Origin of the sequence: Sphaerisporangium flaviroseum (assembly GCF_039537005.1) — a bacterium.
GTDB classification, from domain to species: domain Bacteria; phylum Actinomycetota; class Actinomycetes; order Streptosporangiales; family Streptosporangiaceae; genus Sphaerisporangium; species Sphaerisporangium flaviroseum.
This window is the reverse complement of the sequence record NZ_BAAAZR010000038.1, coordinates 271,695-329,365: the sequence shown is the minus strand read 5'-3', so window position 1 is coordinate 329,365 and position 57,671 is coordinate 271,695. Positions and strand designations below refer to the sequence as shown.

40 protein-coding genes (2 of these 40 cut by a window edge) are annotated in these 57,671 nt (G+C 70.8%); 21 read left to right on the top strand and 19 right to left on the bottom strand.

Going from position 1 to position 57,671, the window contains the following annotated elements:
• The 8 genes from ABD810_RS33445 to ABD810_RS33410 all read left to right on the top strand — a co-directional run.
• Positions 1–2,538, top strand: partial view of an SDR family NAD(P)-dependent oxidoreductase gene (locus tag ABD810_RS33445; protein ID WP_344950085.1) — the 3' portion only. It extends 2,286 nt beyond the left edge of the window; the window shows 2,538 of its 4,824 coding nt (coding positions 2,287–4,824); its start codon lies beyond the left edge, outside the window; the stop codon is at positions 2,536–2,538.
• A 4-nt stretch (positions 2,539–2,542) separates the two neighbouring features.
• Positions 2,543–12,058, top strand: coding sequence for a beta-ketoacyl synthase N-terminal-like domain-containing protein (locus ABD810_RS33440; protein WP_344950082.1), 9,516 nt, complete (start codon positions 2,543–2,545; stop codon positions 12,056–12,058).
• A gap of 66 nt (positions 12,059–12,124) precedes the next feature.
• Positions 12,125–12,997: a 3-hydroxyacyl-CoA dehydrogenase family protein gene (locus ABD810_RS33435; RefSeq protein WP_344950079.1), complete on the top strand. Its 873-nt coding sequence runs from the start codon at positions 12,125–12,127 to the stop codon at positions 12,995–12,997.
• 29 nt (positions 12,998–13,026) lie between these two features.
• Positions 13,027–13,284 (top strand): acyl carrier protein, encoded by a 258-nt coding sequence (locus ABD810_RS33430; protein WP_344950076.1) that lies wholly within the window; start codon positions 13,027–13,029, stop codon positions 13,282–13,284.
• Positions 13,285–13,286: 2 nt separating this feature from the next.
• Positions 13,287–14,435 carry an acyl-CoA dehydrogenase family protein gene (locus ABD810_RS33425; protein WP_344950073.1) on the top strand — a complete coding sequence of 383 codons (1,149 nt, stop codon included), beginning with the start codon at positions 13,287–13,289 and terminating at the stop codon, positions 14,433–14,435.
• Positions 14,435–15,520 (top strand): HAD-IIIC family phosphatase, encoded by a 1,086-nt coding sequence (locus ABD810_RS33420; protein ID WP_344950069.1) that lies wholly within the window; start codon positions 14,435–14,437, stop codon positions 15,518–15,520. The genes ABD810_RS33425 and ABD810_RS33420 overlap by 1 nt, the downstream gene beginning before the upstream one ends.
• 53 nt (positions 15,521–15,573) lie before the next feature.
• Positions 15,574–16,338 (top strand): thioesterase II family protein, encoded by a 765-nt coding sequence (locus ABD810_RS33415; RefSeq protein WP_344950066.1) that lies wholly within the window; start codon positions 15,574–15,576, stop codon positions 16,336–16,338.
• Positions 16,329–17,063 carry a 4'-phosphopantetheinyl transferase family protein gene (locus ABD810_RS33410; protein WP_344950063.1) on the top strand — a complete coding sequence of 245 codons (735 nt, stop codon included), beginning with the start codon at positions 16,329–16,331 and terminating at the stop codon, positions 17,061–17,063. Before ABD810_RS33415 ends, ABD810_RS33410 begins: the two co-directional genes overlap by 10 nt.
• Positions 17,064–17,147: 84 nt before the next feature.
• Here ABD810_RS33410 and ABD810_RS33405 read toward each other — a convergent pair whose 3' ends face one another.
• From ABD810_RS33405 to ABD810_RS33385, 5 genes are read right to left on the bottom strand one after another with little or no spacing between them, the layout of a single operon-like run.
• Entirely contained in the window at positions 17,148–18,308 is a 1,161-nt protein-coding gene (locus ABD810_RS33405) for an acyl-CoA dehydrogenase family protein (protein ID WP_344950060.1), read from the bottom strand.
• Positions 18,295–22,161 (bottom strand): SDR family NAD(P)-dependent oxidoreductase, encoded by a 3,867-nt coding sequence (locus ABD810_RS33400; protein ID WP_344950058.1) that lies wholly within the window; start codon positions 22,159–22,161, stop codon positions 18,295–18,297. The genes ABD810_RS33405 and ABD810_RS33400 overlap by 14 nt, the downstream gene beginning before the upstream one ends.
• Entirely contained in the window at positions 22,158–26,915 is a 4,758-nt protein-coding gene (locus tag ABD810_RS33395; RefSeq protein WP_344950055.1) for a type I polyketide synthase, read from the bottom strand. Before ABD810_RS33395 ends, ABD810_RS33400 begins: the two co-directional genes overlap by 4 nt.
• 55 nt (positions 26,916–26,970) lie before the next feature.
• Positions 26,971–27,792 (bottom strand): ABC transporter permease, encoded by an 822-nt coding sequence (locus tag ABD810_RS33390; protein ID WP_344950052.1) that lies wholly within the window; start codon positions 27,790–27,792, stop codon positions 26,971–26,973.
• The gene (locus ABD810_RS33385) at positions 27,782–28,618 is read right to left on the bottom strand and encodes an ABC transporter ATP-binding protein (RefSeq protein WP_344950049.1); all 837 of its coding nucleotides are present in this window, start codon (positions 28,616–28,618) and stop codon (positions 27,782–27,784) included. Before ABD810_RS33385 ends, ABD810_RS33390 begins: the two co-directional genes overlap by 11 nt.
• Positions 28,619–28,913: 295 nt before the next feature.
• Here ABD810_RS33385 and ABD810_RS33380 point away from each other — a divergent pair, with 295 nt between their 5' ends.
• Positions 28,914–30,440, top strand: a complete 1,527-nt coding sequence (locus tag ABD810_RS33380) for a glycosyltransferase family 39 protein (protein ID WP_344950046.1) — start codon at positions 28,914–28,916, stop codon at positions 30,438–30,440.
• A gap of 163 nt (positions 30,441–30,603) precedes the next feature.
• Here ABD810_RS33380 and ABD810_RS33375 read toward each other — a convergent pair whose 3' ends face one another.
• On the bottom strand, positions 30,604–30,813 hold the full coding sequence (locus tag ABD810_RS33375; protein WP_344950043.1) for a DUF5988 family protein: 210 nt from the start codon (positions 30,811–30,813) through the stop codon (positions 30,604–30,606).
• A gap of 114 nt (positions 30,814–30,927) precedes the next feature.
• Entirely contained in the window at positions 30,928–32,364 is a 1,437-nt protein-coding gene (locus ABD810_RS33370; RefSeq protein WP_344950040.1) for an acyl-CoA carboxylase subunit beta, read from the bottom strand.
• Positions 32,365–32,513: 149 nt separating this feature from the next.
• Between ABD810_RS33370 and ABD810_RS33365 the strand changes: the two genes are divergently transcribed.
• Positions 32,514–36,011 (top strand): GH92 family glycosyl hydrolase, encoded by a 3,498-nt coding sequence (locus ABD810_RS33365; RefSeq protein ID WP_344950037.1) that lies wholly within the window; start codon positions 32,514–32,516, stop codon positions 36,009–36,011.
• Between the two features lie 378 nt (positions 36,012–36,389).
• On the opposite strand, the gene ABD810_RS33360 is transcribed toward ABD810_RS33365, so the two are convergent.
• From ABD810_RS33360 to ABD810_RS33350, 3 genes are all read right to left on the bottom strand, one after another.
• On the bottom strand, positions 36,390–36,593 hold the full coding sequence (locus tag ABD810_RS33360) for a DUF397 domain-containing protein (protein ID WP_344950034.1): 204 nt from the start codon (positions 36,591–36,593) through the stop codon (positions 36,390–36,392).
• Positions 36,583–36,954 (bottom strand): DUF5753 domain-containing protein, encoded by a 372-nt coding sequence (locus ABD810_RS33355; protein WP_344950031.1) that lies wholly within the window; start codon positions 36,952–36,954, stop codon positions 36,583–36,585. The genes ABD810_RS33360 and ABD810_RS33355 overlap by 11 nt, the downstream gene beginning before the upstream one ends.
• Before the next feature lie 217 nt (positions 36,955–37,171).
• Positions 37,172–37,624, bottom strand: a complete 453-nt coding sequence (locus ABD810_RS33350; protein ID WP_344950028.1) for a DUF1905 domain-containing protein — start codon at positions 37,622–37,624, stop codon at positions 37,172–37,174.
• A gap of 292 nt (positions 37,625–37,916) precedes the next feature.
• On the opposite strand from ABD810_RS33350, the gene ABD810_RS33345 reads away from it, so the two are divergent.
• Positions 37,917–38,114 carry a DUF3072 domain-containing protein gene (locus tag ABD810_RS33345; protein WP_344950026.1) on the top strand — a complete coding sequence of 66 codons (198 nt, stop codon included), beginning with the start codon at positions 37,917–37,919 and terminating at the stop codon, positions 38,112–38,114.
• 39 nt (positions 38,115–38,153) lie between these two features.
• On the opposite strand, the gene ABD810_RS33340 is transcribed toward ABD810_RS33345, so the two are convergent.
• Positions 38,154–38,699, bottom strand: a complete 546-nt coding sequence (locus ABD810_RS33340; RefSeq protein WP_344950023.1) for a hypothetical protein — start codon at positions 38,697–38,699, stop codon at positions 38,154–38,156.
• 64 nt (positions 38,700–38,763) lie between these two features.
• On the opposite strand from ABD810_RS33340, the gene ABD810_RS33335 reads away from it, so the two are divergent.
• Complete coding sequence (locus ABD810_RS33335; protein WP_344950020.1) at positions 38,764–39,207, top strand: MarR family transcriptional regulator; 444 nt, start codon at positions 38,764–38,766, stop codon at positions 39,205–39,207.
• 38 nt (positions 39,208–39,245) lie between these two features.
• On the opposite strand, the gene ABD810_RS33330 is transcribed toward ABD810_RS33335, so the two are convergent.
• The 3 genes from ABD810_RS33330 to ABD810_RS33320 form a co-directional block, all read right to left on the bottom strand.
• Positions 39,246–39,911 carry a TetR/AcrR family transcriptional regulator gene (locus ABD810_RS33330; RefSeq protein WP_344950019.1) on the bottom strand — a complete coding sequence of 222 codons (666 nt, stop codon included), beginning with the start codon at positions 39,909–39,911 and terminating at the stop codon, positions 39,246–39,248.
• A 78-nt stretch (positions 39,912–39,989) separates the two neighbouring features.
• The gene (locus tag ABD810_RS33325; protein WP_344950018.1) at positions 39,990–41,813 is read right to left on the bottom strand and encodes a bifunctional sugar phosphate isomerase/epimerase/4-hydroxyphenylpyruvate dioxygenase family protein; all 1,824 of its coding nucleotides are present in this window, start codon (positions 41,811–41,813) and stop codon (positions 39,990–39,992) included.
• 257 nt (positions 41,814–42,070) lie between these two features.
• Entirely contained in the window at positions 42,071–42,925 is an 855-nt protein-coding gene (locus tag ABD810_RS33320; protein ID WP_344950016.1) for a shikimate dehydrogenase, read from the bottom strand.
• Positions 42,926–43,626: 701 nt separating this feature from the next.
• On the opposite strand from ABD810_RS33320, the gene ABD810_RS33315 reads away from it, so the two are divergent.
• Positions 43,627–44,997: an MFS transporter gene (locus tag ABD810_RS33315; RefSeq protein WP_344950013.1), complete on the top strand. Its 1,371-nt coding sequence runs from the start codon at positions 43,627–43,629 to the stop codon at positions 44,995–44,997.
• Positions 44,998–45,050: 53 nt separating this feature from the next.
• Here the strand turns inward: ABD810_RS33315 and ABD810_RS33310 are convergent, their stop codons facing one another.
• A complete protein-coding gene (locus ABD810_RS33310) occupies positions 45,051–45,974 on the bottom strand; it encodes a carbohydrate kinase family protein (protein ID WP_344950010.1) in 924 nt (307 codons plus the stop codon).
• Complete coding sequence (locus tag ABD810_RS33305) at positions 45,971–47,005, bottom strand: LacI family DNA-binding transcriptional regulator (RefSeq protein ID WP_344950007.1); 1,035 nt, start codon at positions 47,003–47,005, stop codon at positions 45,971–45,973. The genes ABD810_RS33310 and ABD810_RS33305 overlap by 4 nt, the downstream gene beginning before the upstream one ends.
• Positions 47,006–47,158: 153 nt before the next feature.
• Between ABD810_RS33305 and ABD810_RS33300 the strand changes: the two genes are divergently transcribed.
• Genes ABD810_RS33300 through ABD810_RS33290 form a run of 3 tightly spaced genes read left to right on the top strand, consistent with a single transcriptional unit; the run spans position 47,159 to position 50,004 of the window.
• Entirely contained in the window at positions 47,159–48,187 is a 1,029-nt protein-coding gene (locus ABD810_RS33300; RefSeq protein WP_344950004.1) for a sugar ABC transporter substrate-binding protein, read from the top strand.
• A 48-nt stretch (positions 48,188–48,235) separates the two neighbouring features.
• On the top strand, positions 48,236–49,243 hold the full coding sequence (locus ABD810_RS33295) for an ABC transporter permease (protein WP_344950001.1): 1,008 nt from the start codon (positions 48,236–48,238) through the stop codon (positions 49,241–49,243).
• Positions 49,240–50,004: an ATP-binding cassette domain-containing protein gene (locus tag ABD810_RS33290; RefSeq protein WP_344949998.1), complete on the top strand. Its 765-nt coding sequence runs from the start codon at positions 49,240–49,242 to the stop codon at positions 50,002–50,004. The genes ABD810_RS33295 and ABD810_RS33290 overlap by 4 nt, the downstream gene beginning before the upstream one ends.
• 11 nt (positions 50,005–50,015) lie before the next feature.
• Here ABD810_RS33290 and ABD810_RS33285 read toward each other — a convergent pair whose 3' ends face one another.
• A complete protein-coding gene (locus ABD810_RS33285; protein WP_344949995.1) occupies positions 50,016–50,459 on the bottom strand; it encodes an ABC transporter permease family protein in 444 nt (147 codons plus the stop codon).
• Positions 50,460–50,506: 47 nt separating this feature from the next.
• Positions 50,507–51,460, bottom strand: coding sequence for an LLM class F420-dependent oxidoreductase (locus tag ABD810_RS33280; RefSeq protein WP_344949992.1), 954 nt, complete (start codon positions 51,458–51,460; stop codon positions 50,507–50,509).
• A gap of 255 nt (positions 51,461–51,715) precedes the next feature.
• On the opposite strand from ABD810_RS33280, the gene ABD810_RS33275 reads away from it, so the two are divergent.
• The 5 genes from ABD810_RS33275 to ABD810_RS33255 all read left to right on the top strand — a co-directional run bounded on the left by ABD810_RS33275 (position 51,716) and on the right by ABD810_RS33255 (position 57,332).
• A complete protein-coding gene (locus tag ABD810_RS33275) occupies positions 51,716–53,083 on the top strand; it encodes a TrkH family potassium uptake protein (protein ID WP_425566998.1) in 1,368 nt (455 codons plus the stop codon).
• The gene (locus tag ABD810_RS33270; protein ID WP_344949989.1) at positions 53,076–53,741 is read left to right on the top strand and encodes a potassium channel family protein; all 666 of its coding nucleotides are present in this window, start codon (positions 53,076–53,078) and stop codon (positions 53,739–53,741) included. Before ABD810_RS33275 ends, ABD810_RS33270 begins: the two co-directional genes overlap by 8 nt.
• Positions 53,742–53,890: 149 nt before the next feature.
• Positions 53,891–55,156, top strand: a complete 1,266-nt coding sequence (locus tag ABD810_RS33265; protein WP_344949985.1) for an alanine racemase — start codon at positions 53,891–53,893, stop codon at positions 55,154–55,156.
• Between the two features lie 40 nt (positions 55,157–55,196).
• The gene (locus tag ABD810_RS33260; RefSeq protein ID WP_425566997.1) at positions 55,197–56,807 is read left to right on the top strand and encodes an N-acyl-D-amino-acid deacylase family protein; all 1,611 of its coding nucleotides are present in this window, start codon (positions 55,197–55,199) and stop codon (positions 56,805–56,807) included.
• Between the two features lie 57 nt (positions 56,808–56,864).
• Positions 56,865–57,332, top strand: a complete 468-nt coding sequence (locus tag ABD810_RS33255) for a MarR family winged helix-turn-helix transcriptional regulator (protein ID WP_344949982.1) — start codon at positions 56,865–56,867, stop codon at positions 57,330–57,332.
• A 33-nt stretch (positions 57,333–57,365) separates the two neighbouring features.
• Here ABD810_RS33255 and ABD810_RS33250 read toward each other — a convergent pair whose 3' ends face one another.
• Positions 57,366–57,671: the end of a serine/threonine-protein kinase gene (locus ABD810_RS33250; RefSeq protein ID WP_344949979.1), read on the bottom strand. The gene runs 588 nt beyond the window's last position; only the last 306 of its 894 coding nucleotides appear in the window; the start codon falls outside the window, past its right edge; the stop codon is at positions 57,366–57,368.

Here is a 57,671-nt window from a genome sequence, read left to right as displayed (position 1 = left end):
GGTGAGGGCATCGCCTGCCGCCCGCTCCGTTCCGCGCACGCCTTCCACTCCTCCCTGCTCCGGCCGGCGCGGGAGAAGCTCGCCGCGCTGCTGGAGTCGGTACCGCGCCACGCGCCGTCCATCACGATCGTCTCGAACCTGACCGGCGCGCCGCTGACCCCCGAACAGGCCACGAGCGCCTCGTACTGGGCGGACCAGCTGGTCAGCCCGGTCCGCTTCGCCGACAGCGTGCGGCACTGCGTGGCGCAGGAGATCGACGTGTTCGTCGAGCTGGGCGCCGGGCAGACCCTCGGCGGGCTGGTGCGGCAGAACCTTGCCCGTGGTTCCGGCGGCGCCGTGCTCGGCACGCTGCCCGCGCGGTGGACGGCGGGCGAGCGGCGGGATCCCCGTACCGAGCTGCTGGAGACCTGCGGGCGGCTGTGGGAGCTCGGCGTCGAGGTCGACTGGGAGCGTACCCGCCCCGGTGGGGCGCGGATCGTCAGCCTCCCGGTGTACCCGTTCCAGCGGACGCGGTTCTGGCCGGACCTGGTGGAAGGCCAGGTCGCGCCGATGCTGGGAGCGTCGCGCCCCTCGCAGCCCGCCGACTTCTGCTACGCGCCGGCCTGGCGCCAGGACGCGGCGCGCGCCATACCGCCGGCCGCCTCCGCGGTACGCCTGCCCGGCCCGCTGGTCGTGTTCTCCGACGCCGGCGGCATCGGCGAGGCGCTCGCGGACCAGGCGACCGCCGCCGGCACCCCCGTGGTGGAGGTGGTCGCGGGGACCGAGCTGCGACGCGACGGCCGGCGCGTCGTCATCGACCCGGCGGTGCCCGAGCACTACGGCGAGGTCTTCGCCATCGCCGCGCTGGAGCGGGGGCCGGTGCACATCGCGCACCTGTGGAGCCTGCTCGCCACGGCCGAGATCCCGGGATACGCCGACGACGCGGAACTGCGCGGCGCGATCCGGCACGGGTTCGACAGCCTGCTCCTCGCGGTGCAGTCGCTCGGCGAGCTGCCCGCACGGCAGGGGGTACGGCTGCTGACGGTCACCCAGGGCGCCGGTGAGATCATCGGCGCCGACGCGCCCGCCCCGCACCAGGCGGCGGTACACGGGCTCGGCCGGGCGGTGCGGCACGAGTACCCCGGGCTGACCTGGAGCGGCGTCGACCTCGACCCGGAAGCGGGCGGGCGGCGGGCGGCCGGTCATCTCGCGTACGAGCTGCTCCGGGAGCCTGAGAACGAAGAGGCGCTCGCCGGGCACGACACGCTGGTCGGCTGGCGCAGGGGACGGCGCTGGCGGAAGGCCTGGGAGGAGATCCCGGCCGGCGACCGCGAGACCGGGTACCCATGGCGTGCCGACGGCGTCTACCTGATCACCGGCGGCGCCCGCGGGCTGGGCATGGCACTGGCCAGGCACCTGGTGCGCGCGGGAGTACGGCGCCTGGCGCTGGTCGGCCGCACCCCGTTGCCGCGCGACGCGCGGCCCGAGCCCGGCAGCCGTGCGGCACGCAGCCTGAGTGACGTCGCCGAGCTGGAGGAGGCGGGGGCCGAGGTGCTCCTGCTCACCGCCGATGTGGGGGTGCCGGACCAGCTTCGGGACGCGCTGCGCCGGTGCCGGGAGCGCTTCGGGGCGCTGCACGGCGTGATCCACGCCGCGGGCATGCCCGCTGGTGGGATGGCGCAGCGCAGGACGGTGGCGGAGGCCGGCGCGGTGCTCGCCCCCAAGGTCCTGGCGATGGGGCCACTGGCGGAGCTGGTGGGCCCGCAGACGCCCGCCGGCCGGCGCCCCGAGGTGGTGGTCCTGTACTCCTCGGCGGTGACGGCGTACGGCGGCATCGGCGAGGGCGACTACTGCGCGGCCAACACGGTGCTCGACGCCTACGGCGAGGCGCTGTCGGCGTCGGCGCCGTCGACCCGGGTCCTTTCGGTCGCCTGGGGCCCGTGGCGGCACGACGACTGGCAGGCGCAGGCGCTCAAGGGATCCGGTGGCCTGGCGGAGCGGGTGAGCGCGTATCGCGAGCGGTACGGCTTCGCCGACGAGGCGGGCTGCGCGCTGCTCGACCGGCTGCTGGCCGGTGGGCACGGCAACGTCCTCGCGGTGCGCCAGCCGCTGCGCGAGGTGCTGCACCACTGGTCCGGCATGCTCGACATCGACGCGCTCGTCGGCGCGGCCGGGGCGGTCCCCCGTGGCGACCGGTTCCCGAGGCCGCAGCTGCGCACGGACTTCGTGGCCCCGCGTACCGAGCCGGAGGCCAAGATCGCAGAGGTCTGGGGGGCCTACCTGGGCATCGACCAGGTCGGCGTCCACGACCCGTTCTTCGACCTCGGGGGGAACTCCCTGGTCGGCATGGCCATGGTGCTGGCGATCGAGAAGGAGCTCGGCGTGCCCATCGCGCCGGCGGTGCTCTTCGAGCATCCGACCGTGGCCGAGTTCGCCGCGGCGCTGGAGGGCGCCGCGGGCGACGGCGCCGCCACCGCGCAGCAGCAGGCGCTCACCACCAGTTCGGCTCGGGGGCAGCGGCGGCGCCGTGCCCGTTCCAGTAACCGGAATGAGGACTGAAGACGTGACTGACGATATCGCCGGGGAGACCTCCGGCACCGACATAGCGATCGTCGGGATGTCGGGGCGGTTCCCAGGGGCGTCCGGCGTCGCCGAACTGTGGGCCAACATCCGGGCGGGCCTGTCGGGCATCACACGGTTCACCGACGACGAGCTGCGGGCCGCCGGGGTCGCCGAGGAGATGCTCCAGGACCCGGGCTACGTGAAGGCCGGCGCCGTGATCGACGGGGTCGAGCTGTTCGACGCGGGCTTCTTCGGCTTCAGCCCCAAGGAAGCACAGATCCTCGACCCACAGCAGCGGCTGTTCCTCGAGCACAGCTGGGAGGCGCTGGAGGACGCCGGCTGCGACCCCGGCCGCTTCGACGGCGCCATCGGCGTGTTCGGCGGCGGTGCGTGGAGCTCCTACCTGCAGAACAACCTGGTGCCGAGCGGGATCAGCGCCGTCATGGGCGAGCTCGCGGTCGGGCTCGCCAACGACAAGGACTCGCTCACCACCCGGGTCGCGCACACCCTCGGCCTGTCGGGGCCCAGCTACGGCGTGCAGAGTTACTGCTCCACCTCGCTGGTCGCGGTGTGCGCCGCGGCCACGAGCCTGTCGAGCTTCGAGTCGGACCTGGCGCTGGCCGGGGGTGTGGCGGTCGGTGTGCCGCACCGCGTCGGCTACCTGTACCAGCAGGGTGGCATCGCGCCCCCCGACGGCGAGTGCCGCGCGTTCGACGCGGGCGGCCTCGGCAGCCCGCTCGGCAGCGGCGTCGGCGTGGTGGCGCTGCGCCGGCTGGAGGACGCGCTGGCCGACGGGGACCAGATCTACGCCGTCATCCGTGGCTGGGCGGTGAACAACGACGCCGGCAAGAAGGTCGGCTTCACCGCGCCCGGCGTCCAGGGTCAGGCCGCCGTGATGGCCGAGGCGCTCGCCAGCGCGGACCTGACGGCCGCCGACATCGACTACGTCGAGGCTCACGGCACCGGCACGGCGCTGGGCGACGCCGCGGAACTGGCCGCGCTCCAGCAGGTGTTCCGCGACCAGTCGTGCCTGATCGGCTCCGTCAAGACCAACGTGGGCCACCTCGACCGGGCCGCGGGGGTCACCAACCTGATCAAGGCGGCGCTGGCCCTGCGCCACGACGAGATCCCGCCCACCCGCAACCTCTCCACCCCCAACCCCCAGCTCGACACCGGCCAGGCCCGCCTTGAAGTGGTCACCGACCTGCGCAGATGGCCCCGGCAGGCCGGGCGGACCCGCCGGGCCGGGGTGAGCGCGTTCGGCATCGGCGGCACCAACGCCCACGTGGTGCTGGAGGAGGCGCCCGCGGTCTCGCGGCCGGAGGCGGCGCCGCGGCCCGAACTGCTGGTGTGGTCCGCGCGAACGGCGGTCGCGGCGGACGCGATGACCGAACGGCTCGCCGACCACCTGGCGGACGCGGCCGGCGGGCACCGCCTGGCCGACGTGGCCTACACCCTGCAGACCGGACGCCGGGTCTTCGGCCACCGCCGGATGCTGGTGGCCGCCACCGTCGAGGAGTCCGTCACCGCCATGCGGGACACCGGGGTGCTGTCGCGCTCCGAGAGCCGGGCGGACCGGCCGGTCGGGTTCCTGGTCGCGGGCACCGGCGAGCAGTACCCGGGCATGGCCGCCGACCTGTACGAGAGCGAGCCGGTGTTCCGTGAGGTGCTGGAGGAGTGCCGCGCCCTGCTGCGCGGGCAGATGGGCGGGGCGGATCCGCTGGCCGAGATGCTGCGGCCGAGGCCGGCCGCCGACGCCGCCGCCGGGCTCGGCCGCCTGCTCGGACGCGACCCCGCGACGGCGGCCACGACGCCCACCGGACTGCTCCACCCGGCGCTGTTCGCCGTGGAGTACGCGCTGGCGCGGCTCGTACGGTCCTGGGGCATCGAGCCGTCGGTGCTGGCCGGATACAGCCTGGGAGAGTACGTCGCGGCCTGTCTCGCCGGAGTGCTCTCGCTTGAGTCGGCGCTCGCACTGGTCGCCCACCGTGCGCGCCTGATCGACACGCTGCCCTCTGGCGCGATGGGCGCGGTGCCGCTGTCCGCGGCCGACGTGAGAGCGCGCCTCGAACGGGCCGGCGTCACCGGGGTGGACGTGGCCGCGGTGAACGGCCCCGAGCTCACCGTGATCGCCGGAGATCCGGAGGCGATGGAGGCGGCCAGGGCCTTCCTGGAGTCCGAGGCGGTGCCCTGCCGGGCGCTGGCCACCGGCCACGCGTTCCACTCGCGGATGATGGAGCCGATCCGGGCCGAACTGACCGAGTGGATCGCCGCCAACCTCTCGCCTGTGGCGCCGCGGATCCCGTACATCTCCAACGTGACCGGCACGCTGGTGACCGCCGAGCAGGCCACCGATCCGGCGTACTGGGCGGAGCACATGTGCTCCCCGGTGCGGTTCGACGCGGTGCTCGGCACGTTGCTGGAGCAGGGCGACCTCGCGCTGCTGGAGATCGGCCCCGGGCAGTCGCTCGGCGCGATGGTACGCGGCCACCGCGACTGCCCCCGCGACCGCTGGCCCCTCGTGGTCCCCGCGCTACCGGCCGCGGGCGACCCGCGGCCGGCCGGCGGCGTGCTCGTCGAGGCGGTCGGCCGGTTGTGGCTGGCCGGTGTTCCGGTCGACTGGGCCGGCTACCAGAAGGACCGCCCCGTCGCCAAGGTGGGGCTCCCGAGCTACCCCTTCCAGCGGGAGCGGTACTGGGTCGACCCCCCGGCCGGGCACGCCACGCGGGCCTCCGCCGCCTCCGGGCAGGCAGCCGGCCTTCCCGGCTCGGCGCCGGGGCTCGCAACCGGCCTCCCCGGCACGGCCGCGCCGGGGCCCGAGGGCCCGCATGTCCAGGTGATGGCACCCCGATGGACGGTCGCGGAGTTGCCGGCCGAGACCCGGATCCTCTCCCGGTGCGTGCTCCTGGCGGACGCCACGGGCGTCGCCGACGCGCTGGCCGAGTCGCTACGCTCCGGCGGCACGGACGTGGTGACGGTCCGGGCGGGCGACGCCTTCACCAAGGTTCCCGGCGGCTATCTGCTCGACTACGGGTCCGAGCCGGACCGGGCCGCCCTGGTGGGCCGGCTCGCCGCCGACGGGCCGGTGACGCTGGTGGACCTCCGCCTGCTCGACGGCGCAGGGACCGGCCGCGACCCCGGCCAGGCGGTGCTCCCGCTCGCCCGGATGCTGGACGCGTGGGGCAGCGACGGGGCCGGCAGCGCCAGGATCATCGTGGTCACCCAGGGCGGCCAAGCGCTGACCGAGGACGAGAGCCCCTCGCCCGGCCACGCCGCCGCCGCCACGCTTCTTCTGGTCGCCAACCAGGAGTACCTCAACCTCGACTGCCAGGCCGTCGACCTGGACATCCACGCGTCGGCCGCCGAGGCGGCCGGTGCGCTGGCCGCCGAGGTCCGGCGACCGGCCGCCGAGGTGCTCGCCGCCTACCGGGACGGCCGCCGCCACGTGCGCGGGTACGTCCCCGCGGACCAGAACCGTCCCCAGAACCAGTCCAAGAAGCGGCCCGAGGACCGTCCCCAGAACCGTCCCGAGGACGGGACCGAGGACCGTCACCAGAACCGGACGGAAGCACCCGCCGGCGTGGGGATCCGGCCCGGCGGGACGTACCTCGTCACCGGAGGGCTCGGCGACGTCGGCCTGCTCGTGGCCGAGCACCTGGTGCGGTCCGGCGCGGCCCGGCTCATCCTCACCAGCCGCGGCGGCGTGCCGCCCACCCCGGGCGATTCGCGGTACGAGGGCGTGCGGCGGCTGCGCGCGCTCGGCGCGGAGGTCCTGACCCCGAAGGTCGACGTGACCGACGCCGGCGCGATGCGTGCGATGCTCGCCGGCACGCTGCCCGGCGACGCCCGCCTCGACGGCGTCGTCCACGCCGCCGCGGAGACGGGACGGGACACCTTCCGCTCCCTCCACGACCTCGACGCGGAGGCCGTCTCCCGGCACTTCGGCGCCAAAGTGGCCGGCGCGCTCGTCCTCGACCAGGTGCTCCACGATCTCGGCCCCGCGCGGGTGCCCGACTTCTGCGTCCTGTTCTCCTCGACGTCGTCGCTGCTCGGCGGCATCACCTTCGGCGGTTACGCGGCGGCCAACGCCGCGCTGACCGCGATCGGCCACCGCCGCCACATCAAATACCGGGACGGCCGTTCGCCGACCCGGTGGGTGACCGTGAGCTGGGACACCTGGTCCTGCACCCTGGAGCGCATCGAGGGCGGGATCGGCGCGGCCATGGCCGCCCACGCCATGAGCACCGAGGAGGGCCTCGCGGCCCTCGACCGGATCCTGGAGGCATCCGGGCCGAGCCTGGTGGTGGCGGCCGGTGGCCTGGACGACCGGCTGCCGCGCGCCGCGGCCGAACCGGCACCGGTGGGAGGCGCCCGGTTCCCGCGTCCCGAGCTTCCCCAGCCCTACAGCCCGCCGCTGACCGCGACCGAGCGGGTCCTGGCCGAGCTGTGGTCAGACGTGCTCGGCATCGAGCCGGTCGGGACCAGGGACAACTTCTTCGACCTCGGCGGCGACTCCCTGGTCGCGCTGCAGATGCTGGCGCTGGTGAAGAAGCGCTTCGGCATCGCGGTCCCGACCGTGATGCTCTTCGAGGCGCCGACGGTGCACACGCTCGCGGGCATCCTGGACGAGAAGGGCGCCGCGCCTCCGGCCTCGACCGCCCCCGCCACGGTGGCGGCGGCCCCGCGCGTCACCGCGACGCCGCGGCCGGACCGGGCCGCGACGGAGACCGCGGACGACCGGCGCATCGCGATCGTCGGCATGGCGGGGCGGTTCCCCGGGGCGGCCGACGTCGGCGCCTTCTGGCGCAACCTGCGGGAAGGCGTCGAGTCGATCAGCTTCTTCTCGGAGGAGGAGTTGCTGGCCTCCGGGGTCGACCCTGAGCTGATCCGGGACCCGTCGTACGTCCCGGCCCGGCCCGTCCTCGACGACATCAGCGGGTTCGACGCCGCGTTCTTCGGGATCAGCCCCCGGATGGCCGCGATCACCGACCCGCAGCAGCGGGCGTTCCTGGAGGTGTGCTGGGAGGCGCTGGAGCAGTCCGGCTACGCGGCGCGGGAGCACCGTGGCCGGGTCGGCGTCTTCGGCGGCACCAACATCAGCACCTACCTGCTGCAGATGGGCGAGCGGCTGCTGAGCGACGACGAGGACGTCAGCCACTACGAGATCATCATGGGCAACGACAAGGACGCCCTCACCACGACGGTCTCCTACCTGTTCGACCTGTACGGGCCGAGCGTGGCGGTGCAGACGTTCTGCTCCACCTCCCTGGTCGCGGCGCACCTGGCGGTGCAGAGCCTGCGGAGCGGCGACTGCGAGCTGGCGCTGGCCGGCGGCGTGTCGATCCGGGTCCCCGACCGGGTCGGCCACCGGTTCGGGCCCGGCGGCATGGAGTCGCCCGACGGGCACGTGCGCACCTTCGACGCGCAGGCGCGCGGCAGCATGTTCGGCGACGGCGCCGCCGTGGTCGTGCTCAAGCGGCTCTCCGACGCGCTGCGCGACGGCGACCACGTCTGGGCGGTGATCCGGGGCACGGCGATGAACAACGACGGCGCGCTCAAGGTCGGCTACACCGCGCCGAGCGTCGTGGGCCAGGCGCGGGTGATCGCCGACGCGATGGCGGACGCGGGCGTCACCGCCGAGGACATCAGCTACATCGAGGCGCACGGCACCGCCACCGAGCTCGGGGACCCGATCGAGGTCGCGGCGCTGACCCGCGCGTTCGGCCCGACCGAGGACAAGCAGTACTGCCCGATCGGATCGGTGAAGACCAACGTCGGGCACCTGGACCGCGCGGCCGGGGCGAGCGGGCTCATCAAGACCTCGTTCGCGCTGCGGGAGCGGGTGATCCCGCCCAGCCTGCACTACACCAGCCCCAACCCCGAGATCGACTTCGAAAGCAGCCCGTTCTACGTGAACGCCGAGCTGTCCCCATGGCACACGCGCGAAGGGCGGCCGAGGATCGCGGGCATCAACTCGCTCGGCATGGGCGGCACCAACGTCCACATGGTCGTCGAGGAGGCCCCCGTACGGACCGCCCCCCCGAAGTCCGGGTCCTCGCGCCGACACCAGGTGCTTCCGATCTCGGCGCGGAACACGACGGCCGCCGACCAGGCGTGCCTGCGCCTGGGGGAGCACCTGGACGCCGAGCCCGGCATCCGGCTCGACGACGTCGCGTTCACCCTGCAGGTGGGGCGCAAGACGTTCGAGCACCGGCGGGCGACCGTCGCCACCTCGACCGAGGAGGCGGCCGCCGCGTTCTGCGGGCGCTCGCAGGAACCCGGTGTGCTGACCCGGGTCGACACCGTCCAGGGCCGCCCGGTGGCGTTCCTGCTCGCCGGGGTCGGCGAGCAGTACCCCGGGATGGTCACCGAGCTCTACCGGCGGGAGCCGGTGTTCCGCGCCGCCCTTGACGAGTGCCTGGAGCTGCTGCGCGAGCCCCTTGGGGACGTGGACCTGGTCGACCTGCTCACCGGCGAGCGCGGTGGGGGCCTGGACCTCGCCGCGCTGCTCGGCCGCGGGGGCTCCGGCGGCGGCGCCGAGCGGGCCTCCGCCCTGGAGCGCACGGAGGTGGTGCAGCCCGCGCTGTTCGCCGTGGAGTATGCGCTGGCTCGAACCTTGATGACCTGGGGCGTCCAGCCGCGGATCATGCTGGGGTACAGCCTCGGGGAGTACGTCGCGGCGTGCCTCGCCGGAGTGCTGTCGCTGCCGGACGCCATGGCGCTGGTGGCCCACAGGGCCAAGCTGATCGCCGGGATGCCGGCGGGCTCGATGGTGGCCGTGTCGCTGCCCGCCGACGAGCTGCGCCGCGGATTCAGGCTCGACGAGCGCGGGCTGGACATCGCCGCGGTCAACGGCCCCCGGATGGCGGTGGTCGCCGGTCCTGAGCGGCCGATGGAACAGCTCGTGGCGGACCTGCGGCACGGCGAGATCCCCTGCCGCCCGCTGGAGACCACGCACGCCTTCCACTCCCGGATGCTCGACCCGCTGAGCGGCGAGCTCACCGACTGGGTGAAGGCCAACGTGCGGCTCAACCCTCCGGCGCTGCCGTACATCTCCAACCTCACCGGGAAGCTCGCCGAGGCCGACCTGGTGTGCGACCCCGGCTACTGGGCCCGCCACATGTGCGGGACGGTGCGGTTCGCGGCCGGTATCGACACCCTGCTCGCCGATCCCGAGCTCGCCGTGGTGGAGATCGGTCCGGGCCAGTCCCTCGGCGCCCTGATGCGCGGCGCCGGCTGCCCGCCGCAGCGGTGGCCGCTGATCCTGAACGCGCTGCCCGGCGGGAGCGACAGCCGTCCCGACGACGCGGTGCTCGCGGGCTGCCTGGCCCGGCTGTGGCTGGTCGGCACCGAGATCGACTGGGTGACCTACCACGACCGGCACCCGGACGCCCAGGTCGCCGACCCGGCCGCGCTGCCCGGCCGGATCCCGCTGCCCACCTACCCGTTCCAGCGGCAGCGGTACTGGCTCGAGCCGGCGGCGGGTGGCGCGCAGCGGCGGCCGTCGGGCGCCCTGGCGGTGACACCCGGTCAGGCCCCCGATCCCACCAGCCTCTTCGACGCGATCACCAGCCTGCCCAAGCTGCCGGAGAAGGACTGGCTGTACCTGCCGGTGTGGCGGCAGACCTCGGCCCCGGCGCCGAGCGAGAGCCGACCGGGATCGTGGCTGGTCTACACCCGCGAGGGCGCGGCGGACGATGTGGCCGCCGAACTGCGTGACGCCGTCGCCGCGACCGGCGTCACCATCACCCTGGTACGGCCGGGCGAGGTGTACACCGCCGCCGACGACGGTTACACGCTCCGGCCGGGCAGCGTGGCCGACACGCTCTCCCTGCTGCGCGACATGCGCAAGACCGGACGGCCCTTGGAGCGGGTGGTGCACCTGTGGACGCTCGACGCGGCCCCCGGTCGGCTCACCGTCCAGTACGGACTGCACACGCTGGTCGCGCTGGCCAGGGCGGCGGGCGAGTCCGGCACCGACGGCTGGACGCTGGACGTCGCCGTCTCCGGCACCCAGCAGGTGCTGCGCGACGAGGTGTCCAACCCCGACGGGGCGACGCTGCTCGGGCCGTGCATGGTGATCCCCCTGGAGTATCCGAGGGTCGCCACCCGGCTCGTCGACCTGGAGGTGGACGCGGGCGCGCCCGTGACCGCCGGTCTGGTGGCCGAGCTGGGCAGGCCCCTGACCGACCGGGTGGTGGCGCTGCGGCACGGCCGCCGCTGGGTGCCCGGGTACGAGACCATGGCCACGCCGGCCACCGCGGACACCAGCGCGCTGAGGGAAGGCGGCGTCTACCTGATCACCGGCGGGCTCGGCGGCATCGCGCTCGGCATGGCGGAACGCCTCGCCCGTGACTGCCGGGCCAAGCTGGTGCTGCTGGCCCGCCGCGGGCTCCCCGAGCGCGAGGCCTGGGCCGGCATCCTCGCCGGCGAACCGGACGCGGAGGCGGTCGGCGAGGCCACCCGGCAGCGGATCGCCAGGGTCCGCGAGATCCTCCAGCTCGGGGCGGAGGTCGAGATCGTCACCGGCGACGTGAGCAGCGTGGACGACGTGCGCCGCGCGGTCGAGGTGGCCAGGGAGCGCTTCGGGGCGCTGCACGGCGTGCTCCACGCCGCAGGCGTGCCGGCCATGGGGTTGATGCAGTTCAAGCGGCCGGAGGAGCTCGACTCGGTCCTGGCGCCCAAGATCGCCGGCACGCTGGCGATCGCGGAGGCGCTGCGCATCGGCGAGCCCGGCGAGATCGAGCTGGACTTCCTGGTGCTGTTCTCCTCGATCACCTCCGCGACCGGCGGCGGCCCCGGCCAGGTCGACTACTGCTCCGCGAACGCCTACCTGGACGGCTACGCCTACCGGCTCGCCGCCACCGGCCGGCGGGTGCTCTCGGTCGACTGGGGCGAGTGGACCTGGAACGCCTGGGAGGAGGGCCTGGCCGGATACGACGACGCGTTGCAGAAGTTCTTCAGGGACAACCGCGCCCGCGTCGGCATCGGCTTCGAGGACGGCTGGCGGTCGCTGCTGCGCGCGCTGGCCTGCCGGGAGCCGAGGGTGGTGGTGTCCACGCAGGACTTCCCGACGATGGTCGTCGGCAGCACGCAGTTCAACCTGGAGGCGGTCACCTCGCCCGCCATGGGCGGCGGCGAGAGACATCCACGCCCCGAGCTGGTCACCCCCTACCAGGAACCGTCGGGGTCCATGGAAGAGGCGATCGCGGCGATCTGGTGTGAATCGCTCAGGCTCGACCGGGTCGGAGTGCTGGACAACTTCTTCGAGCTCGGCGGGAACTCGCTGCTCGGCGTCACGATCGTGGCCGGGCTGCGCCGCGAGTTCGAGCTGGACGAGCTTCCGCCGCACATCCTCTACGAGGCGCCGACCGTGGCCGCGCTGGGCGCGACCATCGAGGCCCTGTCCTCCGGTGCCGCACCGGGGTTCGCGAACGCCGACGGCGGCAGCCAGGTACGCGCGCAGCTCCGCCGTTCCGGTCTGGAAGCCTCGGCCGCCCGCAGACGCGGGCGGTAGCACCCCCAGGAAGACCACCGGCAGGACGCCGGCAACGCAGTGAATGACGAGCGAAACGGAGTGGACATGGCAGTGATCGGCGTAGTGGGCGCTGGCGTCATGGGTGTCGGGGTCGCCCAGAACCTGGCGCAGACCGGGCACGACGTGGTCCTGATCGACAAGGACGAGAAGATCCTCGCGGAGGCGCTGGCGGCCATCGCCCGCAACAGCAGGCTGAGCCGGTTGATGGGCGGCCCCGCGCTCGATCCCGACGCGGTGCTCGCGCGGATCAGCACCGCCGTCGGCGCCCAGGGCGCCGCCAAGGCGGACATCGTCATCGAGAACGTGACGGAGAACTGGGACGTCAAGCGGGAGGTCTACGAGACGCTCGACGCGGTGTGCGGACCGGACACCGTCTTCGTCGTGAACACCTCGGCGATCCCCATCACCAAGGTGGGGGCCGTGACCGGGCGCCCGGAGAACGTGATCGGCGTGCACTTCATGAACCCGGTGCCCGCCAAGCCGGCCGTCGAGCTGATCCCCGGGTTCCACACCTCGTCGCAGACCGTCCAGCGCACCAGGGACCTGCTGACCGCGATGGGCAAGAAGGCGGTCGACGTCAAGGACTCGTGCGGGTTCGTCTCCAACCGGGTGCTGATGCTCACCGTCAACGAGGCGGCCTACCTGGTGCACGAGGGCGTGGCCACCGCCGAGTCGGTCGACGAGGTCTTCCGCAGCTGTTTCGGCCATCCCATGGGACCACTGGAGACCGCCGACCTGATCGGGGTCGACACGATCCTCTACAGCGTCGAGGTGCTGTACGAGCACTACGCCGACAGCAAGTACCGGCCGTGCCCGCTGCTGAAGCAGATGACCGACGCCGGGTTGCACGGCCGCAAGACCGGCCGCGGCTTCTACACCTACAACGGGGCCGACCGTCCCGTCGCCTCGGCCGTCTAACCCCACCGAATCCCTCGAAGGAGTAAGAAATGTCAGAGACCGCGAAGGACCAGATCCTCGCCTTCGTCCGCAGCCGGTACCCGCAGGCGGAGATCACCGAATCCCAGGACATCTTCGCCCTCGGGTTCGTGAACTCGCTGTTCGCGATGGAGCTGGTGATGTTCGTCGAGAAGACCTTCGGCGTCACCATCCCCAACGAGGAGCTGCGGATCGACAACTTCCGGACCGCGGACGCCATGACCGAGCTGGTGAGCCGCCTGTCGGCGGACCTGGCCGTTCAGGTCTGACGGTGGCGAGCTCGGTACAGGTCGCGCCGGACACCGTCCAGGTGACGGACCGGCGCGCCGCCCGCGCCTTCGTCGACGCCCACATCGCTCCGTACGCCGACGCGTACGACCGTCAGGGCCGCGTCCCCGAGGAGTTACTGGAACGGATAGCGGCCGCGGGCCTGTGGGCGCCCTTCCTGCCCCCCGAGGTGGGCGGCGCGGGGATGGACATGGTCACCCTCGGCGCGGTCCACGAAGAGGTGGGCCGCGGTTGCTCCTCCGTGCGCAGCCTGCTCACGGTGCACACCATGGTGTCGTGGACGGTGCAGCGATGGGGCAGTCCGGCCCAGCGCGAGCGCTGGGCGCCGGCGTTGTGCCGGGGGGACGTGCTCGGGTCGTTCTGCCTGTCCGAGCCCGGCGCCGGCAGCGACGCCTCGGGGATCGGCTCGACCGCCGCCCAGTCCGGCGGCGGCTGGGTGCTCAACGGGGTCAAGAAGTGGATCACCGGTGGGCAGCGGGCGGACCTGTTCCTGGTGTTCGCCCGGACCGCCTCCAGCATCGGGGCGTTCCTCGTGCCGAGGGACACCCCCGGGGTCCAGGTCCGCCCGATCGACGACATGCTGGGCACCCGCGCGTCGATGCTGGCCGAGGTGTCGTTCCGCGACGTCGCCCTCGGGCCCGACGCGCTGCTCGGCCCCAGCGGGTTCACGGCGGGCATGGTGCTGACCGGCACGCTCGACCTCGGGCGTTACAGCGTGGCGGCCGGCTCTGTCGGCATCATCCAGGCCTGCCTGGAGGCGTCCGCGGCGTACACCTCGCGTCGTGAGGTCGGCGGGTCGGTACTACGGGACCGGCCGCTGATCCAGGCGAAACTCTCCGACATGGTCACCGACGCGCGGGCGGCTCGCCTGCTGTGCGCCGAGGCCGGACGGCTCAAGGACGCGGGCGAGGCGTCCACGATCATGGCGACGTGGGTGGCGAAGTACTTCGCCTCGACGGCCGCCGCCAGGCACGCGTCCGAAGCGGTGCAGATCCATGGGGCCAACGGGTGCGGTACCGACTATCCCGTGGCCCGCTACTACAGGGACGCCAAGATCATGGAAATCATCGAGGGCAGCAACGAGATCCAGCGGATCACCATCGCTGGGCTGGCAGACAGGGAGATCACCTGATGAGCGTGGCGTACGACACCCAGCGGTCCGGCGTCGCCGTACTCCCTGAGAAACCGGTGCGTGGACGCGTCAAGTGCGTCGTGTGGGACCTCGACAACACCGTGTGGGACGGGGTGCTGCTGGAGGACGGGAACGTCACCGCGCGCCCCTCCGTCGTGGCCCACATCCGCGAGCTCGACCGCATGGGGATCCTGCACTCGATAGCCAGCAAGAACGACCACGAGGCCGCGGTGGAGAAGCTGCGGGCGCTCGGCATCGAGGACCTGTTCCTCTACCCGCAGATCAACTGGAACGCCAAGTCCGACTCCATCCGCAGGATCGCCAAGGCGTTCAACCTCGGCCTCGACGCGTTCGCGTTCGTCGACGACCAGGAGTTCGAGCGCGCCGAGGTGGCGCACCAGGTGCCGGAGGTGACCTGCGTCGACGTGCTGGAGCTGGACGAGGCGCTGACCAGGCCCGAGTTCCGGCCCCGGTTCGTCACCGACGAGTCGGCGCAGCGGCGTGAGATGTACCGGGGGCAGATCGCCAGGGACGAGCTGGAGGGCGGGTTCGTCGGCACCAACGAGGAGTTCCTGGCCGGCCTGGAGATGGCGTTCACCATCGCACCGGCCCGCCAGGAGGACCTGCAGCGCGCCGAGGAGCTGACCGTACGGACCAACCAGCTCAACTCGACCGGGCGCACCTACTCCTACGAGGAGCTCGACGCCCTGCGCGAGTCGCCCGACCACCTGCTCCTGGTCGCCTCCCTCACCGACAGGTTCGGCGGCTACGGCAAGATCGGGCTCGCCCTGGTGGAGAAGGGCGGCGACGCCTGGCGGCTGTGCATGATGCTGATGTCGTGCCGGGTGATGTCCCGCGGCGTCGGGATGGTGCTGCTGAACCACATCATGCGGCTCGCCAAGGAGGCCGGGGTCTCGGTGCGGGCCGACTTCGTGGAGACGGGACGCAACCGGATGATGCAGGTCACCTACGCCTTCGCGGGGTTCCGCGAGGTGCACAGGAACGGCGCCCACGTGGTGCTGGAGGCCGACCTCACCGAGGTGCAGCCGCCGCCGCCGTACGTCCGGCTCGAGATCGTCGAATGAGGCCCGCGATGACCGTCAATGACATGACACGCAGTGGTGCGATAAGCAGTGACGTGATCGGCAGATGGCTGCCCTTCCGTACCCAGACCGGCGCGGAGCCGGGCGCGCTGACCCTGTACTGCCTGCCGCACGCCGGCGGCGGAGCGTCGGCGTACCGGGTGTGGCAGCGCAAGCTGCCGGGGGTGGCCGTGCAACCCGTGCAGCCGCCCGGCAGGGAGAACCGCCACCGGGAGCCTGCCTACGAGCGGATGGCGCCGCTGGTCTGCGACCTGGCCGACGTCCTGCTCGCCGATGTGGCACTGGGCCCGGTGGGCCGCCCCTACGCGGTCTACGGGCACAGCCTGGGCGCGCTGGTGACGTTCGAGCTGCTGCGGGAGATCAGGCGCCGCGGCGCGCCGGAGCCGGTGCACCTGTTCGTCTCCGGCTGCGTCGCCCCGCACCACCCGTTCGACGACGGGCCGCCCGTGGGGCGGATGACGCGCCCCGAGATGGTCGAGTTGCTGCGCAGCCTCGGCGGCACCCCCGATTGGCTGCTGTCGGATCCGTCGGTACTCGAAATGATCATTCCGACCATGCGGGCCGACTTCAGCGTCAAGGAGACCTACCAGTACTACTACGAGCTGCCGCTGGACATCCCCATCACGGCGCTGCCCAGCACCGCCGACCCGCGTGCCGGTCAGGGGCAGGTCGCCCGGTGGAAGGAGCAGACCACCCAGGAGTTCGCGCTGCACACCTTCGTCGGCGGCCACTTCGCGGTGTTCGAACAGGCGGCCCTGACGCACAAGTACATCTCCGAGGCACTACGCCAGTGGGTCTGACCGGCACCCGGGTGCAGGGGACCCGCCACACCGGGAGCGCGGACTCCCGGGCCGGGGAAGCCGACGCCCGCGTATGGAGGATCCACCTCGACCAGCCGGGCGACGCGGAGTGGTGGAGGTCGCTCTCCGGCACCGAACGCGAACGTGCACGGGCGCTCGCCTCGCCGGTCGAGCGGCACAGGTTCACGATCGCGCACGCCGCACTGCGGGCCATCCTCGGCCGGCTGTGCGGTGTGCGCGCCGCACAGCTCAGGTTCGTCACCGAGGCAGGGGGACGGCCGTATCTGGCTCTGCCGGACGGCCGTCCCCCTGTCGATTTCAACCTGTCGCACTCGGAAGAATGGGCGCTGGTCGCGGTCGCACCGCCCGGGTGGCGGGTGGGCGTCGACGTCGAGCGCATCCGTCCCGACCTGGACTGCCTCCAGATGGCCCGGCGCATGTACCAGCCGGCGGAGGCCGACCACCTCGCCCACGCGGAACCGGCGGCGCGGCGCACCGAGTACTTCCACCTCTGGAGCGCCAAGGAGGCCTACGTCAAGGCCGTCGGGGTGGGACTCGCCGGGCTGCGTGACGTGCTGGTGCGCCGGGAAGGAGACGCGCTCAGGGGAAGCGTCCTCTCACGCTCCCGCTCCGACGCCGCCTGGCCGGTCCACTGGCTCGACATCGCCCCTGGCTACACGGCGGCCCTCGTCACCATCCATGCCACTCACGCCCCCCTCCGCTGACCCGGTTCTCGACACTCGCATGTATGCCGTGAAACGGTGATGCGCGGCGGTGACCGCAGGGGCCGCCGCCGCGCCGGGGTGGGGTCAGGTGCGTTTGGAGACCGGGACGACGTAGCGGCTGAACACCAGGTCGCGCAGTACGTCGTCGCCGCCTTCGACGATCGAGACGTACCGCACGTCGCGCAGGAGCTTGCCGATGACCGTGTCGTGGGTGTAGCCGACGCCCCCGAACATCTCCGAGGCGGTGGAGGCGATCTGCCAGCCGGTCTGGCCGCAGAACATCTTCGCGGTGAGGGCGGACTTCAGGGTCCCCACACGCAGGAACTCCTCGCCCGCGTCCGGCAGGGCCGCGATCGCGTCGTAGGCGCGTGCCGCGGCCAGGCACTGGTTCGCCATCACGTCGATCTGCATCTCGAACTGGCCCAGCCTGCCGGCGAACACCGCGTTGCTCGCCAGCGGCGAACCCTTCACGATCTTCGACTTGCCGTACTCCATGCACACGTCCCGCACCCTGCGGGCGATGCCGAGCCCGGTGGCGGCGATGAGGATCCGGCTGGCGTTCAGGCCGATCTCCAGCAGCCGCAGGCCGTTGCCCCGCAGGACGTTGCCCGCGGGGACCCGGCAGCCGGTGAACGAGACCTGATAGGTCGCCGACGACCGTAGCCCGATCACGTCCCACCGCTTGTCGATCCGGATTCCCGGGGTGTCCCGCGGCACCAGGACCGCGAGATACCCCGACGGGTCGTCCTGCGCGCGGGCGATCACGACGAGGAACCGCGCGAAGCCCGCGTTGGTGGAGAACGCCTTCTGCCCGTTGAGGACGACGCCGTCACCGTCACGGGTGGCGGTCGTGTCGATACGGGCCAGCTCGCTGCCGGCCGCGTGCTCGCTCCCGAGCGTCGCGCAGAACCCGTTCTCCGCGACCAGGCGGCCGAGGTGCTCGTCTTTGAGCTTCTCGCTGCCGTACCAGCCCACCATGCTGGTGGTCAGCACCGGGATGAACAGCGTGAACGCCACTCCCGCGTCGGCGTAGGCCAGCTCGGAGACGATCCGCACGCTCTCCTCGAGCCCGAGGCCGAGCCCGCCGATCTCCTTGGGCAACCACCAGTTCGCCAGGCCGGTGTCGGCGAAGCGCTCGTAGAGCGGCAGCGGCGCGTCGGCGAGCGAGTCGAGGTAGGCGTCCTTGCCGAGCAGCTCGCGGCGGGCGAAGCCCTGGATCGTGCGGATGTACTCAGGCTGTTTCATCGTCCTGCTCCACCTCGTCCCGGGAGTCCAGCAGTGCGGCGAGCTGGCGCACCGTCGGGCACTCCAGCAGTCCTGTGACGGGCACCGAGGCGTTGAGGACCTTGCGCACCCGGGTGGTGAGCTCGATCGCGAGCAGTGAGTGGCCGCCGAGCTCGAAGAAGTTGTCGGTGGCGCCGATCGGCTCGATGCCCAGCACCCGTGACCAGATGTCGGCCAGCGTGGCCTCGGTGCCCTCGCGTGGCTCCACGTAGGGGTTGCTGAGGTCCGGCCGGGGATGGCGTTCCTGGTCGTCGGACTCGCCGGCGGATTCGTGGATGTCGCCGGTGACCCACTGCGCGATGCGGGCGTCCAGCGAGCCCGTCGAGATCACCAGGTGCCCGACCCGGTCGGCGGCGGACAGCGCCCGCTCGAACACGTCGACGGCCTCCTGCGGCGCCATCGCGTAGTCGATCACCGCCGAGCTGTGCCCTTCGAGGCGGTCGGGGTCGATGTTCCAGGTGTCCCAGTCGACGGTGATCCAGCGTCCGGCGCCGGACGTCCGGGCCACGCGGATGTAGGCGTCGAGCGCGGCGTTGGCCGCCGCGTACGGGGCCAGCGTCATCCCGCCGAGGACGGCGGCGATGGAGGACAGCGTGATCCGCCGGTCGGGACACCGGTCCCCGAGCACCGTCTGCAGGATGTGGAAGCCCTTCACCTTGGCCCCCATGTGCGCGTCGCACTGGCCGCGGTCCATCAGATGGGCGAAGTTGAAGAACGCGCCGTCCTGCACTCCAGCGCCGTGGACGACCACGTCGATGCCGCCGAAGCGGTCGATCGCCGCCTCGACGACCGCACGCATCTGCGCCTCGTCGGCCACGTCGGCCGACACGGTCAGCACCGTGGCGCCCCGGGCCTCCAGATCCTGGATGTTGCGGATGTGCCGCGCCGTCCGTTCGCCGCCCTGCGGCACCGCGTCGAGGAAGGCCTGCCACTCCTCGCGGGGCGGCAGCGGGGAGCGCGCGGTGAGCACGAGCCGGCAGCCGTACCTGCTCGCCAGGTGGCGCGAGAGGACCAACCCGACGTCACCGAGACCACCGGTGATCAGCACAGTGTCACCCTCGCGTATCGGACGGTCCTCCTCGCTCAGCTCCTCCACCGGGTACGGCTCGTACCGCCGCAGCCAGGTCTCACGGCCGCGCACCGCCACCGGCCCTTCGTGCGGAGCGACGACCGCGGCCAGGATCTGGGTGGTGAGCAGTTCGAGCGCGGTCGCGTCACCGGAAGGCACCACGTCGGTGTCGATGTGACGGCAGCGCAGGCGGGGATTCTCCTGGGCGAGGCTCGGGGCGAGCGCCGCGAGGGTCGAGTGCTCGGGGTGACGCAGGTCGGCGCCGGCCACGCCCACCGCCTGCGAGGTGAGCAGGGCGAGCTCGGCACGCGGCGCGGAGCCGGTGTTGTCGACCAGCTCACGCGCCAGCGCGAGGGCGGAGTAGAAGCCGCGGTTCTGCTCGGCGTCGAAGTGCGCCACGGGGTCCTGCCCCGGGGCGGCCTCGGCGGCGGCGAGGGCGAACGCGTGGATGATCGCGCGAGGGGTGACCGGCAGGGCGTAGAGCACCTCGGCCACGTCGTCGGCCTTGTCGACCCTGATCGTGAAGTCGCCCGCGTCACCCTCGTGGAAGCGGTCACCCGCGCGCACCGTGGTCACCTCGGCGCCGGCCCGGATCAGGTGCTCGACCAGCGCCTCGCCCCGCTCGTCGTCGGTGAAGACCAGCCAGGGCCCGGTCAGCCGGAGCCGCTCGTCGAGGCCGGCGACCGGAAGCGGCCGCTGCCGCCAGGTCGGCAGGTGCGTCCACCGGGAGCGGTCGAAGTTCTTGCCGGTGCTCGCGGGCGCGGCCGTCAGGTTGGGGTTGGCCTTGACCCAGTACCTGCGCCGCTGCCACGGGTAGGTGGGCAGCTCGACCCGGCGTCCGGCGCCCCGGTGCAGCGCCGTCCAGTCGATGGGGCCGCCGGCCAGCCACAGCCGGGCCAGGGTCGTGAGCAGCCACTCGGCGGCCGTGCCGCCGTGGGTCGGCGCGACGATGATCTCCTCGACGCCGGTCGAGGGGGCTCCGCCGTCGCGGAGCAGGTGGATCCCGAGCCGGGTCAGGCCGTCGGCGAGCGCGCTCAGCGTCTCGTCGCGGCCCGCGTCCGCGGTCCGGGCCGCGTCGCGGGCACCGTCCTCGGCGAGCAGCTCGATGACCGCGGCGTGCAGCTCGGGCCACCAGGTCGCGGGCAGGTCCGCGGCCGGGGCGGTCAGGCGCACCTTCGGGTTGCGCCGCTGGGTCTTGCCGTCGATCCAGCGTGAGGGGTCGTCGAGCGCCGCGATCGCGTCGTCGCGGTCGTCGCAGACGATCGCGCGCCGCAGCGCGAAGCCGCCACGCGACACCTGGAGGGTGAAGGCCACATCGGCGAAGTCGTCGTCGCGGTGGTCCGCGAGGTGCCGGCGCAGGGTCTCGGTGAGGTCGGAGAGCGCCTGGTCGTCTCCGGCCGAGAACACCAGCAGGTGCGGGCCCGGCCGCTCGGGCCTGTCCGGCCTCGCGGGCGCCTGCTCCAGGACGACGTGGGCGTTGGTGCCGCCCAGGCCGAAGGAGTTGACTCCGGCACGGCGCGGATGCGGGCCCTCGGGCCAGGAGCGGTGCTCGGTGAGCACCGTGAAGCGGTCCTGCGCCGTCGCCAGCGCGGGGTTGGGGGTCTCGTAGTTGGGCGTTCCCGGCAGCAGCTCGTGCTTGAGATTGAGCGCCGCGCGCATCAGCCCGGTGACCCCGGAGGCGCGGTCCAGGTGGCCGATGCTCGGCTTGAGCGAGCCGAGCACGCAGGGGGTGTCCCTGGGCTGGGCGAACACCCGGTTCATCGCCGCGAGCTCGATGGAGTCGCCCAGCATGGTGCCCGTGGCGTGGCACTCGACGTATCCGATGGTGTCGGACTTGACGCCGGCCACGCCCAGGGCCGACTCGATCACCTCGGCCTGGCCGTCGACGCCGGGCGCGGTGTAGCCGGCGCGCATGCGCCCGTCGTTGTTGGCCGCGGACCCGAGGATCACCGCGTGGATCACATCGCCGTCGTTGAGCGCGTCGGACATGCGCTTGAGCGCGACCGTGCCGACGCCGCTGCCCATCACGGTGCCGCTCGCCTCGGCGTCGAAGCTGCGTACCCGTCCGTCCGGCGACATGATGCCGCCCTGCTCGTACAGGTATCCCGCCGGCTGGGGGAGCGGGGTGAAGGCTCCACCGGCCAGGGCGATGTCGCATTCGTACGTCAGCAGGCTCTGGCAGGCCAGGTGCACCGAGACCAGCGAGGTGGAGCAGAAGGTCTGCACGGTCACCGCCGGCCCGCGCAGGCCCAGCTTGTAGGACACCAGCGAGGCGAGCGAGTCGCGCTCGTTGCCGACCGCCATGAGCAGGGCGCCGCCCGGCTGGCCGGCGAGGTGCTGGATGTTCTGGACGATGTAGTCGGGGAATCCGCAGCCGGCGAACACGGCGACCTGGCCGGGCACGTCGGTCGGGCAGTATCCGGCGCTCTCCAGGGCCTCCCAGGAACACTCCAGGAAGAGCTTGTGCTGGGGGTCCATCGTCTCGGCCTCGCGGGGGTTGATCCCGAAGACCGTGGCGTCGAAGCGGTCGAGGTCGTCCAGCGCGCCGCTGACCCGGACGTAACGCGGGTCGGCGAGCTGACCTGGTTCGACGCCGGTCTCGCGCAGCTGCTCGTCGGTGAGCTCGCGCAGCCCCTTGACGCCGGCGAGCACGTTGCGCCACAGCTCGTCGACGCTCCCCGCTCCGGGGAAGCGACCGGACATTCCGATCAGTGCGACCGCCGAGTCGTAGTCGGTTACCGTCATGACGTCCTCCCGCTCCGGAGCATGTTCCGTCGCTGTGCGATGCGGGACCGCTGCTGGTCGCGGGCCCCGGCAGTCTGTTCGTCCTCTTCCTCTCCCGCGGCGGCGGCCTCGGCGAGCGAGGCGACCGTGGGGGACTGGTAGAGGATGTGCGGCGGCAGGTAGGTGAGCTCCAGGGCCTTGCGGACCTGAGCGATGATCTCCATGCCGAGCAGCGAGTTGCCGCCGAGCTCGAAGAAGTTGTCGTGGACGCCGACCTGCTCCAGTCCGAGCGCCTCCGCCCACACCTCGGCGATGGTCTCCTCGGCCGGCGACTGCGGCTCGACGTACGCCGTCGACAGCTCCGGCCGTGGATGCCGTCCGAAGGCGTCCCTGATCTTCTTCACCGTCGCCTGGTGGCTCTCGATCGACGAGCGGCGGCTCATCGCCACCAGGGGCGCGAAGTCCTGCGTGGAGGCGATCACGTGCGGCTCGCCGCTGGCCAGAACGCGCTGCAGGGTCTGCCAACCCTGGTCGAAGGTGATGCCGAAGGTCTCGCGGTACCAGGCGAAGTACTGCTTGGACCCCTCGTCGTAGTTGTCGAGCCCGTCCGTCCAGCCGTTCCAGGTCCACTCGCCCCAGTCGATCGAGGTGACCGTGCATCCGGGCAGCGCGTCGCTGAGCGCGAAGGCGTCCAGGAAGGCGTTGGCGGCGCAGTAGTCGACCTGGCCCGCGCCACCGCCGGTCGCCGACGTGGTCGAGGAGAACAGCGCGACGAAGTCGACGGGCACGTCCTTCATCGCCTCGGCGATGGCCAGCGTGCCGCCCACCTTCGGCGCCAGCACCCGCTCGATGTCGGCGGCGGTCTTGAACTGCATCAGCCCGACGGCGGGCACGGCCGCACAGTGCACCACGCCGTTGAGCTCGCCGAACCGCTCCAGCGCCGCGTCGACGGCGCGCCGTACGTCGCCGGGCTGGGAGACGTCGCCGGCCACCGTGATGACCTGGCCGCCGGACGCCTCCAGCCGCTGGAGGCCGTCGAGCCGCCTGCGGACCTCCTCCACGGTGTTCTGCGCCGCCAGGATCTGGCTCCACTGGTCCCGGGGCGGCACCGGGGTGCGGCCCATCAGGACCAGGTTGGCCTGGTAGTCCTGGGCGATCCGCTCGGCCATGGCCAGGCCGATGCCACCGAGACCGCCGGTCACCAGGTAGGTGCCGCCCCGCTTGACCTGGGCGACGGGAGGGTTCTGCTCGATGCAGGTCTCCTCGAGCACCTCGTAGCCGGGGACCCAGCGCCGGCCGCCGCGCAGCCCGACCACCTGGTCGGCCGGTTCGGCGCGCAGCTCGGTGAGCACCTCACGCGGGGACGTCGCGACGTCGATGTCGATCAGCCGGGTCTGGACGCGGGGATACTCCACCGGGATCAGGCGGCACGGGCCCAGCAGGGTGCCGAGCTCCGGCCGGACCGCGTCGCCGGGAAGCACCCGCTGGCTGCCGACGGTGACGATGTCGAGCGACCATGGCGAGAGCCCGACGTCCCCCGTGGCGCGTGCGAACGCGACCAGGGTGTGCAGGCCGAGCCGGAGGCAGTCCTCCGTCGGGTCGCCGGTCCGCCGCGTGCCGTCGTCGGCGGTCCACAGGTGCACCACGCGCTGTGGCCGGAAGTCGCGGTCGCCCAGTTCCCGTAGCGCGGCGATGGCGTCTTCCTGCGAGCCGGGCCGCACCGCCAGGCCGTCCGGCCCGCTGAGGAACCGGTCGCCGGGCCGGACCAGCACGACCTCGTGACCGGCCGCCTCCAGCTCGGCGCGCACCGGGGTGGCCAGCGTGTCCGCCAGGCCGGTGTCGGTGTAGATCAGCCAGTGGCCGGCCTCGTCGGCGCGTGACGGTCGCGGCGTGGTCTGCCGCCACACCGGCACGTTGATCCACTGTGCTTCGGGCAGCCGTGGAAGGGCCTTCGCGATGCTCGTGGGGTCGCTCTCGTCGAGCAGGGGCGCGCCGGTGCCGACCGCGCTCTGGTCGATCTCGAGCCAGTATTCCTGGCGCTCGAACGGGTAGGTGGGCAGCGGCACCCGTCCCGGAGCCCAGCGGGTGTCCGCGGGGTCATCGGCGGACACGGTCTCGTGCAGCGCCGTCCAGTCGACCGGGGCGCCGGTCAGCCACAGCTTGGCGACCGCCGTGGCGATGGTGGCGTGGGTCTCCTGCTGGTCGTTCGCGGCCGGCAGCGTCGTCACGATCAGCGGCCACTGGCTCCGGTCGCAGGCGGGGTGCCCCCGGGTCAGCGCGCCGAGGGACTGACCCGGCCCGATCTCCAGGAGAGCGAGATCGGCGCTGCCGAGCACGTGCGCCAGCCCGGCGCCGAACTCCACCGTCTCGCACATGTGCCGGGCCCAGTATCCAGGGTCGGTCACGACCTCCGCGGTCACCGGCTCGCCGGTGACGTTGCTGACGTACGGGATCGCCGGCGGGTGCAGGGTGACGTTGTCGGTGATCCAGGCGGTCAGCTCGGCCGCCACCGGCGCCAGCATCCGGGAGTGGTACGCGTGCGTGGTCTCCAGGCGCCGGCAGCCGATCTCCGCCTTCCGCAGCAGGGCGGCGGCCGCTTCGACCGCGTCGACCGGCCCGGCCAGCACCAGCTGCGACCCGGTACGCACCGCGACGTCGAGGTCGCGCGTGAACAGCTCGCCGAGCACCGAGCGCAGCCGCTGCTCGGCGGCGGCCACGGCCAGCATGGCGCCCTCGGGCTGGGAGGTGATCAGCTTGGCCCGGTAGGCGACCAGCCGCAGCGCGTCCGTGAGGGACAGCACGCCCGACAGGCAGGCGGCCACGTACTCCCCGAGGCTGTAGCCGACCATGATCTCCGGCTCGATGCCCCAGCGCATGAACTGGCGGGCCAGGGCGTACTCGGCGACGAAGACCGAGGGCTGGACCAGGTGCGCGTCCGGCGCCGTCTCCGGCGTGGTGTCCCCGCCCCGCCCCAGGAGGCGGGCGAGGTCACCGGAGGAGTCCTCACCGCGGGCGGCGGCCACGAAGATGGCGGACAGCTGCGCCGCCTCGGTGAGGCCGAGGACGGCCACGCACTCGTCGACGTCGGCGCGGAACGCGGGCTCGTCGGCGTAGAGCGCCGCCACCATGCCCGGGTACTGCTCGCCGACCCCGGCGATCAGGAACCCGACCTTGCGGCCGACCGTGGCCTCCGTACGGCTCAGCGGTGCGGCGATGTCCGCGAGCGCGGCGGCGGCCTGGGCGGTGGACTCGGCGATGACGACCTTGCGGTGGTTGAAGACCTTGCGGCCGACCTGGAGCGTGTACGCGACGTCGCCGAGGTCCAGGTCCGGCGCGCCCTTCAGCCGGTCGGCCAGCCTGGCACACGCCCGCTCGGCGGCCGTGGCGGACCGGGCGGACACCGGCAGGATCTGCCAGCGGCGCGGGCGCTCCCGCCGCGGCGGGAGCGGCGGGGCCTCGGTGATGATGGCATGGGCGTTGGTCCCGCCCATGCCGAGGGAGCTGATCCCGGCGATCCTCGGCCGGTCCGCGCTACGCGGCCACGGCGTGGGCTCGGAGGTGACGCGGAAGGGGCTGTCGCCGAAGTCGATCTCGGGGTTGGGTGAGCGGTAGTGCAGCGTTCCCGGGATCAGTTCGTGCCGCAGCGACTGGACGACCTTGATCAGCCCGGTCACGCCGGAGGCGCGGTCGAGGTGGCCGACGTTGGGCTTGATCGACCCGAGCACGCAGTACTGCTTGGCGTCGGTCGGTCCGAAAGCGCGGGTCAGGGCGGCGACCTCCATCGGGTCGCCGACCTCCGTCGCGGTGCCGTGCGCCTCGACGTAGGAGATCTCCGAGGGGTCCACCCCGGCCTTGGCGATCGCGGTGGCGACGCACCGGCGCTGGCCGTCGATGCTGGGAGCCAGGTAGCTGAACTTCATCGAGCCGTCGTTGTTGATGTGGGACGCGCGGATGACGGCGAGCACGGTGTCCCGGTCGGCCACCGCGCGGTCGAGGCGCTTGAGCGCGACGACGGCCGCGCCGTCACCGAACATGCTCCCTCGCCCTTCGGCGTCGAAGGTGCGCACATGACCGTCGGGCGACTCCTGGCCGCCCTCCTCCCACAGGTAGCCGACCCTGTCCGGGATGCGGATCGACACGCCACCGGCCAGGGCCATGTCGCACTCGCCGCGGCGCAGGCTCTCGGTGGCGAGATGGACGGCGACCAGGGAGGTCGAGCAGAAGGTCTGCACAGTGACGCTCGGCCCGGACAGGTCGAGCCGGAAGGACACGTTCGTGGCCAGCGAGTCCTTGTCGTTGCCGATCATCAGCGCGGAAGGGTCGATGCCCATCTCGAACGCCCTGAGCCGGGTGAGCAGGTAGCCGCTGATGTTCATCCCCGCGAACACGCCGACGTGGCCGCGGTCCTCGGACGCGGCGTAGCCGGCCGCCTCGAGGACCTCCCACACGCACTCGAGGAAGAGCCGTTGCTGCGGGTCGGTCAGCGTCGCCTCGCGGGGGTTGTAGCCGAAGAACCCGGCGTCGAACCCGCGGATGTCCTCGAGTATCGGCCGGGACCGGACGTAGTTCGGCTGCTGGAAGGTCGCCGGATCGACGCCGGCGGCGGTCAGCTCCTCGTCGGAAAACCGGGTGAAGGATTCGACGCCGGTGCTGATATTGCGCCAGAAGCCGTCGACGTCGTCTGCCCCCGGAAATCGACCGGCCATGCCGATGATCGCAATATCGGACTCGTCCGTCGTGTTCTTCGAGTCGCCGGCTGAATGTTGCTGATTCATCAACATGCCCCATTCAATACATGTCATTGAATTTGCGGTCGGAAATCGGACTGCCTCAGAGCAGCCGGCTGCGGCCCCACCCACGGGTGAGCCGGCGGACGGCGAACGTGCCGGATACCAGGCCGATCGCCAGCAGGACTCCGGCGGGAGCCAGGGTGCCCGCCGCGTCACCGCGGACGGCGGCCTGCAACATTGTCAGGGCCCAGTACCCCGGCGAGACGTGCGCGGCGATCTGGGCCCATTCGGGCATGATGCTGAGCGGCACCAGGGCGCCGCCCAGGGAACTGAGGGTCAGGGCCCCCACGTCGGAGATCACGCTCAGCTCGCCGTGGCTGCGGACGATCGTGGCCAGCGCCGCGCCGATCGAGAGCAGCGTGAAGGCCCAGATCGTGATCGCGAAGGCGACGTACCCCACCGACCGCGGGACGGGCAGGCCGATGACCAGGCACCCGTACACGAGCAGGATCGTCTGCTGCACGACCATGACCACGAAGATCGGCAGGGTCTTGCCGAGCAGCAGTTCGGTCGCCGAGGCCCTGCTCACCCGCAACCGGTCCCACGTGCGCCAGGTCCGCTCGACGAGGATCGAGTTGCCCGCGATGGAGATCGCGAACACCGAGAACATCACCAGCAGGCCGGTGACCACGCTGGTGGCGCCGCCGTCGACGGCCCTGACGTACAACGGCTTCAGCACCAGCATGAGCACCATCGGCATGGCGACGTAGCTGATCATCTGCCCCGGGTCGCGCAGCCGGATGATCGTGTTGTGCCTGGCCAGCGCGGCGATCCGGTCCACGGCGTCGCGTACCGCGTCGAGCCTTCCCGGGCGGTAGGCGGTCGGTGCCGTCTCCGCGGTCTCCGGAGTGTCAAGAAGCATCGCTGACCGCCAAGGATCGGTAGAGGTCGTCCAGGGAGGGGTTGCGCACGTCGACCGTGGTGATCGGGCGCTCGGCCCGGCTGAGCAGGTCGATCAGCGTGGCCGCGGGCTGTGTCGTCGACACCCTGATCTCCTGCTCGTCGTCCAGGGTGAGCCGCACCTCGCCGGGCAGGCCGGCCACCAGCTCGTCGTAGGTGCCCCGGACGATGACCCGGCCGTTGCGCGCGACCGCGATCGTGGCCTGGAGTTCGGTGAGCTCCGGGAGGTAGTGCGTGGTGTAGACGACGGCGGCGCCCTCGCCGGCACGCTGCTTGACCACGTCGAGCATCGCCTGCCGGGTCTCCAGATCCGCGCCCGCGGTCGGCTCGTCGAGCAGCAGCAGCGTCGGCCGGTGGACCAGCGCGGTGGCCGCCTGGACCCGGCGCTGCTGGCCGCCGGACAGCCCGGCCGCGTGCCGGTCGATGAAGTCGGTGAGCCGCATCGCCACGACGAGATCGTCCATGGCGGTGCGAAGCGCGGCGCCTCGCAACCCGGCCAGCTTGCCGAAGAGCTCGAGATGCTCCCGGACGGTGATGGAGGGGTACAGCGCGATGTGCTGGGGCGCGACGCCGATCCGGCCGCGGGCGGAGGCGGGGGAGCGGCCGTCGATGGTCACGTGGCCGCTGTCCGGACGGGTCAGGTACGACACGATCTCCACGAAGGTGGTCTTTCCCGCGCCGTTGTGCCCGACGAGCCCGACGATCTCACCGGCCGCCACGTGGAGGCTGAATCCATCGAGAGCCTTGACCGACCCGTACCGCTTGACGAGATCGATTGCTTCCAGCAACGTGTCACCTCCTTAATCACACCGACTGGGTTGAGGCATTGACGCATGCGTGTCATCGTCGCGGATGCCATTCATGCGGCCTGCCGGCCGCATAATCGGGGCGGTGCGAATACACCACCGCATCCAGCGCTTGAATACGTTTAACCGGTGAAATTGAGGTTACCGCCACTATCACGCCGGATGGCGGGCGCGCTGTTGGCAAGAAGTGGCCGGAAAGAACCGGTCATCGCCCACATGGCGATTGCACACCCGGGTTTGACGACAACCGGCGGCCCTGCTGTCATGCTCAAGTGTCATGACCATCGCGCCCTCTGACACCTCGGTGCAGGACGAAGACGACAACGGCCGTCCCGTGGGGCTGCCGGCGTTCGCGGCCCGGCCGATCGCGATCGTCGCGGCGGTGCTCGCGGCACTGCTGACGGCGTTGTCCGGCCGATACGGGTTTCACCGCGACGAGCTCTACTTCATGGTCGCCGGCGACCGGCCCGACTGGGGATACGTCGACCAGCCGCCGCTGACCCCGCTGCTGGCGAGGGCGAGCACCGCGCTCTTCGGCGACACGCCGATGGGCCTGCGGGTGGTGGCGACCCTGCTGGGGGTCCTGTCCGTCGTGGTCGTCGCGCTGGTGGCCAGGGAGCTCGGCGGTGGCCGGCGCGCCCAGCTCATCGCGGCGTGTTGCGCGGCGGGATCCGGCATCTTCCTGGGCCTGGCTCACATGGTCGCCACGGCCACGTTCGACATGCTCGTGTGGCTGCTGATCAGCTGGCTGGTGCTGAGGCTGCTGCGCACCGGAGACGGCCGCTGGTATCTGGCCATCGGGGCCGCGATCGGCGTCGGCATGGAGAACAAGCAACTGGTCGCCCTGCTGGTGCTGGCGCTGATGTTCTCGCTGCTGGTGGCCGGGCCGAGGCAGGTGCTGCGTACCTGGTGGCTCGCGGCCGGTGCGGCGGTCGCGCTGGCCCTGGCGCTGCCGAACCTGTGGTGGGGTGCGGCGCACGGCTGGCCGCAGCTCACCGTGGCGGCCGGGATCAGCGACCGCGAGGGCGGCGAGAACCGCCTGATGTTCGCTCTCCTGCTGATCGTGCAGCTCTCTCCGCTGTTCGTGCCGATCTGGGTGGCCGGGTTGGTCCGGTTGTGGCGCGACCCGGCGATCCGGTGGGCGCGATCCTTCGCGGTCAGCGTTCCGTTGCTCGTGGTCGTCGTGCTGGTGTTCGGCGGGAAGGCGTACTACGTGCTGCCGATGCTCATCGTGGCGATGGCGGCGGGCGCCGAGCCCGTCGCACGCTGGGCGAAGGCCGGCCGGCGAGGCTGGATCCTCACGTCGGCCATCGTTGTCGCCGCCCTGGTCAATGCCGTCGTCGCGTTGCCGGTGCTGCCGCCGAAGGCGCTGACCGTCGTGACCGCGCTGAACGCGGCGCCCAGCGAGCAACTGGGGTGGCCGGGCTTCGTGTCCAGCGTCGCCGAGACCTGGCGGCGGATCCCGGCCGAGCAACGCGCGGGAGCCGTCATCTTCGCCCAGAACTACGGCGAAGCGGGCGCGATCGCGCGGTACGGCCCCGACCACGGCCTGCCGCCCGCGTACTCGGGCCACATGAACTACTCCGCCTGGGGGCCGCCGCCGGACTCCGCCAACGGGCCGGTGGTGCTCGTGTACGCCAGGGAGAACCGGCGGCTGCCCCGGATGTTCACCGACTGCCGGCCGGGCGCGCGCATCGACAACGGGTACGGGGTCGAGAGCGAGTTGCAGCAGAACGTCATCCTGCTGTGCTCCGGCGCGAGCGGGCCATGGTCGAGACTGTGGCCCATACTCCGCCACTACTGACGGCGTCCGTGTCCACGTAGTGGCCGCCGGGGTCGATCGGGAGGGGGTCGCTGTAACGGCCTGCCTTCTGGGCCGGCCGATGGCCGTATCCGTCGCGTGACCGCGAGAGACGAAAGCGGCGGAGCCCGGAGGCGCCGCCGCTCTCGTGATTCCTCGTATCGTGTCATTCCGCGATGGCGGTGCGCATCACCCAACGGAGAACTGGGAATTCCTCGCCGTCGATCTGCGTGCACTCACCTTGGTGCTGGAAGTGTTCGTAGCCCCCGCCGATGGGCAGCTTGAACGTCTCGTTGATGGTCGTCACTCGTTGGACTCGCTGGTCGGCGGGTAGATGGGCCGGGCCGCCGACCAGGAGAACTCCGATCTGGAACATGGTGGTACCTCCTTTCCGTCCGGTCGTGGCTGAGGTGGTCTTCACTGCGGAGTGCCGGATGTGGGCTTGGCGCGGGATGCCGGACGGGGGGGTGCACCGCGGGATGCCGGCTGGTCACAGCGGGATGTTGGAATGTCGCCCGCGTGTGTGCGGTGCGCGGGCCAGGGCCTCGGCGAGCCGGAACCGTGTGGTCGCGGGGGCGATGACCTCGTCGACCACCCCAAGCGCCATCGCCCGCTCCACACCACCGGCGACCCGCCGGTGCTCCTCGATCAGGCGCGCACGCAGGCCGGGCCGTTCGTCGTCAGGGACGGCCGCGAGCGCCTTCCGGTGCAGGATGCCGACCGCCGCTTCGGCTCCCATCACCGCCACCTCGGCGCCGGGCCAGGCGAAGACCGCGGTGGCGCCCAGCGAGCGGGAGTTCATGGCGATGTAGGCCCCGCCATAGGACTTCCGCGTGATCAGGGTGACCCGGGGCACGACGGACTCGGCGAAGGCGTGCAGCAGCTTGGCGCCCCGCCTGACGACCCCGCCCCATTCCTGCCCCACTCCGGGCAGATAGCCGGGCACGTCCACGAGAACGACGAGCGGGACGCCGAGCGAGTCGCACATGCGGACGAAGCGCGATGCCTTCTCGGCGGACAGCGAATCGAGGCAGCCGCCCTTGCGGAGGGGATTGTTGGCGAGCACCCCGATCGTCCGGCCACCGAGCCTGCCCAGGCCCACCAGGATGTTGGCGGCCCAGCGGGGCTGGAACTCCTCGAAGACCACTCCGTGCTCGCCGGTGTCCATGATGGCGTGGACCAGCGGTCTGACGTCGTACGCGCGACGCGGTGACTCCGGCAGCATAGGCCTGAGGTCCTTGTCCCGCAGTTCGGTGAGGTCGAAGGTCCCCGGCCGGGTGAGGAAGCCGATGAGGCGGCGGGCGCGCACGTAGGCGTCGTCCTCGCTGTCCACCGTGACGTGGGCGACCCCTGACTTGGGGCCGTGCGTCTCGGGGCCGCCGAGACCCGCCATGTCGATCTGCTCGCCGGTGACGCTCCGTACGATCTCCGGGCCCGTCACGAAGATGCGGCCGCTGTCGGCCATGACGATGACGTCGGTGAGCGCCGGGCCATAGGCGGCGGCGCCCGCGGCGGGCCCGAGGACGATCGAGATCTGCGGTATGACGCCCGAGGCTCTCGTCATGGCGGCGAACATACGGCCGACGCCGTGCATGGACTCGACGCCGTCGGCGAGACGGGCGCCTCCCGAATGCCAGATGCCGATCACCGGGTGGTTCAGCCGCTCGGCCGTTTCGATGGCCTCGACGATGTGCTCGGCGCCGGCGGCGCCGAGCGAGCCGCCCATCCGCGTGGCGTCGGTGCAGAAGGCGATGACCCGGGCTCCGTTCACCTCCCCGTGTACGGCCCGGACGCCGCTGTCGTCGTCGGCGTGGAGCGGCACCGCGGAGCCCGGATCGAGCAGTCGTGCGAGCCGGACCGAGGGCGCCCGGGTATCGATCTCGTGACGTGCGGATTTCTCAACCGGAACCGTGTGCAGGACGGACATCGTTGAATTCCCTGATGAATAGAAATCAACCAGTGGTAATGCCGAACCTGCCAAAGTGGCGGAAGCAGGCCAACCCCTATTTCTCGTCCGGCGCCTTGCTCGAGGGCCGATGACGGCGTTCACCCCCGTTTCCCGCGGTGTCCGTGCGGATGGCCGAGACGCCCGGCGAAGGGGTGATCCCCCGTCGCGGCGAGCGGGATCATCCGGCTGTCGTCCCTGGTAGGAGCCCTTCCTCTGCCCGTGTTCCCCGTCCTGTCGGATGCGGGAAAGCGGGCGAAGGGCTTCGTCGTCAGGCCGGAAGAAAGGCGTTCTCCTCCCGCACGCGTACGGGTGGCAACTTGTTACCGGAACTTTTGCAGGTTGACCGTTCATGGATTTCGCGTTGCTGTTTCAGTGACGTGATCTCACCTCATGGAGGATGCGCCTTGTCCATATGGTCGTTACCCATGGTCGCCGCCGTTCTGGCCGCGACGGCATTTCCGGCGGGCGCAGTGGTTCAGTCCGCCACAGAGAAGGATCCGGCCGCGTTGGTCAACACCTTCCTCGGAACCAAGGAGGGAGGCCCCGACTTCGGGCACGGCGGCGGATCGGGGATGAACTTCCCCGGCGCCGTCCTGCCGTTCGGGATGATGCAGTGGAGCCCCGACACGATGGCGAACGCGGGCGGTGGCTACAAGTGGGAGGACAACCGCCTGCGCGGGATCTCGATGACCCATATCTCCGGGCCGGGGTGCACGGGGGCGCAGGACTTTCCGATGATGCCGTTCTCCGGGAAGATCGGAAGATCACCCGCGACGCACGGCGACGACTACGTGCAGACGTTCAAGCATGAGAACGAGAAGGCGTCGCCGGGCTTCTACAGCACGACCCTCGACACCGGGGTCAAGGCCGAGCTGTCGGTGAGCATGCGGGCCGGCGTCGGCCGGTTCACGTTCCCGCAGGGCAAGCCCGGCACGCTGCTGCTGAACACGAGCGGATCCATCAACGGCGTCGACGACGGCGAGACCCGGATCAGCGGGAACCAGGTCGAGGGCTGGGTTCAGACCGGCGGGTTCTGCGGTCCGCCGCTGCGGTACAGGGTCTACTTCTCCGCCACCTTCGATCAGCCGATCACCGCGTACGGCACCTGGAAGGACGACGCCGTACAGCCGGGTGCGGTGAGCGTCAAGAACGCCTCCCGGGCGAAGGTGACGGACAGCGACACCGTGACGGCCCAGGATGTCTCCGTGAGCGGGCCGGGGTCCGGCGCGTACCTGGAGTTCGGGTCCGCCAAGCCGGTGCAGATGCGTGTGGGGCTGTCGTACGTGAGCGTCGACGGGGCCAGGAACAACCTCAGGACCGAGATCGGCACAGACGGCCTCGACCAGGTCGCGCAGAAGGCGCGGGCCACCTGGAACGAACGGCTGAGCAAGGTGCAGGTCGAAGGCGGAACGGAGGACCTGCGGCGGACGTTCTACAGCAACCTGTACCACACGCTGCTGCAGCCCTACGTCTTCGAGGACGTCGACGGCACCTACACCGGGTTCGACGGCAAGCCCTACAAGGTGGTCCCCGGACACCACCACTACGCGACGTTCTCCGGCTGGGACATCTACCGCAGCGAGGTGCAGTTGCTCGCCGTGCTCGCCCCCGACGTCGGGAGCGACATCGCCCGGTCGATGTACGCCAACGCGCAGGTGATCGGCAACGTCTGGGACCGGTGGTCGCACCAGACCGCGGTCACCGGCGTCATGGTCGGCGACCCCTTCCACTCGATCCTCGCCAGCATGTACGCCTTCGGAGCGCGTGACTTCGACGCGGCGTCGGCGCTGAAGGCCATGGCGGCCGCCGCCAGGCGCGTCGGGCCGATGGACATCGGCAGCCCGTTCGCCAAGTACGACGAGCGGCCGGGGAACGCCGCCTTCATGGCCAAGGGGTACGTCCCCTCGGATCCCTCCACGACCCTGGAGTACGCCATCGCGGACTTCGGGATCGCCCAGCTCGCCGCCCGTCTCGGGGACGCGACGACGTCGGCCGAGTTCATGAAGCGGGCACAGGCCTGGCAGAGCACCTACAACCCGGCCAACTCCTGGATCCAGCCGCGCCTGGCCGACGGGTCGTTCACCTCGCCCTTCGACCCCGCGAGCGCGGACTCCTACATCGAGGGCAACGGCGCGCAGTACCACTGGCTGGTGCCGCACAACCCGCGCGGGCTGTTCGACGCGATGGGCGGGAACGCCCAGGCGACCGCGCGGCTGGACGGGTACTTCAAGAAGCTCAACGCCGGTCCGAACGAGGCCTACGCCTACATGGGCAACGAGCCCGCCCTGCCCGCGCCGTGGCTGTACGCGTGGGGCGGTCAGGCGTACAAGACCCAGGATCTGGTGCGCCGGGTGCAGCAGGAGCTGTTCAAGTCCGGGCCCGACGGGCTGGCCGGCAACGACGACCTCGGGGCGATGGGCTCCTGGTACGTATGGTCGGCGATGGGGCTCTTCCCGGCGATCCCCGGCCGGGCGGAACTGCTGGTGAACACCCCGCTGTTCGACAAGATCACCATTGACCGCGCCCAGGGCGACATCGAGATCTACGCCCCGGGCTCGTCCAGCCGTTACATCCAGACGCTCAAGGTGGGAGGGGTGAAGACCACCAAGGCGTGGCTGCCGGAGACGTTCGCCACGCGGGGCGGCCGCCTGGACTTCACGCTCGGGTCGTCGCCGAACACCACCTTCGGCAGCGCCGAGGCGGACGCGCCGCCGGCGTTCAACCAGGGCGCCAAGCCATATCTGATCGGGCTGAACCCGGGCACCGGCCCGGTCGCGCCGGGGACGACCTTCTCGGCCGAGCTCGCGATCCGGTCCCTGAGTGGCGCGGGCACCCTGAAGTGGGAGGCCAGGCCTCCGGCGGGGATCACCGTCTCCCCGGCGAGCGGGACGCTGTCCGTGCCGGCCGCGGGCAAGGCCACCCAGAAGGTGACGATCTCGGTGGGCAGCGCCGTGGCGCTCGGCTACTTCACCGTGCCCTTCTCCGCGACCGACCTGACGGGCTCGGTATCGACGAACCTGACGGCCGCCGTACGGCTCAACGTGGCCAAGCGCGGGACGCTCGAATGGAACCACAACAACGCCGGCATCGGCGACGACGGCGTGCCGGGCCTGGCCAACATCGACGGCCCCGGCTTCAGCTACTCCGCGCAGGCGCTGGCGGCCGCCGGGTTCACGCCCGGTGCCAAGTTCGCCTGGAAGGGGTTCCAGTTCACCTGGCCGAACCGCAAGCCCGGCGAATGGGACAACCTGCGGACCGGGACCCAGCCGATCGAGGTGGCCGCACCCGACGGGACGACCCGGATCGCGTTCCTCGGCATGGGCGCCAACGCCGCGCCGGAGGTGGACGTGGCGATCACCTACACCGATGGCTCGACGAGCACGGCCAAGCTGGGGTTCAGCGAGTGGATGCTGGACTTCTGGGGCAGCCCGCCGAGATACGGCAACGAGATCGTGGCAACGACGCCCTACCGCCTCTTCGGAGGCTCGTGGGAACGGCAGCCCATCAACACCCACCTCTTCGCGGCCCAGCCGATCCAGCTGGTCGCGGGCAAGAAGGTGAAGACCATCACGTTCTCACCCGTGGTGGGCGGCTCGCTGCACATCTTCTCGTGGGCCTTCTCCTGACCCACGGCTGACCGGCGACCCCGCGGAGGCCGCACACTTCGCGGGGTCGTCCGCGTCCGCCGCAGCGGCGGACGCGGACGCCCAGCGTCGCGGGAGGCCGGAATTGGCCCAGCTCCCTGACCGGACGCGGTCGGTCCTCGCCTTCGGCTCGGGCAGTGTTTCCCAGGGGGGCCTGACGGCCCCCCTTCGACCCCCCAATCGAGGGGCAAGCCCCTCGAGCTCCCCGCTACGCCCATGGCGGGAGGAGAGTGGGCGGGCCATATGTACAGGCAGTGCTAGGTCGGTCTTCGCGCAGCCGAACAGATATAAGAGCCCCCGCCATAGCGAGGGCTCTCAGGCTTGGTCAGGTAGGTGGAGGGACGAACTGACTCGTAGGCGTCAGGGGCCCAGTGTGTCGCGCTTGATGCCGTCCAGGAATGCTGCCCACTCGATGGGAGTGGATCTCAGGACCGGGCCGGCTGGGTTCTTGCTGTCTCTGACTCTGATGATGCCGGGCAAGTTCGACGTGATCTCGACGCAGGTTCCCTGATCGGTGCTGAAGCTGCTCTTTTGCCAATGCCCGCCCTGAAGATCATCTGCCAACTTGGATCACCGCTTCCTCAATAAGTTGGAGTGACTGTTTGAACGGTACGGCGTCGGCCCTTATCGCGTCATACCGGTGGATCAGTTCGGCGATCAAGCGGCGATCGTCAAAGGTGCGCCCGAAGGGCTGGGCCTCCGCGAAGGCGGCATACGCGGCCCCGTTCCGTTCGGCGATGATGAAGCCGCCCGCTAGGCCGCAGTGTGGGCGAGCGGCGTAGGGCACGAGCTGGATCGTGACCTGAGGGTGCCGGGCGACCTCGAGCAGGTGCCCCAGCTGTTCCCGCATGATGTCCGTGCTTCCGATCGGGTGGCGGATCACGGACTCATCAATGATCACCGTGATGGACGGAAGCGGCGACAAGGTCAATGCCCCTGGAAAGAGCTAAGGGCTTCCCCTTTCCTTGGTCGTCGCTCCAGCTCAACCTGGGGACGGATAGGCTTCGCCTTGGTGGTTGTCCATTTTGGGGTGGGCGGCGATTGGGTGCCCTGATCAAATGGGTGCCGGGTGGGTCTTCATAGCCGTATGGAGTTCTCGGCCTTTGTCCTTCATGCGGAGGCCGGCCGGTTCCATTGGTCGGTCAGTGCTTCGGTGGGAGCTGCTTGAGCTCCCTCACGGCTTTGGTGATGCGGCGCTGACGCGTCTCGTCCGTCTTGGCGCCCTCGATCGAGAGCACGTACCGCCGCTTGTTGCTGTACGACAGCCCCTCGAAGTTGCGCCGGGCGTCCGCGTCGGCGTCCAGGACCTCGGCGAAGTCGGGCGGCACGGTCACCTCGCGTGGTTCGGTGTCGAGTTCCACCTCGACGTCCACCTCGTCACCGGCGGCGACACCGGCGCTCGTACGGACCTCGGCGCTGACGGGCAGCATGAACTCGCCACCCATGGGGGCCACGGTGCTCCGGTAGGTGTGACCTCCAAGCGTGACCACGACCGCCGGCCGCTTGCTGGATCCGAGGGCCGCGACGACGTCGGCCGGGACGGGTATGCCCGTCGCGGTCTTACCGCCGAGCCTGATCGTGGCGCGAAACTTCATGAGATCTCATGTCCATTCGGGATTCGTGAACGGCCTCGGTGTACGAGCCGCCGTTCTGACTTCTCTGGTTCTCCGCCGTGAGTGCCGCCTGTCTCGCGTACCGGCCCGCCTCAGGGCAGTCTTCCCTGCTTCTACCTGTGCATCGACCGGGGAACGTCCGGATCGACAGGCCGCAGGAAAATCCTGCGGCCATCTGCCCGCGCGGCCAGGGGAGGTCCGTGAGGCCGGAGCGCCAGGTCGGTTAGGGCCGTGATTGGGGGGTAGGCGAACGGTAGTTCGAGAAGGAGGAGACATGGATCGCGGACCTATAGAGAAGGACCCGGAGCAGTGGGCGACGGGGGACGAGCCGATGACCGCGCCCCAGGAGTCCTACCTGCACACACTCGCCCGAGAAGCCGGTGAGGACGTCCCCGAGAACCTCAGCAAGGCCGACGCCTCCAAGCTGATCGACGAGCTTCAGAGCCGCAGTGAACGCCTGAACCAGGATTGAGTATTCCGGGGTGCCGGGGGGCGCGGGTGGCCACGGGGTCTAGGCGTCCCCCGGCATGGCCGCCTGGGGGGTCTCGGAGACGATCATCTGACGTGCCACCGCGGTCATCCAGATCATCGTGAAGGCGATCACCGTCGGGTTCTTGACGGCGACCAGGGTAGCGGTGACCCATTCGCGCACGTCTCCGGTGACCCACTGCTCGATGGCCATGGTGGGCAGGACGTCGCAGACGACGAACGCCGCGCCGAGGACCAGGAACTGGACGGCGAAGTCCGAGCGCCGGTGGTCGATGAACCGGCCGAGGCGCTCCCATCGGGTCTCCCGTGTGAGCCGGCCCACTTCGGGGTCGCCGCCGAATGCCAGCTTCACGATCACGTAGAGCAGCAGGAGCCTGCTGGCCGCGGTGACGATCTCGGCGGTGACGTTCACCGAGGTGGGGAGGTCCTGCCCCCACCGGACGGCGACGAAGCGCTGGACCGTCGGGACCGTCGACAGCCCGAAGACGATGACGAAACGCCGCAGGTAGAAGCGCGCACCCCAACGCGCTGCGTCGCGGCTCAGCCGTAACCCGGATCGTATGCTCATGCCGGTATACTACTTCAATCGATTGAAATGTTCACCATGATGAACCAATTGGAGGAGGAGTGCCGTGGACGGTGCCGAGTTGGGCTGGGAGTTCAGCACCGCGGTGGTGCTCTTTCACGAGGCGATCGCCCGGCGGCTCGGGCTGAACGCCGTCGACCACAAGGCCCTTGGGCTGATCACCAGGAACGGCCCGCTGCCCGCCGGAGCGCTCGCGACCGAGCTCGGGATCGGTGCCAGCGCGATCACGGCCCTGGTCGACCGGCTGGAGCGGGCGGGTTACGTGCGGCGCACTCACGACCCGGACGACCGCCGGCGGGTGCTGATCTCCGCCGACACCGGGCGTGTGCCCGATCTGGGCGGCATCTTCGCCGATCTGGGCCACGAGATGGCCGCCTTCATGGGGAAATACGACCAGCGCGAGCTTGCCGTGATCGTCGACTACATCACCAACACCATCGCGGTCCTCAAGGCCCAGACCGCGCGTCTGGCGTCTGCCGAAGACCACTGATCGGCATCGCCGCTCTGGTCGCAGAGCGACCTGGGCCCTCAGGCGGGATCGCCCGCGCCCGTCAGGTAGGCGACGACCATTTCGCCGATCATCTTGCGGTGGCGGGCGCGGTGTTCGGGGGCGGTGAGGTCGCGGCCGAACAGAGCGCCGAAGGTGTGCTGGTTGGAGACGCGGAAGAAGCAGAACGAGCTGATCATCATGTGCACGTCGATGGCGTCGGCCTCGGCGACGAAGTCACCGCCCGCCCGGCCCGCGTCGAGGATGCGGGAGATGATGTCCAGCACCGGGGCGCCGAGCTTGGCCAGCGCCTCCGACTTGCGGATGTGCTCGGCCCGGTGGATGTTCTCGATGCTCACGAGCCTGATGAACTCGGGGTGGGCGTCGTGGTGGTCGAAGGTCAGCTCCGCGAGCGTGCGGATCGCCTCGATGGGGGCCAGGTGCTCCACGTCGAGGGTGCGTTCGACGGCCCGCACCTCAGCGTAGGCCTTCTCCAGGACCGTGACGTAGAGCTGCTCCTTGCCGCCGAAGTAGTAGTAGATCATGCGCTTGGTCGTGCGCATGAGCGCGGCGATCTCGTCGACCCTCGCACCGGCGTACCCGTGCCGGGCGAACTCCCGCATGGCGACCTCGAGGATCTCCGCCCTGGTGCGATCGGCGTCACGCCGACGGTCCCCGGTCGCAGGGGTGGCGGGCTGCGAGGTCATGTGGCTCCACGAGGATGGCGATCCGGATCAGGATTCATCCTATTCGTGCGAGAGCGGCTTCCCCCGCAGCGGATTTCCTCATCGGACCGGTACGCCGGGCTCCGCCGGAGGGCGGGCGTGCTGGGCGGCCAGGCGGATGGGGGCGTTCTGCGCCCCGTACCCCCGGTATCCGCCGATGCGCTGGACGACCTCGAAGAAGATCCGCCCGATGGTGACCGTGTAGAGGTGCAGGAACTCGCCGTGCTCGTCCCGGTCGTAGAGCAGCCCGAGCTCGCGGAGCGTACGGTGACGCTCGGGCCCCAGGTCGTGCCTGGCCTCGAGGTCGTCGTAGTAGTTGTCCGGAATGGCCAGCACGACCGGACCCGCGTCCCGGAGCCGGCGGGCCGTGGCGATGATGTCCCGGCTGGCCAGGGCCACGTGCTGCCGGGGGATGTCCGGATGGCTGGGATGCGAGCTGACATAGGCGACGTTGAGGGCGATGCGCACCGCACCGGTGGGGTCCGACACCGCCCGGCTGCGGAGCAGGCCGTAGGGATCGGCGAGTTCCAGGCTCTCGCGCGGCCGCAGGCCGAGGACGCTGCGGTAGAACAGCGAGGCCTCGTCGAAGTGGTGCCACGGCTGGGTGAGTGCCACGTGGTCGATGTGGGTGATCTCGCCAGGGGCCGGCTCGGCGGGATCGAAGTCGTCCCGCCAGCTCGGGTGGTCGGGCTGTGCCGTACGGCAGAAGAAGAGCTGGGTGCCGTCGGGGGCGGCGACCGCGTCCAGCGGGGCGTCGCGTGGCCCGCGGTCACGGGGCAGCACCGGCGAGAGGAGTGACTCGGCGCGCTTGACCGAACCGGCCGGGTCGGGGGTCTCCAGCCCGATCGCGGAGAGGGTGGGGTCGTCGCCCTCGGTGTTCAGCAGGATCCTGGCCCGGCCCTGCTCCCAGAGCTCGACGGGCTTGCCGGTGTGCACCCCCGTACGGGTGAATCCGAGCTGTCCGAGCAGCTCGCCCAGCCGCGCGTCACCGGAAGTGGCCAGTTCGGCGAAGGCGAATCCGGTGGGGACCACCGGCTGGGGCGGCACGCCGAGCCGGGTGGCCTCCGGCAGGCGTGCCGCGACGGACTCCTCCAGAGCGATCAGGGACCGCATGGCGTCGACGGCGGTACGGCTACCCGAGGCCTGCCGGAAGACGTCGTTGAACACCTCCAGCGACAGGGGTCCGGAGTACCCGGCCCTGAGCACGTGGGTCATGAATCCGGCCAGGTCGAAGTCGCCTTGGCCGGGGAAGCAGCGGTAGTGGCGGCTCCACTGCAGCACGTCCATCGCAAGGAGCGGGGCGTCGGCGAGCTGGAGGTAGAAGATCTTCTCGGCGGGGATGGCCTCGATGCCTCCTGGATCGGATCCTCGTGACAGGACGTGGAAGCTGTCCAGGCAGGTCCCGAGCTGTGGGTGGTCGGCCATGCGGACGATGCGCCAGGCGTGCAGGTACTCGTTGACATGCCGGCCCCAGGCCAGCGCCTCGTAGGCGATGCGGATGCCATGGCCGGCCGCCCGTTCGGCGAGCATGTGGAGCTGTTCGGCGGCCAGGGCGTCGTCGTCGGCGGCGTCCGGCGAGACGCTGGAGCAGACGAGCATCTGGGTGGCGCCGAGCCGTTGCATCACCTGGAACTTGTGCTCGGCCCGGCGCAGGTTGCGTGCCAGCAGACCGGCGGAGACCGCCTCGAAGTCGCGGAACGGCTGGTAGAGATCGATGCTCAGCCCGAGGTCCGCGGCGCGTTCGCGCACCTGCTCCGGGCGCAGGGGAGTGGAGAGCAGGTCGTTCTCGAAGATCTCGACACCGTCGAACCCGGCGGCGGCGACGGCGGCCAGCTTCTCGGTCAGCGAGCCGCTGAGCGACACCGTCGCGATGGACTTGCGCATCCTGGGCCTCCCTTTCAGGCGGTGGTAAGGGGGTCGGCGGGTGGGTTCCAGGCGGTGGTAAGGGGGGCCAGCGGTGACGAGGCCGGTTCCAGGCGGTGGTCAGGCGGTGATCGGATTCAGGTTTCTGGTGGTGGTCGGATGATGGTCGGGTGGTGATCGGATTCAGGTTTCTGGTGGTGGTCGGATGGTGGTCGGGTGGTGATCGGATTCAGGTTTCTGGTGGTGGTCAGGTGTGATCGGGTCTGGTCTCGGGTGGTTCAGGCCGTGATGAGGTCGGTGAGGTGGGAGAGCATCCGCTGGGGGTCGGGTTCCCGGCCGGTGAAGAGGTGGAAGGCGTGGGCGGCCTGGAAGACCACCATCCCGCCGCCGTCCAGCGTCCGGCAGCCCAGGGCGCGGGCCTCCCGGAGCAGTTCGGTCTCCAGCGGCCGGTACACCACGTCGGCGACCCACAGCTCGGGCCGGAGCAGCGCGGCGGGCAGTGGCAGCCCGGGATGCGCGGCCATTCCCGTCGGGGTCGCGTGGACCAGGCCGTCCGCCTGGGGGAGCAGGTCCGGCAGCTCATCGGGGGTCGCGGCGCCGGCGCGTCCGGCACCGAACCGGCGTACCAGCTCGGCGGCCAGCGCCACGGCCCGTGCCGGTTCGGCGTCGACGAGCGTGACGCGGTCGGCGCCGAGGGTCAGCAGCGCGTGGGCGACCGCGGCTCCGGCGCCGCCCGCTCCGAGCTGGACGACGCGGTGTGTCGGCGCGTCCGGCAGGCCCCGGGCGAACGACTGGGCGAAGCCCGTCCAGTCGGTGTTGTGCCCGATCGCGCGGTCCCCGTCGAAGACCACGGTGTTCACGGCTCCGAGCATCTCGGCGTCCGGCGAGAGCTCGTCCAGGTGCTCGATGACCGTCTGCTTGCACGGGTGGGTGATGTTGAGCCCGGTGAAACCGAGCCGCTGTGCCGCCCGGACCAGGCCGCCCGCCGCCTCCGCGCCCAGGCCGAGCCGGGCGATGTCGATGACGCGGTAGAGCAGGCGCAGGCCGTGGTGGTCCGCCTCACGTTCGTGCAGGGCGGGGCTGAGGGAGGGTCCCACGCCGGATCCGATGAGCCCGACGAGGTAGGAGGTCATGCGTGCCTCTCTTCCAGTACGTGGGCAGGGGGCATCACCGCGGTGCCGCGTACGGACGCGCCGGATCCGCTGCTGACGCGGTCAATGTACGAACTAGTACGTTACTTTTATAACCCTCCAGAGCCGTCCTGTGAAGGGCGCCACGTCCGATTCATCCAGCACGACCGCATCCAGGGCATCCCGCCGGGCCCGGCCGCCAAGTCCGATTCCGTCCGTGCGACACCCGGCCGCCATTTCCGATCGGTCCGTGCGAGACCCGGCCGCCATTTCCGAGCGCGACCCGGCCGCCATTTCCGATCGGTCCGTGCGAGACCCGGCCGTCACTTCCGTGCGAGACCCGGCCGTCACTTCCGTGCGCGACCCGGCCGTCACTTCCGATTCGGTCCGTGCGCGACCCGGCCGCCAGGTCCGGCTCATCCGGCGCACCCAACCGCCGGGGCCGGTTCGGGGGCGCCTCTTGACATGTGACCCCCGTCACCGCAGCATTACGTAACCGGCAGGCAATTAACTATCTAGTTCGTAACTAAAGGGCAACAACGGTCTGGTAAGGCGGGCTCGCTCAAGCCGTGGTCCAACGCGTCTCCCGCAGGACGACGCCGCACCCACATCCTCGAGCGACGCGCGCGAAGCCGGACCAGGCCGCCGCCAGGAACGCCGATCGCCCCCCAGGACCACGCGTCGGAGCCTCAGAGGAGCATCTCGTGACCGATCATCCACTCGCCCCCTCGGCGGGCCCGCCAGCTCCGCAGGGCAAGCCCCGGAAGGCGGCGCTCGCCGCCTGGATCGGGAGCGCGCTGGAGTACTACGACTTCTTCATCTACGGCAGTGCCGCGGCTCTGATCTTCTCCAAGGTCTTCTTCGACGCGTCCGACCCCGCGACCGCGACGCTGCAGTCGCTGGCCACCTTCGGCGTCGCGTACGCCGCTCGCCCCGTCGGCGCCATCATCCTCGGGCACGTCGGAGACAGGTTCGGCCGTAAGAAGATCATGGTCTTCACGCTGGTCCTGATGGGCGTGTCGACCTTCCTCATCGGCTGTCTGCCCACGCGCGACCAGATCGGCGGCCTGGCTCCCGTGCTGCTGGTCCTGATGCGGGTGCTCCAGGGCCTGTCGGCGGCCGGCGAGCAGGCCAGCGCCAACTCCATGACCCTGGAGCACGCCCCGCCGAACCGCCGGGGCTACTACACGAGCTTCACCCTCAACGGCACCCAGTTCGGCCAGATCCTCGCCACCTTCGTCTTCATCCCGGTCGCCGCCCTTCCCGAGGAGCAGCTGCTGACCTGGGGCTGGCGCGTCCCGTTCTGGCTCAGCGTGGCCGTGGCCGTGGCCGGTTACATCATCCGGCGCAACCTCGACGAGACCCCCGCGTTCGAGCAGGAGGTCGCGGCGGGAACCGTGCCCAAGATGCCGCTGGCCATCCTGTTCCGCGACCACTGGGCCAGCGTGCTGCGGGTGATCTGCGCGGCCCTCATCGCGACGGTCAGCACGATCTTCACCGTCTGGGCGCTGAACTACGCCACCAGTGACGACGTCGGGCTCGACAAGGCGACGATGCTGTGGGTCAGCATCTGCGCCAACATCGCGGGTCTGGTCGCGATCCCCCTGTGGGCGAACCTGTCGGATCGGATCGGACGCAAGCCGGTCTTCCTCATCGGCTCCATCGGCAGCCCGATCATGATCTTCTGCTACCTGGCCGCGATCAACTCCCACAGCTACCCGTTGATCTTCGCGACCGGCATCCTGACCTTCGGCGTGGTCTACAGCGCGGCCAACGGCATCTGGCCGTCGTTCTACGGCGAGATGTTCACCACCAAGGTGCGTCTCTCCGGCATGGCGATCGGCACCCAGATCGGCTTCGCGATCGCGGGCTTCGCCGTCGCCTCCGCCGCCGGAATCGCCTCCCCCGAGGGCTGGCTCGGCCTCCAGGGATGGGTCGGCGTCGCGATCTTCACCGCCATACTGTGCGGCATCAACGTGATCGCGGTGGCCACCGCCCGCGAGACCTACAAGGTCCCCACGGAGGAGCTCGGCCTCAAGAAGGACAGCACGACCGCCTCTCCGGTCACGGCCTGACCCCCTCCAGGTCGTCCGCGAGCCGGCGCCGGCGCCCCCGTGACCGGCATCCATCAGATGAGCTGATGGGCCCACGGGGGGTCGGCGCCGGGGACCTTGCACGTCTCGGCGGCGGCCCGCACGGCGAAGGCGATGGCCTCCTCGACATCCGCGCCGGTCAGGCCGTCCAGGCGCCCGCCCAGCCGCCCCCGGCGCCACAGCACGTGCAACAGCCCGGCGGTGAACGTGTCGCCCGCTCCCACGGTGTCGACGGCCTCGACCTCGACGGCCGGGACGGTGATGCGCCGGCCGTCGAGCGAGGCGTACACGTCCTTGGTCCCGCGGGTGACGACGACCAGGCGCACCCCGTGCTCGTGCCAGGCGTCGCACGCCTCGTCAGCCGAGAGTTCGAGGTGGGCCAGGTCCTCGTCGCTGAGCCGCAGGATGTCGGCGATGCGTGCCCACCGGGGGAGTGCCTCCCGGTAGGCGGCGAGGGGCACCAGGGCGGCGCGCACGTTCGGATCAATGGAGATCGTCGCCCGGTCGCGCATGGTCTCCAGCAGGCGTTCGATATGTGGTCCGCCGGGCGGGAGGATCAGCGCGAGGGAGCCGGCGTGCACGCAGAGGGCGTCGGACGGCGCCCGCTCGGCCAGCTCGCCGGCGGTCCAGAACCAGTCGGCGGTGCCCTCGGTGTAGAAGTCGTACGACGCCTGCCCCGCCTCGTTCACCGCCGTGATCGCCAGGGTGGTGCGCCGCTCCGCGGTGACGACGCCGCCGAGGTCGACTCCCGAGCCGGCCAGATGGTCGCGGATGAGCCGCCCGAGGGTGTCGTCCGACAGGCGGCCGAGAAACCGGGTGGGGGTGCCGAGGCGGCCGAGTGCCACGGCCGTGTTCACCGGGCCGCCTCCCGGACGGACCTGGAGATCCAGCATGCCCTCCCCGGGGATCACGAATGCGTCCGCGACGGCTTCCCCGATCACCGTGATGTGCTGGTTCATGGCGCTTGATCTTCTCCTAGGACCTCAGGGACATGGGTGTCAGTGGTGCAGCCGCAGGACTCGCGGCGCATGAACCGGGGCCGCAGCCGTACGGTCCGGGGCTTGCGATCGGGCTCGGCGATGCGTTCCAGCAGCATTCCCACCGCTCCCGCGCCGATCTCGGTGATCTGCTGGGCGACGGTGGTGAGCCGGGGACGGAAGATCGCGGCCCACTCGAAGTCGTCGAACGCCGCCAGCGCGAGGTCGTCCGGGACCCGGATCCCGAGCCGGCCGAGCGCGCGCATCACGCCGATGGTCATGTGGTTGTTGGCGACGACGAGCGCGGTGGGCGGGTCGGCCCGGTCGAACAGGGCGCGCACCGCCTCCTCCGCCTCGTCGGCGTTGGAGTTGCCGCTGATCACGAGCTTCTCGTCGAGGGGGAGGCCGAGGCGTTCGATGCCCTGGTGGTAACCCTCCACCCGTTCGATGGTGGTCCGCAGCCCGGAGTGGCCGGAGATCATGCCTATCCTCTGGTGCCCGTGCCAGGCGAGGTGGCCGACCAGCTCGGTGGTGGCCTCGACGTTCTCCGTGCCGATCTGGTCGAAGCGGGCGGACGCGCAGCGGTCGACCAGGACGGTAGGCACGCCCACCTCGTGCAGATAGCGCAGGGCCCGGCCGCGGGGCCCGGTGGCGGGCGCGAGCAGCACGCCGTCGACCCGTCGTTGGTGCAGCGCCGCGACCACCCGCAGCTCGTTGTCCGGGTCGTCGTGGGTGTCGGCGAGCAGCAGGGTGTAGCCGGCGCGGCTCACCGCGACCTCGATGGCCGAGACGATGTCGGCGAAGTAGAAGTTGGTGATGGCGGAGATGGCCAGCCCAACCGTCTTGGTGCTCCCGCTGACCAGCGACCTCGCGATGGTGTTGTGGGTGTAACCCGTGTCCTTGATCGCATCGAGGACACGTCGCCGCGTCTCCTCCTTGACCGCCCGTGTCTCGTTGATCACGTGTGACACGGTCGAGACCGATACCCCGGCATGCCGAGCGACGTCGGCCATTGTGATCATCTTTCCTCGCTATCGGATTGTAATAGCAAGCGTTAGCGCAAGCGCTTGCGCAAACGCTTGCGCCATCGCAAGATAACGCCAAGTGAAACCTGGCCGTAACCCCCCTCCGGCGTCTTAGCCGGAGATATCCCTCTGGAGGGCCCTATGGCTCCGACCTACCTCCGATCCACGGCCTCGGCCCTGCTGGCCGTGGGCTTCGCCGGTGCTCTCACGCTCACCGCCTGCGGGAATTCTGGCTCCTCGGGGGCCGGCTCCGCATCCGGGGCCGCCGGAGGCGCGGTGAAGGTCGGCCTCATCACCAAGACCGACACCAACCCGTTCTTCGTGAAGATGAAGGAGGGCGCCGAGAAGGAGGCCAAGGCCAACGGCGTCACGCTCATGACCGCCGCAGGCAAGTTCGACGGCGACAACGAAGGCCAGGTCACCGCGATCGAGAACATGGTCGCCGCGGGGGTCAAGGGCCTGCTGATCACCCCCAACGACTCCAAGGCGATCGTCCCCGCGCTGGAGAAGGCGCGCGCCAAGGGCGTGCTGGTCATCGCGCTGGACACCCCGACCGAGCCGCAGACCGCCACCGACGCCCTGTTCGCCACCGACAACCTCAAGGCCGGCGAGCTGATCGGCCAGTACGCCAAGGCGAAGATGGCCGGCAAGCCCGCCAAGATCGCCACGCTCGACCTGGCGCCCGGTATCTCGGTCGGCATCCTGCGTCATGACGGCTTCCTGAAGGGCTTCGGCATCACCCAGGGCGATCCGTCGATCGTCTGCTCCCAGGACACCAGCGGCGACCAGGCGAAGGGCCAGGCCGCGATGGAGAACTGCCTGCAGAAGGCGCCCGACATCAACGTCGTCTACACCATCAACGAGCCGGCCGCCCTCGGAGCCTTCAACGCCCTCAAGGCCAAGGGCCGGGAGAAGGAGGTGCTCATCGTCTCGGTGGACGGCGGCTGCACCGGTACCAAGGCGGTGAAGAGCGGCCAGATCGCCGCGACCTCGCAGCAGTACCCGCTGAAGATGGCGTCCCAGGGCGTCGGCGCGGTCATCCAATACGCCAAGACCGGGACCAAGGCCTCCGGCTACACCGACACCGGCGTCACGCTCATCAGCGACCAGCCCGTGAGCGGCGTCGAGGTCAAGGACACCGGCTTCGGCCTGGCCAACTGCTGGGGCTGATCCCCGAATCCGATCCTTGTTCCATTCTTCGAGCGGAGTCACGTCAGCATGACATCCTCAACCGCGCCCCCCGAAAGTGCGGCCCCCGCCGTCTCCGCGGCCCGGCCCTGGCACCGGATGCTCAGCGCCTCGACGCTCGGGCCGCTGGTGGCGCTCCTCATCGCCTGCGTCTTCTTCTCCCTGCGCACCGACACCTTCCTCAGCGGCGGCAATCTCTCGCTGGTGATCCAGCAGGTCATGGTGGTGGGCACGCTCGCCATCGGCCAGACGCTGGTCATCCTCACCGCCGGCATCGACCTGTCCAACGGCGCGATCATGGCGTTCGGGTCGATCGTGATGACCAAACTGGTCGTCGACGGGCACCTGCCCCCGCTGCTCGCCATCGTGATCGGCATCGGCGTCTGCGCGGCCTTCGGGCTCGGCAACGGGCTGCTGATCACCAGGATCTCCCTGCCGCCCTTCATCGTCACCCTGGGCATGCTCAACATCGCCTTCGCCCTCACGCACATCTATTCGCAGGAGGAGACGGTCACCGGTTTGCCCACCGAGATGACCGCGCTGGGCAACACCTTCAGCATCGGCGAGACCGAGGTGACCTACGGTTCCCTGCTCACGATCCTGCTGTTCCTGGTCTTCGCGTACGTGCTCGGCCAGACGGCGTGGGGCAGGCGGGTCTACGCCGTGGGCAACAACGCGGAGGCGGCGCGCCTGACGGGCATACCGACCCGGCGCGTGCTCGTCACCGTCTACACGGTGGCGGGCGTCGTGTACGGCGTCGCCGCGCTGCTCCTGGTCGCCCGTACGGGCGTCGGCGACCCGAAGGCCGGGCAGACCGACAACCTCGACAGCATCACCGCCGTCGTGCTGGGCGGCACGAGCCTGTTCGGCGGCCGGGGCCTGGTCATCGGCACGCTGCTCGGCGCTCTGATCGTCGGAGTGATACGCAACGGGCTCCAGTTGATGGGCGTCCCGTCGATCTACCAGATCCTCATCACCGGCATCCTGGTCATTCTCGCGGTGTCCGTCGACCAGATCTCCCGCAGGAGGACCCGATGACCGCGACCGCAGTCCTGTCCGCCCGGGGGCTAGTGAAGAGATACGGCCACGTCACCGCACTCGACGGTTCCGACTTCGACCTGATGCCCGGCGAGGTGCTCGCGGTCATCGGCGACAACGGCGCAGGGAAGTCGAGCCTGATCAAGGCGCTGACCGGCGCGGTGCAGCCCGACGAGGGGGAGATGTTCCTAGACGGCAGGCCGGTGCGCTTCCACAACCCGCTCGACGCCCGCAGGAACGGCATCGAGACCGTCTACCAGGACCTCGCCCTGGCTCCCGCGCTGGACATCGCCACCAACATGTTCATGGGCAGGGAGGTGCGGCGCCGGGGCCCGCTCGGCACGGTCCTGCGCATGCTCGACAAGCCGCACATGCGGTCCGAGGCGTCCCGCTACATGAGCGAGTTGCAGATCGGGCTCCGCTCCCTCGCCCAGCCGGTGGAGAACCTGTCCGGCGGGCAGCGCCAAGGCGTCGCCGTGGCGCGAGCGGCGGCCTGGGCCAAGCATGTCGTGATCATGGACGAGCCGACCGCCGCCCTCGGCGTCAAGGAGTCCAACCAGGTGCTCGAACTGATCCGGCGGGTCAGGGACCGGGGCCTGCCCGTCGTCCTGATCAGCCACAACATGCCGCAGGTGTTCGAGATCGCCGACCGCATCCACATCCAGCGCCTCGGCAGGCGCATCGCGGTGGTCCGGCCGGGGGACCACTCGATGGCCGATGTCGTCGCCGTTATGACCGGCGCGCTCAAGCTCGATGGCTGACGCGGCCGCCGCTATCCTCTCCTGCCTGTGGTGGCGATGCCCTGGACGAAGTAGCGCTGCCCGATGAAGAAGATCACCATCAGCGGCAGCGTGGTGATCACGCTGGCCGCGAGGACGAGCTCCCACTTCGGGTCGCCGCCCTGGTAGAACTGGTCGACGACGGCCTTCAGCCCGCGTGGCAGCGTGTACAGCCCCGGGTCCTGGAGGTAGATCAGCGGCTTCATCAGGTCGAACCAGCTCGCCTTGAGCTCGAAGACGAAGGCGATGTAGTTGCCCGGCGCGAACGGCCGGGGCCAGGGCAGGAAGGGGTCGGCGAAGGTCCGGTCGCGTGGCTTGAGCGAGGCCACCACGAGCCAGACGAACAGGTACAGGAAGATCGCCGAGGTCACGGCCAGGATGGTCAGGAAGAACACCTTGCGCGTTCCCCTGCCGGCCAGGTCGGTGGAGGCCTTCATCGACGAAAGGTGCCGCGCCGGCCGGGCGCGGCACCTTCCCAGGTGGGCTAACGGACCTGAGGGAGCACTTCCTTGGCGTAGAAGTCGAAGAACGCCTCCTGGTCGTGGCCGATCTGGCTGATGTAGAGCTCGTCGAAGCCGGCGTCGATGTACTCCTTGATCGCCTTGATGTGGACCTCCGGGTCCGGGCCGCACGGGGTGGACGCGGTGGCGTCCTCCTCGGAGACCATCTCGGCGAGCTGCTCGAAGTGGCGGGGGAGCGGCAGCAACTGGGCGGCCTCTCCCTTGATGCCCTGCGTCGGCCACAGGCGGTGGACGGTCTTGCGCGCCTGGGCGGCGTCCTCCGCGTGGCAGACCTTGAGGCCTCCCTGGACGGGCTTGCCCTGGCCGCCGGCGGCGTGGAACTTCTCCACCAGTTCGGCGGCCGGGCCGGTGCAGATGTAGCCGTCACCGATGCGACCGGCCAGCTCGACCGACTTGTCCCCGAAGCCGGAGATGTAGACCGGCGGCGGCCGGTCAGGAAGGCTGTAGAGACGGGCCGTGTCGACCTTGTAGTGGGTGCCCCGGTGGGTGACCAGCTCGCCGGTCCACAGCCTGCGCATCAGGCCGATCGCCTCTTCCAGCATCTCCAGCCGCTCGGCCGCGGGGGGCCACCGCGTGTCGATGATGTGCTCGTTGAGGGCCTCACCGGTGCCGACGCCCAGCCGGAACCGGCCCTCGGTCATGATCGCACTCGTCGCGGCCGCCTGCGCGATGACCGCGGGGTGGATACGGACCAGCGGGCAGGTCACGGCCGTGGTGATGGGCAGCGAGGTGGCCTCGGCGATCGCTCCGATCACCGACCAGACGAACGGGCTCTGCCCCTGCTCGTCCAGCCACGGATGGTAGTGGTCGGAGATCCACAGGCTCTCGAACCCCGCGCGCTCGGCGAGCCTGGCCTGCCGGACCAGCTCTTTGGGGCCGTGTTCCTCGCTGGAAAGGAAGTAGCCGAAGGTGGTCATCGTCGCCCTCCTCGTCGTCGCGTCACATGTACGACGGGAGCCATACCCCTGGGGAATGCGGCAAACAGATCATCCACCGGAGCGCGCCATGCTGATTGTGGTTGGTGGAAGTCGCCCGGCTTGTTACTGTGTGCACCGTTGCCGGGAGGTCTGGGCGGCAGATGTCGCCATCTCCCCCTTCCGGCCGGGGGAATCCATGATCCTTGAGCTCGCCGATCCCGCGTCCCGCCGTGCGTGCGCGCCGGCGATGTCGTGATGGGGATGAACGGCGGGCGCCGGTTCGCCGCAGCCGTGCTCGGCCGCTTCCAGCATCCCGCGCAGGTGATCGCGGGAAGCTTCGGCCTGGTGGCCCTCGTGGGCACGATCCTGCTCTCGCTGCCGGTGGCCACCGCGTCCGGCCGGGGGACGGGCCCGCTGGACGCGATGTTCACCGCCACCTCGGCGGTGACCGTGACCGGGCTGGCGATCGTGGACACCGGCACGCACTGGTCGGTCTTCGGTGAGCTCGTGATCATAGGGCTCGTCCAGGTCGGCGGCCTCGGGATCATGACCTTCGCCACGCTCTTCGCCGTGCTGGTGTCCGGCCGTCTGGGACTTCGGGCGAGCCTGCTGGCCCAGGCGGAGACCAGGTCGCTCAGCATGATCGACGTCCGCACGGTCGTGCGCAAGGTCGTGCTCTTCAGCCTGGTCTCCGAGGCGATCATCATGCTGGTGCTGACCGGCCGCTTCGTCATCGGGTACGGCGAGCCCATCGAGAGGGCCGTGTACTACGGCGCCTTCCACTCCATCTCCGCGTTCAACAACGCCGGGTTCGCGCTCTGGTCCGACAGCCTGGTGAGGTTCGCCTCCGATCCCTATATCTCCCTTCCCATCGCCCTCGCGGTCATCGTCGGCAGTTTCGGCTTCCCGGTCTGGTTCGAGCTGCTGCGCGCGTGGCGGCATCCCAGCAGGTGGTCGATCCTCACGCGCCTCACACTGGGGATCTCCGTCATCCTGCTGGTGCTCGGCACGCTGGCGTTCATGGTGACCGAATGGTCCAACCCCAAGACCCTCGGACCGCTCTCGGACCCGGCGAAGGTGCTGGCCGCCTTCTTCGCAGGCTCCATGCCGCGGAGCGGGGGCTTCAACAGCATCGACATCTCGCAGATGTATCCGTCGAGCTGGCTGGTCACCGACGTCCTGATGTTCATCGGAGGCGGCAGCGCCGGCACCGGAGGCGGGATCAAGGTCACCACGTTCGGGTTGCTGGCCTTCGTCCTCTGGGCCGAGCTCCGGGGCGAGAACCACGTGAACATCGGCAACCGCCGTATCCCCGAGGCCATCCAGCGGCAGGCGATGACGATCGCGCTGCTGGGCGTGGGGCTGATCGCGGTCTCGACGTACGCGCTGCTCGTGCTGACGCCGCATACTTTGGACAGGGTGCTGTTCGAGGCGATCTCGGCGTTCGGCACGACCGGCCTGTCCACCGGGATCAGCGCCGACCTGCCGCCCGCCGGGCACATCCTGATCGTGGTGCTGATGTTCATCGGCCGCGTGGGCCCGCTCACCCTGGGATCCGCGCTGGCGCTGCGCGAAAGAACCACTCGCTACGAGTTGCCGGAGGAGCGACCCATCGTTGGCTGAATACAGCAGAAACAGTCCTGTGGTGGTCATCGGGCTGGGCCGTTTCGGCACCTCGCTCGCGCTGGAGCTCGTCGCGCGGGGCACCGAGGTCCTGGCCATCGACAACCGGCCCAAGGTCGTGCAGAGCCTCGCCGGAAGCCTCACGCACGTCGTCACCGCCGATTCCACCGACATGGAGGCGCTGACGCAGCTCGGCGTGCCCGACTTCTTCCTGGCCGTCGTGGCCATCGGTGGAGACCTGGAGGCCAGCATCCTGACCGCCTCCCTCCTTGTAGAGCTGGAGATATCCAACATCTGGGCCAAGGCGGTGAGCCGCCAGCACGCCAGGATCCTGGAGCAGCTCGGCGTCCACCACGTCGTGCAGCCCGAGCACGACATGGGCGAGCGCGTGGCCCACCTGGTCACCGGCCGGATGCTCGACTACATCGAGGTGGACGAGAACTTCGCCCTGGTCAAGACGCGCCCTCCCAAGGATCTGGTGGGCATCCCCCTCGGGGAGTGCCGGCTCCGGAGCAAGTACGGCGTCACGGTGGTGGCCGTCAAGAGCCAGGGCGAGGAGTTCACCTACGCCACGGCCGACACGGTGCTGATGTACGGCGACGTCATCGTGGTGTCGGGGACCATCGAGAAGGTGGAGCGCTTCGCGGAGCTCAACTGAGCGCCGGGCCGGCGATCGTGGACACCGGCACGCACTGGTCGGGCTTCGGGCCGCTCTCGCCACGGCCGGGGGGTGGCGTCGGCCGGTAACGAGGGTAGGAAGTACCGCAAAATGCTCAAAGCCGGTGCTTCCGGCAACGAGGAGGTCCGGTGGCCATCGACACCGCCGCGGTCGCCGCCCTGCGCGAGGAGCGTCTCGACTGGCGGTTCAAGGCCGCCCCTTTCCGGCCCTCCGCCGCACCGGTGACCGTCGGGGAGTACCTCGCCGGCCGGCCCTCGCTCGCGGAGCTCGGCACGCCGCTGCTCACCCTGGAACGCCGCGCCGTCGACCACAACATCGCCACGATGGCCGCCTGGGCGGCGAGGGCCGGTGTCTCCCTCGCCCCGCACGGCAAGAGCACCATGGCGCCCGCCCTCTGGCAGCGCCAGCTGGCCGCGGGGGCCTGGGGCCTGACGCTGGCGAACATCCCGCAACTGCGCGTCGCGGTGGCCTTCGGGGTGAGCCGTCTCATGCTCGCGGGCAGCCTTCTCGATCCGGCCGGGCTCGCGTGGATCGGGTCGCGGCTCGACGAGGACCCCGGCTTCTCGTTCGTCTGCTGGGTCGACTCCCTCCGCTCCGTCTCGGTGATGGACGCCGCCCTGCGCGCGGCGGGCACGGCACGCCCGGTCGACGTCTGCGTCGAGCTGGGCGCGCCCGGCGGCCGTACGGGGGTCAGGGACGAGGCCGAGGCGGTCGTGATCGCCGACGCGGTGCGCGCCGCCCCCACGCTGCGTCTGGCGGGCCTCGCGGGGTACGAAGGCGCCCTCGGCCATGATGCCTCCACGCCCAGCCTGAGGGCGGTGGACGACTTCCTGAAACGGATGGCCGCCCTGCACGGCAAGCTGGGGTACGAGGCGGACGAGCCGATCGTCACCGCGGGCGGCAGCGCGTACTTCGACCAGGTGGTGGAGGTCCTCGGCGGGGCCGGCGCGCGGCTGGTGCTGAGGTCGGGCGCCTACGTCGTGCACGACGACGGCTTCTACCGCGCCATCTCCCCGTTCTCCCGGGGCGCCGGGCCGGTGCCGCTGCGGCCCGCGATGCACGGCTGGGGCCGGGTGGTGTCGCGGCCCGAGCCGGGGCTCGCGCTGCTCGACGCGGGCAAGCGCGACCTGCCGTTCGACGAAGGGCTGCCCGAGCCGCAGGCGGTGCGGGGCCGCGCCGGGCCGGCCCTGGTCAACGCGCGCGTCACCGCGCTGAACGACCAGCTCACCTTCCTGGCGGTCGATCCCGGCTCCGACCTGGACTGCGGGGACGTGGTACGCCTCGGGCTGTCCCACCCGTGCACCGCCTTCGACAAGTGGACGCTGATCCCCGTGATCGACGACATCGACTCGCCCGACCCCGCGATCGTCGACCTCGTCAGGACGTTCTTCTGATCAGGAACCAGGCCGTGAACGCCTGCGGGAAGGAAACCGGATGATGGACGGGCTGGTCTTTCGCGGTGCCACGGTCGTGGACGGCACAGGGGCGGCGTCGTACGCCGCGGACGTCACCGTGACCGGCGGCCGGATCGCCGAGATCCTGCCGCCGGGAAAGGGCGGATCCGGCACGCGCCGCACGGTCGACGCCGACGGGCTCGTCCTGGCCCCCGGCTTCGTCGACATGCACGCCCACTCCGACCTGGCCCTGCTGTCCGAGCCCGGCCACCTGGTCAAGGTCAGCCAGGGTGTCACCTGCGAGGTGCTCGGGCAGGACGGGCTGTCGTACGCGCCCGTCGACGACACCACGCTCCCGCAGCTCCGCAGGCAGATCGCGGGGTGGAACGGGGACCCCGACGGGTTCGACTGGGATTGGCGGTCGGTCGGCGAGTACCTGGCGAGGCTCGATCGCGGCATCGCCGTCAACGCCTGCTACCTGGTGCCGCAGGGCACGGTGCGGATGCTGGCCATGGGCTGGGACGCGCGGCCCGCGACGCAGGCCGAGCTCGGCAGGCAGAAGGAGCTCGTCGCCGAGGCCATGGCCGAGGGCGCGGTGGGCATGTCCAGCGGGCTCACCTACACCCCCGGCATGTACGCGGGCACGGAGGAACTGGTCGAGCTGTGCCAGGTGGTCGCCCGGCTCGGCGGCTACTACTCCCCGCACCACCGCTCCTACGGGGCGGGCGCGCTGGAGGCGTACGCGGAGATGGTGGAGGTCTCTCGCGCGTCGGGCTGCCCACTGCATCTCGCCCACGCGACGATGAACTTCGCCGTCAACTCCGGCAGGGCCGCGGAGCTTCTGCGCCTGCTGGACACCGCGATCGCCGACGGCTGCGACATCACCCTGGACACCTATCCCTACCTGCCCGGCTCCACCACGCTCGCCTCGCTGCTGCCGAGCTGGGCGTCCGAAGGCGGGCCCGACCACACGCTCTCCCGGCTCCGCGATCCCGCCACGGCCGAGCGCGTCAGGCAGGTCATGGAGGAGAACGGCTCCGACGGCTGTCACGGCGTGCCCGTCGACTGGAACACCGTCCAGATCTCCGGCACACGATCGCCCGCCCTCGGCGACCGGGTCGGCCGGACGATCGCCGGGCTGGCCGCCGCCTCCGGCCGGGCGCCGTTCGAGGTGTTCCGCCGGCAGGTGATCGACGACGAGCTCGGCACCACGATCCTGCACCTTGTGGGCAACGAGGAGAACGTACGGGCGATCATGCGGCACCCCGTGCACACGGGCGGGAGCGACGGCCTGCTCACCGGCGCCAGGCCGCACCCCCGCGCGTGGGGGTCCTTCCCCCGCTACCTGGGCCACTACGTGCGGGACCAGGGCGTGCTCACCCTGGAGGAATGCGTCGCCCACCTGACGGGCAACGCGGCGAGGCGGCTGAAGCTCGCCGGGCGAGGGCTGATCCGGGCGGGGTACCACGCCGACCTGGTGCTCTTCGACCCCGCGAGCGTCGCCGACACGGCCACCTTCGAGGAGCCGCGCAGGCAGGCCGCCGGCATTCCGTACGTGTACGTCGGCGGCGTGGCCGTCATCGCCGACGGCCGTGCCACCGGCGCGCTCCCCGGCAGGGCGCTCCGGCGCACTCCCCAGGGCACCCGCTGACGTGCGAAGCGGTGCGATTGACATTTGAGCGCTCAACCAATAGGTAGACTCGGCGGCGTGAGCGAGACGCGGTGGCTGGACGAGGACGAGCAGAGGACCTGGCGGACCTTTCTTTGGGCCTCCCAGCTCCTGCACGAGTCCCTCGATCGGCAGTTGCAGCGTGACGCCGGCATGCCGCACACGTACTACATGATCCTCGCGATGCTCTCCGAGGCGCCCGGCCGCTCGATGACCATGACGGAGCTGGCGCAGCTCGTGCGCTTCTCCGCCAGCCGGCTCTCACACGCGGTCGCCAAGCTGGAGGCGCAGGGCTGGGTGTGCCGCAGCAGGCGCCCCGGCGACGCCCGGACCACCGTGGCCGCACTCACCGGTGAGGGTTTCGCCGCTCTCGCCGAGGCGGCCCCAGGCCACGTCGAGGAGGTGCGGCGCGTGCTGTTCGACCGGCTCACCGCCGAGCAGGTGGGGCAGCTTCGCCACATCTTCGATGCCGTGCTCACCAACCTGAACACCACGGATGGATGCTGACCCGGCCGGCGGCATGAGCGGGGGAGGCGGTGGTCAGGGGAGAACGCGCCCGACCATGCGCGCGTACATGCGCCCGGGGCTCGGAACCGACGGCGGGGTGAGGAAACCGGGGAGCATGGGGAGGTCGACCGCGAAGGGCTGCAGACGCTCGTAGAGCGTGTTGGCGTCGGCGGGGCGGTTCTCGGGCTCCTTCTCCAGCAGGTCGGCGATGAGCCGGTTCAGCTCCCCCGGCACCTCCGCGATCTCCGGAGGCCGCTCGTTGACCTGTTTCTCGAACACGGCGTATTCGGTCGGCCCGACGAAGAGCTGGCGCCCGGTCAGCATCTCGTGCAGGACGCA

Excerpts from the sequence above, each read along its gene's own strand:
- ABD810_RS33345 (WP_344950026.1), top strand. The coding sequence starts at position 37,917 with ATGGATCGCGGACCTATAGAGAAGGACCCGGAGCAGTGGGCGACGGGG.
- ABD810_RS33350 (WP_344950028.1), bottom strand. The coding sequence starts at position 37,624 with ATGAAGTTTCGCGCCACGATCAGGCTCGGCGGTAAGACCGCGACGGGC.
- ABD810_RS33435 (WP_344950079.1), top strand. The coding sequence starts at position 12,125 with ATGGCAGTGATCGGCGTAGTGGGCGCTGGCGTCATGGGTGTCGGGGTC.
- ABD810_RS33400 (WP_344950058.1), bottom strand. The coding sequence starts at position 22,161 with ATGACGGTAACCGACTACGACTCGGCGGTCGCACTGATCGGAATGTCC.
- ABD810_RS33295 (WP_344950001.1), top strand. The coding sequence starts at position 48,236 with ATGACATCCTCAACCGCGCCCCCCGAAAGTGCGGCCCCCGCCGTCTCC.
- ABD810_RS33430 (WP_344950076.1), top strand. The coding sequence starts at position 13,027 with ATGTCAGAGACCGCGAAGGACCAGATCCTCGCCTTCGTCCGCAGCCGG.
- ABD810_RS33340 (WP_344950023.1), bottom strand. The coding sequence starts at position 38,699 with ATGAGCATACGATCCGGGTTACGGCTGAGCCGCGACGCAGCGCGTTGG.
- ABD810_RS33275 (WP_425566998.1), top strand. The coding sequence starts at position 51,716 with ATGGGGATGAACGGCGGGCGCCGGTTCGCCGCAGCCGTGCTCGGCCGC.
- ABD810_RS33320 (WP_344950016.1), bottom strand. The coding sequence starts at position 42,925 with ATGACCTCCTACCTCGTCGGGCTCATCGGATCCGGCGTGGGACCCTCC.
- ABD810_RS33395 (WP_344950055.1), bottom strand. The coding sequence starts at position 26,915 with ATGAATCAGCAACATTCAGCCGGCGACTCGAAGAACACGACGGACGAG.
- ABD810_RS33325 (WP_344950018.1), bottom strand. The coding sequence starts at position 41,813 with ATGCGCAAGTCCATCGCGACGGTGTCGCTCAGCGGCTCGCTGACCGAG.
- ABD810_RS33330 (WP_344950019.1), bottom strand. The coding sequence starts at position 39,911 with ATGACCTCGCAGCCCGCCACCCCTGCGACCGGGGACCGTCGGCGTGAC.
- ABD810_RS33405 (WP_344950060.1), bottom strand. The coding sequence starts at position 18,308 with ATGAAACAGCCTGAGTACATCCGCACGATCCAGGGCTTCGCCCGCCGC.
- ABD810_RS33365 (WP_344950037.1), top strand. The coding sequence starts at position 32,514 with ATGGCCGAGACGCCCGGCGAAGGGGTGATCCCCCGTCGCGGCGAGCGG.
- ABD810_RS33305 (WP_344950007.1), bottom strand. The coding sequence starts at position 47,005 with ATGGCCGACGTCGCTCGGCATGCCGGGGTATCGGTCTCGACCGTGTCA.
- ABD810_RS33310 (WP_344950010.1), bottom strand. The coding sequence starts at position 45,974 with ATGAACCAGCACATCACGGTGATCGGGGAAGCCGTCGCGGACGCATTC.
- ABD810_RS33380 (WP_344950046.1), top strand. The coding sequence starts at position 28,914 with ATGACCATCGCGCCCTCTGACACCTCGGTGCAGGACGAAGACGACAAC.
- ABD810_RS33260 (WP_425566997.1), top strand. The coding sequence starts at position 55,197 with ATGATGGACGGGCTGGTCTTTCGCGGTGCCACGGTCGTGGACGGCACA.
- ABD810_RS33290 (WP_344949998.1), top strand. The coding sequence starts at position 49,240 with ATGACCGCGACCGCAGTCCTGTCCGCCCGGGGGCTAGTGAAGAGATAC.
- ABD810_RS33370 (WP_344950040.1), bottom strand. The coding sequence starts at position 32,364 with ATGTCCGTCCTGCACACGGTTCCGGTTGAGAAATCCGCACGTCACGAG.
- ABD810_RS33280 (WP_344949992.1), bottom strand. The coding sequence starts at position 51,460 with ATGACCACCTTCGGCTACTTCCTTTCCAGCGAGGAACACGGCCCCAAA.
- ABD810_RS33300 (WP_344950004.1), top strand. The coding sequence starts at position 47,159 with ATGGCTCCGACCTACCTCCGATCCACGGCCTCGGCCCTGCTGGCCGTG.
- ABD810_RS33285 (WP_344949995.1), bottom strand. The coding sequence starts at position 50,459 with ATGAAGGCCTCCACCGACCTGGCCGGCAGGGGAACGCGCAAGGTGTTC.
- ABD810_RS33390 (WP_344950052.1), bottom strand. The coding sequence starts at position 27,792 with ATGCTTCTTGACACTCCGGAGACCGCGGAGACGGCACCGACCGCCTAC.
- ABD810_RS33420 (WP_344950069.1), top strand. The coding sequence starts at position 14,435 with ATGAGCGTGGCGTACGACACCCAGCGGTCCGGCGTCGCCGTACTCCCT.
- ABD810_RS33375 (WP_344950043.1), bottom strand. The coding sequence starts at position 30,813 with ATGTTCCAGATCGGAGTTCTCCTGGTCGGCGGCCCGGCCCATCTACCC.